Raw genomic sequence first — 55,729 nt, 5'->3', positions numbered from 1 at the left:
TCGCTGGTGTCGTCCCACGAACTCAGGTCGTTGACGTGCTCTCGCAGCCGCGGTTGCGCGGTCGCGATCCGCTCCTTGAACTCCTCGAGGGATCCCTGCCGCGGGTTCGATCCCTTCGGCATCAAATAGGCGATCTGCCAGTAATCGCCCCGGTAGATCATCGCCATCATCAGGCCCTTGCGCAGCACCGCGAACAGTTCCTGGGGGTCGCCGGGACGCCATTTCAGCCGGAACCACAGCACATCCATCGGCGAGTGCGCCGCTGCGGTCTGCAGCCCCGCCGCGGCGCGCACCGCGGACTTGCGTCCATCCGCGGCGATCACCAGCTGGGCGCGCACCTCGAGGTCCGGCGTGCGCACCCCGGCCACCCGGTCGCCTTCGACCATGACGTCGGTGACCTCGGCATTGCGAAGCAAGGTGAATTCGGGGTAGGCAGAAGCCTTTTCGGCGAGGAAGTCGAGGAAGTCCCACTGCGGCATCATGGCGATATAGGGCTGCCGGAAACCGAGCCGCTTGAGCACCTTGAAATTGCCGAAGGTGCGAATGGAGCCGTCGGTGTCGAAGGCGACCCGGTCGATCTTGGTGTGCGGTAGCCGCAGGAACTCGTCGATGAACCCCAGCTCGTCCATGATCCGCAGGGTGGACGGGTGCACGGTGTCGCCGCGGAAGTCGCGCAGGAAGTCGTTGTGCTTCTCCAAGACCACGACCCGGATTCCGGCCCGGGCGAGCAGCAGAGCATGAACCATCCCGGCGGGACCGCCGCCGGCAACACACACCTCGGTCTGCAGCACTTGCGTCATGGGCGGGACTCCTCGTGGAGTGTGGAATACGAGTGCAGACTACGGCATCGACACCGTCTACGACGTCGCCGCCGACGCGGGGCCGATGCCGAACACCTGCACCTCGGCCGACTTTCCCTTCAGGGCGTGAAAACCCCTGGCCGTCAGTCCCATTGGCGGGGACCGCAGCGCGTCGACGGTCTGCTGGGTCAGCAGGATCGCGTCCCCGGTGGTTTTGGTGAGCTGTTCGACGCGGGCGGCGACGTTCACGGCGTCGCCGATGAGCGTGAATTCGAGTTTGCCCCCGCCGCCGATGGTTCCGGCGATCACCGCACCGGTGTTGATCCCGATGCCGACCCGCACTGCTCCGCCGAATCGTTCGGCTACCAAGTGCTGAATGCGCAACGCCGCGCTCGCCGCCGCGTCGGCATGATCGGCAAGATCGTTAGGGGCGTTGAAGACGGCCAGCGCGCCATCGCCGAGGAACTTGTTGACATGGCCACCGGCATCGACCACCGCAGGCACCACTATCTCGAACAAAGCATTAAGCCGGGCGACGGCGTCCTCGGCAGTGTTGGCCTCGGCGAACGGGGTGAAATCGCGGACGTCGACGAACATCACCGTCACCTCGCGGCGCTCCCCGGAAAACACATCGTCACCCTGCTCGAGCAGTCGGGCGGCCAGAGCCGGGTCGACATAGGTCCCGAACGCGCCCTGAAGTCGTTGCCGCTCAGCCAAACCCGCCTGCATGCGATTGAACGACGCGGCCAACGCGCCGAGGTCGTCGTCCTGGACCACTGGCAGGCGCCGGCTGTAGTCGCCGGCGGCAACGCGTTCGGTTCCCTCGGCGAGGTCGCGAATGGGTCGAAGGGACGGTGCGAAGATGGCGCCGACGCTGACCGGCATGGTGAAGCCGATCAATAGCACGCTCCCGATCCCGATGGCCAGCAGGGGCGCATCGACGACGCGGGCGAACACGATCGCGACTATCGCGGCGGTGACGGCGTTCGTGAACGCGACCGACAGCATGGACACGTTCGCCCAGGCGGCGAAGGTCGGCCGAGAGCGCGGCAGGGAATCACCGATCCCGCTGTCACCGGTGATGGCGGCCCGCACCGGCCGCAGCGCCCCTTCCACGTAGCTGTGCACGGAGGCCAGCTGGGCGACGCCTCCGATGACGGCGCCCAGCACCGCGAACTGCACCAGCCGCGACCCGCTCGCCCCGGCGATCACACCGACACCGCCGAACAGCAGCGCGGCCCAGACCGCGGTGACACCCACGGCCCGGGCGGCGCACCCGCGCGCGAAGACATAGGTCTGCTCCAGCGCCCTGGCCGCGTCGACCTCGCGGCCGGCCGCCCACCGCTCGGCAAGGCGCAGGCGGCCTAGGCCGGGAAGTACCACCAGGTACTGCAGCACCAGCATGCCGACCAGGGTGACCGCGGCCGCCTCGACGTAGTGATCCGACTTCTGGAACGCGACAACGACAAACGACCATCCGAGGAAGGTCGGCGCCCCCAGGACGACGGTGATCGCGAAGGCCACCCACGTATACCTCGCGCCGTGCCGATCCCACGCCCATTGCCAGATGCGGTCCATGCCGCGAAAGTAAACGCCGAGATGCCGCCGAGCATGAGCAAAAGCGAGTAATCGATTACCCGATCAAACCCGAGCCGCTCGGCGGATACTCGGCTCACAACCGAAGGGAGAGCGTCATGTCGAAGCAATTCGATGGGAAGGTCGCGTTCATCACCGGCGCCGCCCGTGGGCAAGGTCGGTCGCATGCGGTGCGGTTCGCCGAGGAGGGTGCCGACATCATCGCCGTCGATCTCTGCGGTCAGATCGACAGTGTCGCCTACCCGATGACCACCCCAGAGGATCTCGACGAGACCGTCAACCTGGTCGAAAAGACCGGCCGCCGGATCGTCGCAGCGCAGGGCGACGTCCGCGATTTCCAGGTGCTACGAACCGCAGTCGCCAACGGCCTGGCCGAGTTCGGCAGAATCGATTTCGTACTCGCCAACGCCGGGATCCTGCCGGGGGTCGGCGAACAGCGCCATGACATCGCTGCCTTCGTCGATTCGGTCAGTGTGATGCTCAACGGCGTGTACTACACGGTCGAGGCGGCCCTGCCCGGGATGCTCGACCATGGCGAGGGCGGGGCCATCGTGATCACGAGCTCGACCGCTGGGTTGAACAGCCTTTGCCCGACGTTCAGTAGCCGCAGCCACGGCTTGGCCGGCTACCACGCAGCAAAACACGGCGTTGTCGGCCTGATGAGGTACTACGCAACCTCCCTGGCGGAGAAAAACATTCGCGTCAACACGGTGCATCCGACCGGGGTCGCGACGCCGATGATCGTCAACGAACCTTTTGCCCAATTGATGGCCGAGCATCCCGAAGGTGCATCAGCGTTGCAGGCGCCGCTGCCGGTAGAGCTCATCGAAGCCGCGGATGTGAGCGAGGCGATGGTCTACCTCTGTGGGCGCTCGGGCCGCTATATCACCGGAGTCACATTGCCGGTGGACGGCGGGATTTCGGTGAAGTAGTGCGCGGCACCACCGCCTTCACTCGACGCGACGAACCGCTGTATCGAGCCCGAAGACGTTGACAGCGGCTGACTTGCCTTTCAATTCGTGGGATCCCCGGTCGACGAGTCCGGCCGGTCGAGAAGCCAAGGCGTCGACGGTCTGCTGGGTCAACAGGATCGCGTCCCCGGTGGTCTTGGTGAGCTGTTCGACGCGGGCGGCGACGTTCACGGCGTCACCGATGAGCGTGAATTCGAGTTTGCCTCCGCCGCCGATGGTTCCGGCGATCACCGCACCGGTGTTGATCCCGATGCCGACCCGCACTGCTCCGCCGAATCGTTCGGCTACCAAGTGCTGAATGCGCAAGGCCGCGCTCGCCGCCGCGTCGGCATGATCGGCAAGATCGTTAGGGGCGTTGAAGACGGCCAGCGCGCCGTCGCCGAGGAACTTGTTGACATGGCCACCGGCATCGACCACCGCAGGCACCACGATCTCGAACAAAGCATTAAGCCGGGCGACGGTGTCCTCGGCAGTGTTGGCCTCGGCGAACGGGGTGAAGTCGCGGACGTCGACGAACATCACTGTCACCTCGCGGCGCTCGCCGGTGAAGACGTCGTCACCTTGCTCGAGCAGTCGCGCGGCTAGAGCCGGGTCGACATAGGTCCCGAACGCGCCCTGAAGTCGTTGCCGCTCAGCCAATCCCGCCTGCATGCGGTTGAACGACGCGGCCAACGCGCCAAGGTCGTCGTCCTGAACCACTGGCAGGCGCCGGCTGTAGTCGCCCGCCGCAACCCGTTTCGTCCCTTCGGCCAGGTCGCGAATCGGCCGCAGCGAAGGCGCGAACACCGCGGCGACGGTGATAGGTACCGCGAAGCAGAGGATCATCCCGGCCGCGATCAGGAGGTAAAGCAGCGGGAAACGTCCAGCTCGCTCGAAAACCACCGCCAGCAGCGCACTTGAGAGGGCGAACGTGAACGCGACGCCGAGCATGGAGACGTTCACCCACGCCGCAAAGCTCGGATGAGACCGAGGCAGGGAGTCGCCGATTGCAGTGCTATCAGCGATAGCAGACCTGGCCGGCCGCAGCGCCGCTTCCACGAAGCTGTGCACACCGATGAGCTGGATGCCCGTTCCCATTGCGGCGCCCATGATCCCGTATTGGACCAGCCGCCACCCCGACGCCCCGGCGATCCCAGCCACGACGACCAAGAGCAGGGCAGCCCAGACAGCGGTGACCACCACGGCTCGGGCAATTGTCCGCCGGCCCCACCTGTAGGTGGAGTGCAATGCCCGCGCCCGATCAACATCCCGGCCGGCCGCCCAACGGTCCACGACACCACTGCCGCCCCGGCCAGGAAGCACGAGCATGTACACCAGCACCAACCCGGCGACAATGTTCACGGTGACGGTCTCGACGTAGTGGCCAGATCCTTCCAGAGCGACAACACAGAACGACGGAAGAAGGAAGATCGGCAGGGTCAGGGCGTAGAGGACCGCGCCAATCGCCCACGAGTATCTCGCCTTATACCGATCCCACGCCCACTGCCAGATGCGGTCCATGCCGCGACCGTAGACGCTCAACCGCGGCTCGTGGGCGCGGTCAGCTAACAAACAAGCGCCCCCGGCCATGCAACCGGGGGCGCTTGTCGTCGTTCACTCAGTGGTGGTGGTGATGACCGTGGCCATGGTCGTCGGCCTCCTCGGCCGGCTTGTCGACGACCGCCGTCTCGGTGGTCAGGACCATCCGGGCCACCGACGCGGCATTGAGCACCGCCGAGCGGGTGACCTTGACCGGGTCGATGACGCCGTCGGCGATCAGGTCGCCGTAGGTCAGCTTGTCCGCGTTCAGGCCGTGGCCGTTGGGCAGCTCGGTCACCTTGTGCACCGCGACCGCGCCGTCGAGCCCGGCGTTGGTGGCGATCCAGTACAGCGGCGCCGCCAGCGCCTCGGAGAAGACGCCGACACCCAGTGCCTGGTCGCCGCTCAGCGATGCGCGCAGCGTCTCCAGCGCCTTGCGGGTCTGCAGCAGCGCCGAGCCGCCACCGGCGACAATGCCTTCCTCGACAGCCGCTTTCGCGGCCGCGACGGCGTCCTCGACGCTTTCCTTGCGTTCCTTGAGCGCCGTCTCGGTGGCCGCGCCCACCTGGATCACCGCCACACCGCCGGCCAGCTTGGCCAGCCGCTCCTGCAGCTTCTCGCGGTCCCAGTCGGAGTCGCTCGCCTCGATCTCGGCGCGCAGCTGCTTGATGCGGTTGGCCACCGCATCCTTGGTGCCGCCGCCGTCGACGATGACGGTGTCGTCCTTGCTGACCACCACGCGGCGGGCGGAGCCCAGCACGTCCGTGCCGACCTCGCGCAGCAACAGGCCCGCGTCCGGGTTGATCACCTGGCCGCCGGTCACGATCGCCAGGTCCTCCAGGAACGCCTTGCGGCGGTCGCCGAAGAACGGCGCCTTGACCGCGACGGCCTTCAGCGTCTTGCGGATGGAGTTGACGACCAGGGTGGCCAGCGCCTCGCCCTCGATGTCCTCGGCGATGATCAACAGCGGCTTGCCCGATTCGGCGACCTTCTCCAGCATCGGCAGCAGGTCAGGCAGCGAGCTGATCTTGTCCTGGTGCAACAGGATCACCGGGTCGTCGAGCACGGCCTGCTGGGAGTCGAAGTCGGTGACGAAATACGCCGACAGGAAGCCCTTGTCGAAACCGACGCCCTCGGTGAACTCGAGCTCGGTGCTCAGCGTCGAGGATTCTTCGACGCTGACCACGCCGTCGGTGCCGACCTTGGTCATCGCCTCACCGACCAGCTCACCCAGCAGCTGGTCGCGCGAGGACACGGTCGCCACCTGCGCGATCGCGTCCTTGCCGGAGACCGGGGTGGCCGCGGACAGCAGCGCCTCGGACACCGCGTCGGCGGCCTTGCTGATCCCCGCCCCCAACTCGATGGGGTTGGCGCCGGCCGCGACCAGCCGCAGGCCGCCCTTGACCAGCGCCTGCGCCAGCACGGTCGCCGTCGTGGTGCCGTCGCCGGCGACGTCGTTGGTCTTGGTGGCCACCGACTTCACCAGCTGGGCGCCCAGGTTCTCGAACGGGTCTTCCAGGTCGATCTCACGCGCGACGGTCACACCGTCGTTGGTGACCGCCGGGCCACCGAATGCCTTGGCCAGCACCACATGCCGGCCGCGCGGCCCGAGCGTCACCCGTACCGCGTCGGCGAGCGTGTTCACGCCCGCCTCGATGGCGCGACGCGCGGTCTCGTCGTACTCAATGATCTTGCTCATCAGGCTCCTTGTTTGAATGGTGGCGACCCGCTTCGCCCGGCTTCGCCGCGCTTGCGATCGCCACTAGCCCCAAACGCATGCCGCCCCGGAAATCACCCGCGCGGGACGCGGGGATCGCCGGGGCGGAACACGGTTCTTACTTGGAGACGACAGCCAGCACGTCGCGTGCCGACAGGATCAGGTACTCCTCGCCGCCGTACTTGATCTCGGTGCCGCCGTACTTGCTGTAGATGACGGTGTCGCCTTCCGAGACGTCCAGCGGGATGCGCTTCGCGCCGTCTTCGTCCCACCGGCCGGGGCCGACTGCGACGACGGTGCCTTCCTGCGGCTTCTCCTTGGCGGTGTCAGGAATGACCAGACCAGACGCGGTCGTGGTCTCGGCCTCGTTGGCCTGCACGAGAATCTTGTCCTCGAGTGGCTTGATATTCACCTTCGCCACGATTGGAGCCTCCACTGTTGGGTCGGGTCCGGGACGCGCCCGGACCGGAGTTGACGGCCGGCACGGGTTGAGCCCGCACCTTCCGAGTTATCAGGTGTTCGGCATTCGTCCGCGCCCGAGCGCCGTCGTCGCGGGTGCCGACACAGGGCTTGGCCGATTGCCACCTAGCACTCTATACATGCGAGTGCTAGCACTCAAGGGCCCCCTGCTGCTTCTCCAGCGTCGGCGTGTCCGCGCTCAGCGAACATCAACTCACCTGCGCTTTCACCACGGGCAGCCCCGGGTCGCTGGGCACGTCCAGCGCCGACGGCGGCGCCCCCGCGGCGACCAGATGCGCCGCGAACGAGGCGATCATCGCCCCGTTGTCGGTGCACAGCCGGGGCTTGGGGATGCGCAGCGTCAGGCCCGCCTCGGCGCAGCGCCGCTCCGCCAACTCGCGCAGTCGAGAATTGGCGGCCACCCCGCCGGCGATCAGCAGGGTCCGCACGCCCAGCCCGGTGGCGGCGCGCACGGCCTTTTTGGTGAGCACGTCGGCGACGGCCTCCTGAAAGCCGGCCGCGATGTCGGCGTTCACCGCGTCGGGGTGGCTTTCCAGGTAGCGCGCGACGGCCGTCTTGAGGCCGGAGAAGCTGAACGCGTAGGGGTCGTCACGCGGCCCGGTCATGCCGCGCGGGAAGGCGATCGCGTCGCGATCACCCGTGCGGGCCAGCTCGTCGAGCACCCTGCCGCCCGGGTAGCCGAGCCCCAGCAGCCTCGCCACCTTGTCGTAGGCCTCGCCGGCGGCGTCGTCGACGGTGCTGCCCAGCTCGACGATCGGCTCGCCGAGCGAACGCACGTGCAGCAGGTGGGTGTGGCCGCCGGAGACCAGCAGCGCCACGCACTCGGGCAGCGGCCCGTGCTCGTAGACGTCGGCGGCCAGATGCCCGCCCAGGTGGTTCACCGCATAGAAGGGCACCCCCCAGGCCGCCGAATAGGCTTTGGCCGCAGCGACTCCCACCAGCAGGGCGCCGGCCAGCCCGGGCCCGATGGTGGCCGCGACGACGTCGGGCCTGTCCAGCCCGGCGGTCGACAACGCGCGGCGCATGGCCGGTCCCAGCGCCTCCAGATGCGCGCGTGAGGCGATCTCGGGCACCACGCCGCCGAACCGCACGTGTTCGTCGACGCTGGAGGCCACCTCGTCGGCCAGCAGCGTCACGGTGCCGTCGGGGTCCAGCCGGGCGATGCCGACTCCCGTTTCGTCGCAGGAGGTTTCGATGGCAAGAATGGTTGTCATGCGCCGTGGGCCTCCCGCCGCATCGTGTACGCGTCGGCGCCGCTGACCCGGTAATAGCGGCGGCGCAGGCCGATCTGCTCGAACCCGACGCTGGTGTACAGCCCGATGGCCGCCTGGTTGTCGGTGCGGACCTCCAGGTACACGGCGCCGCCGTCGGCGAACCTCAGCAGCTCGTCGAGCAGCCGGCGGCCGATGCCCCGGCCCTGGTACGCCGGATCCACGCCGATGGTGTGCACCTCGTATTCGTAGGGCGGGGTGCGGCCCAATCGCGAGATGCCGGCGTAGCCGACCAGCGTCTCGCCCACCCGCGCGCCCACGTAATGGTTGTGGGCACTGGCCAATTCGCGATGGAATGCCGCCGCGGGCCACGGGTCGTCGCCGTCGAAGAGCTGCGCCTCCAGCTCGGCGCAGCGCTGGGCGTCGGCCCGGGTCAGGCCGCCGAGGGTCGCGGGCTCGCTGTGGGCGGTCATCGCCGCGTGGCCAACGGTTTGGCGTCGGGCCGACGCAGGTACAGGGCCATCAGCGGCTCGGGGTCGACGGACCAATCGGCCACCGCCGCAACCAGTCCGGCCGGTGTCGGGCAGCTCGGTTCACCCACCGGCAAGCCGAACAGGGCGGCGTGTTCGGGTGAGCCGGCGACGGCCGCCGCGGTACCCGGGTCGACGTCGGCCGGCGCGTTGACGGCCGGGCCGTGGGTGCGCACGCCGTCGCGGTAGCGGGCCCAATAGACCTCGCGGCGGCGGGCGTCGGTCACCACCAAGGCGTCCCCGCTGGTCCGCACGCCGATCGCGTCCAGGCTGCACACGCCGCGCACGGGGATGCCGAGTGCGTGCCCGTAGGCGGCGGCGGTGGCCATGCCCGCGCGCAGGCCGGTGAACGGGCCCGGTCCGCAGCCCACCACGACGGCGCCCAGGTCGGCCATCGTCAGCCCCGAATCGGCCAGGGCAGCAAGGACATTCGGGGTGAGGCGTTCGGCGTGGGCCCGGGCGTCGACGGTGACCCGCTCGGCGAACACGCACAGGTCGTCACGCCGCACCAGGCCGGCCGTCACCGCCGGGGTCGAGGTGTCGAGGGCAAGGACGATCGTCATGACTCGCCCCCGGTGTCGGCGTTGTCGGCGTTGTCGGCCCACCGCCAGGTCGCGATCCGCACGTCGGATCCGGTGACGCGCTCGAGCCGGATGTCCAGATGCCGCTCGGCGAGCCGCTCGACCAGGCCCTCGCCCCATTCCACCACCACGACAGCGTCGTCGAGATCGCTGTCCAAGTCCAGCGAATCGAGCTCGGCGAGCAGATCGGCGCCCTGATTGTCGGTGTGGTCGAGCAGCCGGTACATGTCGACGTGAATCATGGCCGGGGCGCCCGCGCGCCGCGGCGGATGCACGCGTGCCAGCACGTAGGACGGCGAGGTCACCGGCCCGTCGACATCCATCGCCGCCGCAATCCCCTTGGCCAACACGGTCTTTCCCGCCCCGAGCGGACCCGAGAGCACCACCACGTCCCCCGCCCGCAGGTGTTGCGCCAGCCGCGAGCCCAGCGCCATGGTGTCCTCGACCCGGTCACAGGTCGCGGTGCCGCCGTCGAGTTCAGCCACGGCGCCGCAACCTTTCTCGCATCCGCCGCATGCGCAGCGCCGCCTTGCCCGGGGTGGCCCGCCGAACCAGTCGGACCAGCCCGCCGTTGATGGCGTCGGGCTTGTCCAGCAGCGCCAGGTGGCTCGCGCCGACGACGATGACCAGCTCGGCCTGCGGCAGGCTGGCGGCCATCTTGCGCGAATATTCATCGGGGGTGAGCAGGTCGTGGTCGCCGCACGCGATCAGCGTCGGGACCCGCAGCAGCGTCCACAGCCCGGCGGTCTCGTCGTGCTTTTCCAGCGCGTCCAGAAAGCCGACCATGGTGGGGATCGGGGTGCTGTTCATCATCCGCTGCGAGAACGCGTCCAGGCTGCGGCTGACCTGCAGGTCGCTGTAGGAGGCGGCCCGCAGCACCGGGCCGATCAACGACCGGGACACGTTGCGCCCCCTGTGCATCAGCTTCGGCGCGGACCGCGCGGCGACCCGAACCGCTTCCAGCGCAGGATTTTTCAGGATCTCGCCCAGCGGTGACCTGGACACCCCTTCGGCCGCGGACGAAATCAGCGCGGCGCCCACGATGCGGCGTCCGTATTGCTCGGGGAACTGGCGGGCGTGGGACAACACCGTCATGCCGCCCATCGAGTGGCCCACCAGCACGATCATTCCGCGCGGTGCCACCACGTTCAGCACGGTTTGCAGGTCCCTGCCGAGTTGGGTCAGCGTGTAGGTCTCGGGGTCGGCCTCGCCGGACCTGCCGTGGCCGCGCTGGTCGTAGAACACCATCCGGACGTCGGGGCCCAACTGCTCGGGCAACCGGGTGCGCTGAAAATGAAACGCGCCCATCTGCAGGCAGAACCCATGGACGAAGACCAGCGTCAACGGCGCATCGGCCGGGCCGGTATCGCGCACCGCCAGCGGAATCCCGTCGGGCGTGGTCACCACCAGGCCGGCGTCGTCCTCGAGCCGGTTGAAATCCTCGTTCGCATAGGGGTCTTCGACCGTGGCGCGCTGGGTCATCGACCGGCGGGCCGAGGCGCCGATGATGGTGGCCACGGCGGTTACCCCCGCGCCTCCCGCAAGCCAGGCCCTGCCCTTGCGGCGCCTGCGGGGTTCCTCAGGACTCAACGGTTCGCGCCTCGCGGTAGGTCCTGGTGATCCGCCCGCGGGGGCTGGTCACGACTTCGTAGTGGATGGTGCCGAGCAGGTCGGCCCAGTCCTGCGCGGTGGGCTCGCCGCTCGCGCCGGACCCGAACAGGATCGCCTCGTCGCCTTCGGCCACGTCGATGCGCCCCGGGCCGAGGTCGACGACGAACTGGTCCATGCAGATCCGCCCGACGCCCGGGCGCCGGCTGCCGTTGATCAACACCTCGAGCCGCCCGCCCAGCGACCGGAAGATGCCGTCGGCGTAACCGACCGGCAGCAGCGCGAGGTTGGTGTCGCGCTGCGCGGTCCAGGTGTGGCCGTAGGACACGCTCTCCCCCGCGCGGATCGACTTCACCAGCGCCACAGAGCATTTCACCGTCATCGCCGGCACCAGACCCATGTCGCCACGCTCGGGCACCGGGCTCAGCCCGTAGATCGCGATGCCGGGGCGCACCATGTCGAAGGCCAGGTCGGGACGAGACATGGTGGCCGACGAGTTCGACAGGTGCGCCACGTCGAACCGCACGCCCTGATCGCGCGCCTGGGCCAGCAAGGCGGCGAAGCGTTGGGCCTGAAGGTTGTTCACGGGGTTGGCGGGCTCATCGGCGTAGACCATGTGCGACATCAGACCCCGCAGCACGACGGCCTCCTCGGCGACGGCCCGGCGCAGCGCGGTCAGCAGCGCGGGGTATTGCGCGGGCGGCACCCCATTGCGGTTCAGTCCGGTGTCCACCTTGACGGTGACGGTCGCGGTCCGTCCGGTGCGGCGCGCCGCGTCCACCAGGTCGTCGAGTTGGCGCTCCGAGGACACGGCGATCTGCACGTCGGCCAGCAGCGCGGGGCCGAAGTCGATGCCGGGCGGGTGCAACCAGGCCAGCACGGGCGCGGTGATGCCGTCCGCGCGCAGCGCCAGGGCCTCGGCGATGGTGGCGACGCCCAATTCGGCCGCCCCCGCGGCCAGCGCGGCGCGCGCCGTCTGGGCGGCCCCGTGGCCGTAGCCGTCGGCCTTGACCACCGCCATCACCTGCGCGCCGCCGGCCTGCTCGCACAGCAGCCGCACGTTGTGCTCAATCGCGCCCAGGTCCACCAGGGCCTCGGCGAGGACGCCCGGGGTCAGGGATATCGGCGTTGCGGACACGGCAGCCATTGTCCCAGAGCGCTCGGCGCCTCCGGACCAACCGTCAGTGCGCGAAGTGCTCGGCGCGGTAGTGCCCGCCCGGCTTGAGCTTGTCGAGGCTGGCCAGCGCGGTGCGGGCGTCGTCGTGCAGGGCCCGGGCCAGGTCGGCGGACAGGCCCTCGCGCACCACGATGCGCAGCACCGAGATGTCGGTGGCGTTGTCGGGCATGGTGTAGGCCGGCACCTGCCAGCCGTAGCCGCGCAGCTCGTGGGAGACGTCGAACTCGGTGTAGCCCAGCCCGCGGGCGAGCCGGAAGCTGACCACCGGGATCGCCGAACCGTCGGAGATCAGCTCACAGTGCTCGCCGGTGCGCAGCTGCTCGCCCAGCCAGCGTGCGGTCGACGACAGCGTCTGCATCACCTGCGTGTAGCCCTCGCGTCCCAGCCGCAGGAAGTTGTAGTACTGGCCGACGACCTGGTTGCCGGGCCGGGAGAAGTTCAGCGTGAAGGTCGGCATGTCGCCGCCCAGGTAGTTGACGTGGAACACCAGATCCTCGGGCAGGTACTCCTTGCTGCGCCACACCACGAACCCGACGCCGGGGTAGGTCAGCCCGTACTTGTGGCCGCTGACGTTGATCGACACCACCCGCGGCAGCCGGAAGTCCCACTTGAGCTCGGGGTGCAGGAACGGCACGACGAATCCGCCGCTGGCCGCGTCGACATGCACGGGGACGTCGACTCCCCCGCCGGCGGCCAGCTTGTCCAGGGCCGCGCAGATCTCGGCGATGGGTTCCAGCTCCCCGGTGTAGGTGGTGCCCAGGATCGCCACCACCCCGATGGTGTCCTCGTCGACGGCGTCGACGACCTGCTCGGGGGTGATGACGTAGCGCCCCTCCTCCATCGGCAGGTAGCGCGGTTCGACGTCGAAGTAGCGGCAGAACTTCTCCCAGACCACCTGGACGTTGGAGCCCATCACCAGGTTCGGGGTGCGGCCCTTCCAGTCCCCCCCTTTTTTCCGGCCCACCTTCTCGCGCCACCGCCACTTCATCGCCAGACCGCCGAGCATCACGGCCTCGCTGGAACCGATCGTCGACACCCCGGTGGCGCTGGACGGGTCGTCGTCGCGCAGCCCGTCGGCGTGGAACAGGTCGGCCACCATGCACACGCAGCGCTGCTCGATGGCCGCGGTCGCCGGGTATTCGTCCTTGTCGATCATGTTCTTGTCGAACGTCTCGGCCATCAGCTTGCCGGCCTCGGGATCCATCCAGGTCGTCACGAAGGTGGCCAGATTCAGCCGGGAGCTGCCGTCGAGCATCAGCTCGTCGTGGATGAAGCGGTAGGCAGCCTCGGGATCCATCGACTCGTCGGGCATCCGCAGCGCCGGCACCGGCGCGGTGAACAGGCGGCCGGTGTAGGCGGGCGCGATCGAGTGGGCGGGCATGGACGGGTGTTGGGGCACGACGAGATCCTCTCTATAGGGCGGCCAGGGCGGCTCGGATGTGCGGCACGATGCGCGAGGCCGAGGTAGGGGCCTCGCCGGGGCCGGGGTCGGCGGCCGAGCACGCTGCCGCGCGCGCGTGCACGAAGGCCGCGGCGGCGGCCGCCTCGACCGCCGGCAGGCCCGCGGCCAGCAGCGCGCCGATCATGCCGGACAACACGTCACCGGAGCCGGCGGTGGACGCCCAGGACTGCCCGGCCGGATTGAGGTAGACCGGGCCGCCCGGGTCGGCGATGACGGTGACGTTGCCCTTGAGCAGCACCGTGGCGCCGAACGCGTCGGCCAGCTTGCGGCACGCGCCCACCCGGTCATCCACCGGCGGGTTACCCGCCAGCCGCGCGAATTCACCCGCGTGCGGGGTCAGCACCGTCGGCGCGGTGCGGTTGGCCACCAACTCGGGGTGCGCGGCCAGGATGGTCAGCCCGTCGGCATCCACGATCACCGGCAGGTCGGTTTCCAGCGCGAACCACAGCGCCGCGGCCCCGACGTCGTCGGTGCCCAGTCCCGGGCCGACGACCCAGGACTGCACCCGGCCGGCCGAGGCGGGGGTGGGCGAGGCGATCACCTCCGGCCAGTGCGCGAGCACCTCGCGGTGCGCGCTGCCGGCGTAGCGGACCATGCCGGAGGTGGCGGCGACGGCGGCGCCGGTGCACAGCACGGCGGCGCCCGGATAGGTCGACGAGCCGGCCATCACGCCGGTGACGCCCTGCGAGTACTTGTCGTCGTGGGGCCCGGGCACCGGCCAGCGGGCGACCACGTCGGCGGCCTCGAACCCCAACGCTGCGACGTTCGGTGCACCCGGCAGGTCGAGCCCGATGTCGATCAGCCGGACCCGCCCGCAATCAGCCAGCGCGTGCACGGGTTTGAGGCCGCCGAAGGTGACGGTCAGCACGGCGCGCACGGCGGGGCCGGTGATTGCGCCGGTCGCCGCGTCGATGCCGCTGGGTATGTCGACGGCGGTCACCGGGATTCGGGCATCGTTGACGGCGGCGAACACCTCGGCCGCGGCGGGCCGCAGCGCTCCGGAGCCGGAGATGCCCACCACGCCGTCGATGACGAGATCGGTTGTCGGCGAGACGCTTTCGACGACGCGACCGCCGGCCTTTCGGAACGCCGCCAGGCCTTTGCGGTGGGTGCGCTCCGGGTTGAGCAGGATCGCGTCGGCGGCCGCGCCGCGACGGCGCAGGAAGGTGGCCGCCCACAACGCGTCTCCGCCGTTGTCTCCGGAGCCGATGACCGCGCACACACGTCGCCCGGTTACCCCGCCGGTGCGCGCCGCTAACTCGCCGATGATCTCGGTGGCCAGCCCATAGGCCGCGCGTCGCATCAAAGCGCCGTCGGGCAGGCTGGCCAGCAGTGGCGCTTCGGCCTGGCGGATCGCGTCTACCGAGTAGTAATGCCGCATCAGAGTCAGATTACGTGGCACCGTCGCGGGGGCTTGGCGCCCACGGTTTTTCGGTTGCGCGCGGGCGCCGGCATCAGCTCGGGGTGGCCGGCGGCACGCCGCGGCGCACGATGCCCCGCAGGCGCGCCGGACCGAGCTGCCGGCTGCCCTTGGAACGCGTGCGCGTCATCGGGTAGAAGCACAGGCCGATCAGAATCGAGGTGAAGTGCCCGATGGCGGTGAAGTTCAGTTCGTTACCCATGGTGATCAGCGGGAAACCGAAGATGACGAACAGCACCCCGAGATAGCCCCAGCACCATGGCCGGGCGATGTGGTAGGTCAGCACGGCCATCACGCCGACCAGAAAATAGCTGACCCCGATGTCGCGGGCGTGCACCAGCCGTTGCGGGGCGTCATGGTCCTCGATCGCGAAGTAGAGGATGCCTTCGCTGATGTAGGTGGCCAGGATGTGCGAGCTCAATCCCACTGTGAGCCAGCGCAGCTGGCCGAGCCAGTGTTCGGCCGGCGCGAGAAACAGGGTGAACAGCAGCAGGTAGGGCTCGAAGTTCTTGCCGTCGATCCACAGCAGGCTGGAGAACAGGACATCGAGCGGATCCCTGCCCAGTTCGTGAATGTTGGTGGAGCGGTGCAGCAGTACCGAGTGCAGCTCCCTGCCGGTGAGATGGGTCTGGATGATCGTGGTGATCATCAGCACCAACAACCAGCCATAGGTCAGCGGCGCGCTAGTGACGTAGTGCCAGACCGCCAGCGTCATGCTGCGCACTCGCCTGCGAACCGATGGATGCGCCACGACTCAACCTTCGCACGCGGGCCGCGGCGCCGGACAGCTTCGGCGGCAAACACGCCGCCGGCGTCCGGCTACTTGGCCGGTGCCGGTTCCGCCGGTGCGGGCGCCGGTACCGCCGGTGCGGCGGCGGGCGGCGGCTTCAAATGCCGCCACCAGCAGCCGATGTAGAGAATCATCGAGACCGCCAGCGCGACCAGCACCCAGATGACGACGGTGATGTCGACCCAGCTGCCGAACGGCGGCGAGCCGGGTAGCGCGTTGCGCAGCGGCACCACCGCGAACAGCATCGCCGCGTACCAGGTCGTCATCGGCGGCTGAAACGGCCGCCGGTCGCGCGCCGTCTGAATCGCCACGACGAGGGCCAGGCTGGCGATCGTGATCAGCACGCCGAGGATGACGATGGCGAACGCCGCGGTGCTCAGCGAGCGCCGCACGTTCAGCCGGTAGGGACCGTCCGCCTGGGACCTGGTGGCGGACAGCCGCCACCCGGACAGGTGGTCGACGAAGGTCACCGGCACATGGTCGGGCGCCCGGTCGGTGTCCGGGCCGTAGAAGATTTCGACTTCGATCGGCCCCGAGCGATATTGGTCGAAGGGCCACCGCTCGATCTGGCCCGCGATGGTCAGCGGGACCGCCATCAGGCCGGGCAGCATGCCCTTGGTCCAGGTGTGCCGGGACGGCATCGCCGAGGATCGCACGCGCAGGCTCAGATCGTCCTTGAGGTGGTGGGTTTTCGGGTCCAGCAACGCCGATCCGGGATTGAATGCCAGGTTGACGGCGAGCACGCTGTTGTTGGACTGGATGTCTTCGACGTTGATGGTCGCCGACGGCTTGTCGCCGTCGACGGCCGGAGCGGCGACGTCCAGACGTCGTCCGGTACCGCTCTGCGCGTACATCGCGACGGCTACCACGTATGCCGCGAGGATGAGGACGACAAGACCTACGACGCCGTACTTCGTGCCGGCCGATCGCATACTTCCTCCCGTACGGACGTAGCCCAACCCACCTGCCGCAAAAGCTTTCCCAGGGCAATGTAATGGATCGGCTGCGTATTCGCCGGTGATACGGAGGAAGCGGCGCGAGCTGCTTCGCGCCTATTCGACGGTGACGGACTTGGCCAGGTTTCGCGGCTTGTCCACGTCGTAGCCGCGGGCCTGCGCCACCGACGCGGCGAACACCTGCAGCGGGATGGTCGACAGCAGCGGCTGCAAAAGCGTTGACACCGACGGGATTTCGATCAGGTGATCGGCGTAGGGGCGCACGGTGTCGTCGCCTTCCTCGGCGATCACGATGGTGATCGCGCCGCGCGCCTGGATCTCGCGGATGTTGGACAGCAGCTTGGCGTGCAGCACGGCCGACCCCTTGGGGGACGGCATGATGACGATGACCGGCAAATCGTCCTCGATCAGCGCGATCGGGCCGTGCTTGAGCTCACCGGCGGCGAACCCCTCGGCGTGCATGTAGGCCAATTCCTTGAGTTTCAGCGCACCTTCGAGCGCCACCGGGTAGCCGACGTGGCGGCCCAGAAACAGCACCGTCGGGGACTGGGCGAACTGGTAGGCCAGCGCGGCCACCGGCTTGATGGTCGCGATCACCCGCGCGACGAGGTCCGGCATCGCTTCCAGCTCGTGGTATTCGCGCTGCACCTCGTCGGGGTACTTGGTGCCCCGGGCCTGCGCCAGCGCCAGCCCCACCAGATAGTTGGCGGTGATCTGCGCCAGGAACGTCTTGGTGGAGGCCACCCCGATCTCCGGGCCGGCCCGGGTGTACAGCACGGCGTCGCACTCGCGCGGGATCTGCGAGCCGTTGGTGTTGCAGATGGCCAACACCTTGGCCTTCTGCTCCTTGGCGTGCCGGACCGCCTCGAGCGTGTCCGCGGTCTCGCCGGACTGCGAGATGGCGACCACCAGGGTGCTGCGGTCCAAAACCGGGTCGCGATACCGGAATTCGCTGGCCAGCTCGACCTCGACCGGCAGCCGCGTCCAGTGCTCGATCGCGTACTTGGCCAGCAGCCCGGAGTGGTACGCAGTGCCGCAGGCGACCACGAACACCTTGTCGATCTCGCGGAGCTCCTGATCGGACAGGCGCTGTTCGTCGAGGACGATCCGGCCGTCGACGAAGTGTCCCAGCAGGGTGTCGGCCACCGCGGCGGGCTGCTCGGCGATCTCCTTGAGCATGAAGTACTCGTAGCCGCCCTTCTCGGCGGCGGCCAGGTCCCAATCGATGTGGAACTCGCGGTAGGCCCCGGGCCCCAAATCCTCGTTGCCGTCGAAGTCGGTGATCCGGTAACCGTCCGCGGTGATCACCACGGCCTGGTCCTGGCCGAGTTCGATGGCGTTGCGGGTGTGCGGGATGAACGCCGCGACGTCGGAGCCGACGAACATCTCGCCCTCGCCGATGCCGATGACCAGCGGGGTGGAGCGGCGGGCGGCGACGATGGTGCCGGGTTCGTCGGCGTTGGCGAACACCAGCGTGAAGTGGCCGTCCAGGCGGCGCAGCACCGCGAGCACCGACGCGGCGAAGTCCCCCGCGGTGTCGCCGTGCCGATACGCCTGAGCCACCAGATGCACCGCGACCTCGGTGTCGGTGTCGCTGGCGAACTCGACGCCCTGGGCCTCCAGTTCGTGGCGCAGGTTGGCGTAGTTCTCGATGATGCCGTTGTGGACCACGGCGATCTTGCCGGCGGCGTCGCGGTGCGGGTGCGCGTTGCGGTCGGTCGGTCGACCGTGGGTGGCCCACCGGGTGTGGCCCAGACCGGTGGTCCCGGTCAGCGACGACGGCGGCATCTGGGCGACCGCCTCTTCCAGGTTGGCCAGCCGGCCGGCGCGACGGCTGATCGTCAGCGTGCCGTCACCATTGGCCAGGGCGACGCCAGACGAGTCGTAGCCGCGGTACTCCATCCGGCGCAGCGCGGCCATGACGACCTCGCAGGCGGGCTGCTGCCCGACATAGCCGACGATTCCGCACATTCTGAACAGGGTAGTGCAGGCGCGGCACCGACCCCGCACTCCGCGGCCGGGGTTGGGCCGCCCACCTGCGCAAAGGGCCGGCTGTGACCTTGCCCGACCGCCGGTTCTGGTTCCGCCGCGCATGAGCCCGGCACCCTGGGCACCTCCGCCATTCACTCAACCGTCATAAACGGCGGGAACATTTTTCACCCGGTGTATTTGTGACGGTTTCGTGTCGGACCAACGCCCGCGGGACACACCGCCCTAATATTTGAAATGTCAGCAAAGACCGGAAATAACCGGAAAGCCGCGGAAGGACGAGCTGCTTGAAGCCAGACCGATCACGATCGCACAGCTTGTCGGCCACGCAGCCGCGGTCATCCGTTTGCAGCAAGGATTTCATTCGGTATCGGTCAGATGATCTGGCTACCTGGGACCACGCTTTTAGCCGAGCAATGAATTTTCGTTGTCAGTGGTTGTTAACCGGGAATTGTGCAACGGGTCGTATTGAGATGCGTAACTTTCTCCGACCGCCCGCTGGGCGCCATGGGAGGCAATCATGACCGCAGTTCGCTACGACGACGTGGTGCCCGCCGCGACGGCGTCGGCAGCCACGCAACCGGCCTCGCCGCGCCGGCGGCCGTCGGCCGGCCCCACGGACCCCTTGATGGCCATGACCACCCGCTTGCTGTCCATCCCGCTGCATCAGCTCTACGCGGCGCTGTGGCGGGTGGGTGTCCTCGAGGTCAGGGCCTAGCCGAAGGATGCGCTAACGTCAACGCGTGGCCCGCATCCGCAAGCTCGTCGCAGCTCTCAGCCGCCGTGGTCCGCATCGGGTTTTGCGTGGTGACCTGGCCTTTGCCGGGCTGCCGGGGGTGGTGTACACCCCCGAGGAGGGGCTGAATCTGCCCGGGGTGGCGTTCGGTCACGATTGGCTCGCCGGTGCGGCCCGGTATTCGAACCTGCTCGAGCACCTCGCGTCGTGGGGCATCGTGGCCGGCGCGCCCGACACCCAGCGCGGCCTGGCGCCGTCGGTGCTCAACTTCGCCTTCGATCTCGGCACCGCCCTGGACATCGTCTCGGGCGTGCGCCTGGGCCCCGGCAAGATCAGCGTGCATCCGGCCAAGCTCGGCGTGGCCGGTCACGGTTTCGGCGGCTCGGCGGCGGTGTTCGCCGCGGCCGGCATGCCGGCCAAGCCCGCGGCGGTGGCGGCGATCTTTCCGAGCGTCACCAGTCCGCCGGCCCAGCAGCCGGCCGCGACGCTGCAGGTTCCCGGGGTGATCTTCGCCGCGCCGGGCGATCCGAAAGCCCTGAACTCGCATGCGTGGCCGCTCGCCGACGTGTGGGACGCGGCGACGCTGCGCATCGTCAGCAAGGCCGAACCCGGTGGCCTGGTCGAGGGACGACGGCTGACCAAGGTGGTGGGCCTGGCCGGACCGCACCGGCGCACGCAGCGGTCGGTTCGGGCGCTGCTGACCGGCTACCTGCTGTATGCGCTGGCCGGCGACAAGAAGTACCGTGACTTCGCCGACCCCGACGTGCACCTGCCGCGCACCGACGCGATCGACCCCGAGGCTGAAGCGATTCCCACGGAAGACAAGATCGTCGCCCTGCTGAAGTGAGAAGGCGTGGCCGACGGGGTAATTGCCCCGTATGTCGACCGTGCAAGCGCTCTACGACCGCTGGATCATCGAGCTGTGGAACGGCGCGCCCATCGCGCCCGAGATCGTCACCGACGACTTCGTGGGTCATTGGCCGGGCCGGGAGGTCTGCGGACCCCAGGAGCTCGCACAGATGGTCGAGCAGACCCGAAACATGTTCTCGGACTTGAGTTTTGCCATCGAGCTCGGCCCGCTGTGTGACGGTGACCTGGTCGCGGGCCGCTGGGTGGGCACCGGCCTGGGCCCGGACGGACCGGTCTCGTTCACCGGCAACGACATCCTGCGCCTCGCCGCCGACGGTCAGCGGTTCGCGGAGTACTGGACGGGCACTTCGGCGGGCTGACGGCCTTGGGCCGCGCGGCAGCGTGGTAAGTGTCAGTGATGAGAATCGGGATCGCTCTGAACTATTCGGGCGGCTTTCACGAGGCCGTGGATCGCGTGGTCGAACTCGAGAAGTCCGGCATCGAGGTCGCGGTGGTGGCCGAGGCGTATGCCTTCGACGCGATCAGCCAGCTGGGATACCTGGCCGCCAAGACCAACTCGGTCGAGCTGGCCTCCGGGGTGTTGCCCATCTACATCCGCACCCCGTCGCTGCTGGCGATGACCGCCGCGGGGCTGGATTACGTGTCGGACGGGCGTTTCCGCCTCGGCATCGGCACCTCCGGGCCGCAGGTGATCGAGGGGTTCCACGGCGTCCCGTTCGACGCCCCGATCGGGCGCACCCGCGAGATCGTGGAGATCTGCCGCAAGGTGTGGCGGCGCGAACGCGTGCAGTACGACGGCAAGCACTATCAGCTGCCGCTGCCCGCGGACCGCGGCACGGGATTGGGCAAGCCGCTGCAGCTCATCAATCACCCGGTGCGCGAACGCATTCCGGTCAGCATCGCCGCGCTGGGGCCCAAGAACGTCGAGCTCACCGCCGAGATCGCCGAGGGCTGGCAGCCCGTCTTCTATCTGCCGGACAAGGCCGACTCGATCTGGGGCGAGTCGCTGGCGGCCGGTGCCGCCAAACGCGATCCCGCGCTGGGGCCGCTCGATGTGATGGTGCACGCGTCGCTGGCCATCGGCGAGAACCTCGACGAGCGGCTGGCCTGGGTCAAGCCGCAGCTGGGCCTCTACATCGGCGGGATGGGCGCCAAAGGCCGCAATTTCTACCACAATCTGGCGACGCGCTACGGGTTCGGCGAGGTCGCCGACCGGATCCAGGAGCTGTACCTGTCCGGCCGCAAGCAGGAGGCCATCGACGCGGTGCCCGACGAGTTGGTGCGCGGCATGTCGCTGATCGGCCCGCGCGGATACGTCGCCGAACGCATGGCCGCCTTCGCCCAGGCCGGGGTGACCACGCTGTTGGTGAACCCGCTGTCCACCGACCGGGCCGAATCCATGCGCTTCGTCGAGGAGGCTTTGCGGCTGCGGCCCGTCTGAGCGGTCATTGCCCCGCCTGCGGAAGCTGGTCGGCGGCAATCTCGCACGGCGATTTCGCCTGGTCGGTCTGCGGCGCCGGCTCGGCGGCGGTGGTCTCGGCGGTGGGGGCGGGCTGCTCGGGCTGGCCGGCCAACTCATCGATGCGGTGGGCGGGCTGATCGGATCGACGGGTGACGGGCCGGACGGCGCGGACCCCTTCACCGACGGTGGCGAGGATGGCTTGGACGAAACCCCGTTCCACCCAGAAGATCTCGAGGACGCCGACGCCGAGCCGCCCGCCGACGACGCGCCCGCCGGCCAGACCGTCGAGGATGGGCAGGCCCAGCCCGTCGACGAAGCCGCGCCGCCGCCACCCGACGAGTCCATCCAACCGGTCGGCCATCGGCTAGGCGATCCGCGCCGCGGCATACAGGTCGGCGTCGGCGTAGCGTTCGGCGCTGGACCGCAGCGCGACGGCGATCTCCCCGGACGCGCGCCCCCACTGCGACACCTGCGCCACCAGCCGCTCGACTTCGACGCGCAGGGCGTCACCGCGCGCGGTGTGCGCCCGCCCCGCGGCGGCCCCGCCGAACGCCAGCCTGGCCAGGTGATCGCTCACCGCGCGGTCGATGAAGTCGGCCGCCATGGCGAATTGATTGGCGACCCGCTGTGTGGCCGGCGCGTCGAACTGGGTGACGGCAAAGGGTCGTGTTCCCCCAACGGATTTCATGCCTTATCCGACGCCCGCCGACGCGGCGGGGTTCCGCTGGGTTAGGAGATCTACAGCGCGTCGCTGACCGCTTCGGCGACCCGGGTGGCGATCCGCGCGGCGGTGTCCTTTTCCGGCGCTTCCACCATGACGCGGATCATCGGTTCGGTTCCTGAGGGGCGCAACAGGATTCGGCCGGTGTCGCCCAGCTCGGCCTCGGCCTGCCCGAGGGCGGTCTGAACCGCGGGCGCGCTGGCGGCGGTGTCCTTGTCGGCGACGGTGACGTTGATCAGCACCTGTGGCAACGTCTGCATGGCCGAGGCCAGCTCGGCCAGCGACGAGCCGGTCTGCACCATGCGGTTCATCAGCCGCAGGCCGGTGACGATGCCGTCACCGGTCGAGCCCAGCGCGGGCATCACGATGTGCCCGGACTGCTCGCCGCCCAGGCTGTAGTCGCCGGCCCGCAACTCCTCCACGACGTAACGGTCGCCAACGCCGGTGGTGCGCACCGTGATTCCCGCCGAGCGCATGGCCAGGTGCAGGCCCAGGTTGCTCATCACGGTGGTGACCAGCGTCTTGGACGCCAGCTCGCCGGCCTCGTGCATCGCCGTCGCGAGCACCACCATGATGTGGTCGCCGTCGACCAGGTTGCCTCCTGCGTCGATGGCCAGGCACCGGTCGGCGTCGCCGTCGTGCGCCAGGCCCAGGTCGGCGCGGTGCGCGACGACCGCCGCGCGCAGCGAATCCAAGTGCGTCGACCCGCAGTTGTCGTTGATGTTCAGGCCGTTGGGGTCGGCGTTGATGGCGATCACCCGGGCGCCGGCCGCGCGGTAGGCCCGCGGGGCCACCGCGGAGGCCGCGCCGTGGGCGCAGTCCACCACCACGGTCAAGCCGTCCAGGCGCAGGGTGCTGGCCTTGCTCAGGTGGCGCAGGTAGCGGTCGGCCGCGTCCTCGGCGTCGATCACCCGCCCGATCCCGGCGCCGACCGGGCGCAGCCCGGGATCGACAGGGACATCAGCCAGCAACGCTTCAATGTCATTCTCGGTGCCGTCGTCGAGCTTGTGGCCGCCGGGGCCGAAGATCTTGATGCCGTTGTCGGGCATCGGGTTGTGCGACGCGGAGATCATCACCCCGAAGTCGGCGTCGTAAGCGCCGGTCAGGTAGGCGACCGCGGGGGTGGGCAGCACCCCGACTCGCAGCGCGTCGACGCCCTGACTGGTCAACCCGGCGATCACCGCGGCCTCCAGCATTTCGCCGCTGGCCCGCGGATCGCGGCCGATCACCGCGACCCGCCGCCCTGGTGCCGGCGCGCTCGCCAGGTGCCGCGCCGCCGCCGAACCCAGCGCCAGCGCCAGCTCGGCGGTCAACTCGCGATTGGCGACCCCACGGACACCGTCGGTGCCGAATAGTCGACCCATGCGAACAAACCTCTCACAGTTGTCGGGCTAGCACCTAACGTGCCCGTTCCTTTGTGAATGAAACCGGCCATGCCGGGGCGCAGACACGCCGCAACCGGCCACAACTTGTGCACCGCGATGCCAAGTTGTGGCCGGATAGCGATCGCTCGATCAGCGCTTGCTGTACTGAGGCGCCTTGCGGGCCTTCTTCAGGCCGTACTTCTTGCGCTCGGTGGCACGCGGGTCACGGGTGAGGAAGCCGGCCTTCTTCAGCGGGGGCCGGTCCTCGGGCTGCGCCAGGATCAGCGCCCGCGCGATGCCCAGCCGCAGTGCGCCGGCCTGCCCCGACGGGCCGCCGCCGTGCAGCAGCGCGTAGATGTCGAAGCTGTCCACCCGGTCGACGGTGACCAGCGGGGCCTTGATGAGCTGCTGGTGCACCTTGTTGGGGAAGTAGCCCTCCAGGGTGCGGCCGTTCAGGTTGAACTTGCCGGTGCCGGGCACCAGGCGCACCCGCACCACGGCCTCCTTGCGGCGGCCGACGGTCTGGATGGGCCGGTCGAAGACGAAGGACTCGGCGGGCGCGGCGACTTCGGCGGTCTCGGAGGCCTCCACCGGGGCCTCGGTCACCTCGGCGGCCTCTGCGACTTCTGCGGTCTCCGGGTTCTCCGGGTTTTCGGGGTTTTCCAAGGCCTCGGTCGTTTCGGTCACTGGGCCACCTGCTTGATCTCGTACGGGACGGGCTGTTGTGCGGCGTGGGGGTGCGTCGGGCCGGCGTAGACGTGCAGCTTGCGCGCGATCTGGCGGGCCAGCTTGTTCTTGGGCAGCATGCCGACGATCGCGTCCTCCACGACCCGGTCGGGGTGCTTGTCCATCAGCTCGCGGATCGTCCGGCTGCTCAGACCGCCGGGATACCCCGAGTGGCGGTAAGCCAGCTTCTTGTCCAGCTTCTGGCCGCTGAACGCGACCTTGTCGGCGTTGATGACGATGACGTAGTCACCGCCGTCGACATTGGGGGTGAACGTCGGCTTGTGCTTGCCGCGCAGCAGGGTGGCTGCCGCGACGGCAAGGCGGCCAAGCACCACGTCCGTGGCGTCGATGACGTGCCACGACCTCGTGGTGTCACCCGCCTTTGGCGTGTACGTAGGCACAGCGCTTACCTTCTTTTCTCGAGGTGGATCCCGGTATGAGCCGGGGGCCGGTCAGGCGTTCGCGGTAAGGGCTTGGTCTCGGCGACCGACATTGACCCGAGGCCCCGGCGTACCGCACGCCAACGGAGCAGCTTACCGACCGCCATCCCCGCAGGTCAAAATGACTGTGTGGTCCCGACGGCTCTCCCCCGTCAGGACCACACAGTCTCACGGCGCGGCTCGAACCGCGCGGTGTCCCTTCGGCCGCTACCGCGCCCAGCTGCTTGCGGCCCGGCGGTCGGCGTTGGCCACCTCTTCGGCGCCGTCGCGTACCGCGTTTCCCAGCTCGGCCAATATCTCGTTGAGCGCCGTCGCCGACTGATGCCATTTCAGCTGTTCGGCCTGGTAGGCGGTGGCCGCTTCGCTGGTCCAGAGTTGCCGCAGCGGTGCGATCTGCGAGCTCAGCTCGTCGAGCGCGGCGTTGAACCGGGCAGACGTGGCGTGGATGTCCTGGCGCACCGAGTGTTCGATTTCGCCGAAGTTATAGGAAAGCACCGGGTCCACGGGGATCCTCTCTCCTCACAGGTTTCCGCCGGCGGCGGCGATGTGGTGTGCGTGGTTATGGCCGGCCTCCTGCAGGGTGGCGGCGTTGTGCCGAATGGTGTCGGCGATCGTGCTCAGCGCGTGGTAGAGCCTCAGCGACTCGGCGTTCCAGCGGTCCATCACGTCCTTGAAGCGCGCGGCCGCCAGCCCGCCCCACGCCGAGTGCGGCACGCCGTTCATGCGGCCGACGAATGCCTGCAGCATCGCCCGGATTTCCTCGTTGCGGACGTCGGTGGTACCCGCGACCGACCGCATCAGGTCGAAGTCGGCGCTCAGTGCATTTCCGGACATACCAATTTCGACCTGCGCCGTGGCCCTTTGGTTCCACCGAGTTTTCAGCCGATCGCGTGGGCCGATCGCACCGCCTGTTCGCAGGCATCGCGCACGGTGTTTTCGTCGCCGGGCCGGCTCTGGCAGCCGATGCTGATCCGGACCGGGCCGTCCAGCAGCACGGTCCAGCGCACCTGATGGCCGGCGCGCACCTCGCGGTACGTCACCGCCGGTCGGCCGGCGCTGGTTGCGGACGGGTCGAAGTCGACGAATACGCCGGGGGGCTCGGCGTCGATCGCGCGCTTCAACCGGTCCGCGGTGCCGTTCAGTGTCTCGCCCGCTACCGGGGACTGGGTGATGTGCAAGGCGACGTCGGGATCCGTCGGGGACGTGACCTGTACGCGCGCCGAGCCCGGCCCGCTGAGCACCCGTTGCGTCGACCAGGTCGTCGGGACCGACAGCGCCACCCGGCCTTCCACCAGAAAGGTTGTGGGCGCGGTTGCCACCGGTTTGGGCGCCGCGGCGCCGGGCCGGCCCGTGGTCAGCGCCGTCGGTGCCGCCGCGGCGACGACGATCAGGGCCGCCCCGAGCGCGCTCAGCGTGCGACCGCGCCATCGGACGGCGCCGGCGGATGGGCCGGCAGCCCGCGCAGGGCGGGCGGGCCGTGCGAGCCGGACCAGCCGGATGTCGTTGATCTGGTGAGTGTTCGGGCTTTCCGGTCCGGTTCCGCGCACCGCGTCGGCGATCAACGTCGCCAGCGCCGACGCACCGGTGACGGTGCTCGGCGTGTCGATCAGCACGGCCGCGGGGGCCATCCCGGCGACGATGTCCGCGACGTCGTGGGCGACGGACTGCGGTTCGGCATTGCGCGGTACGGCGGTGACCTCACTGGTGGTGATCGCCACCAGTCGCTCGGCGATTTCGACCACCACGGTCGCGTCCGGCGCGGCGCCGGACGCCTGCATCAGCAGCGACGACCGCGTACGCGTCCGGACCTCGCCCGCCACGGCGGCACCGGCCGCGCGCACCACGCCCACCCGCGCGGCCGACCACCACGACGGATGCACGACCACCAGCGCCTCGCAGTGCCCGCGGATTCCCGATCGCAGCGCGGTTTCCCACAGCGCGTCAACGGCCACCGGGCGCTCCCCCACCAGCGCCACCCGGTCGTCTATCGCATCCAGCGCGGCCCGCACGGTGTCGAGCGACTCGGCATCAACGACAGTGCCTGTGGCGCAACATAATCGGCGGATGGTGCCCGGGCCGGCTTCGACGATCGCGGGATGCTCGTTCATGGCGGGCTCCAGGCGACCTGGACGAGTTCTTCGCCACCGCCGCGAGTGGTCAGCACGCCGCGGCCCGGCGGCAATCTCAGCGACTGAGTGGAACCGAACGACCCGCCGTCGCCCGGGCATCCGCTCATCGTCAGCGTCGTGCAACCGAGGTCGCGCAGGCTCGCCAGCAGTGGCTCGAACATCGCGCGCTCGAGGCCGCCGCTGCGCCGGGCAATGACCAAATGCAATCCCAGATCCGCCGCGTACGGCAAGAATTCGACGATCGGCCCCAGGAGGTTGCCCGCCGGGGTGGCGACCAGGTCGTAGTCATCGACGATGACGTAGAGCTGCGGTCCGGACCACCAGGTGCCGCTGCGCAATTGGGCCTGGCTGGCGTCGGGCGGCGGCATCCGCGTCCGCAGCGACTCGAGCAGGTTTTGCAGCGATACGGCCAGGGCGGCGGGTGACATCGCGTAGCCGTCGAGATGGTCCGATTCGACGACACCGAGCAGGGTGCGGCGGAAGTCGACGACCAACAGCCGGGCCTGCGTGGGCGTCCTCGTCCGCACGATCTCCCGGCACAACGTCCGCAGCGTGGCGGTCTTGCCGCACTCGTTGTCGCCCAGCACGAGCAGATGCGGCACTCGCGCGAAATCGATTGCCACCAAATCTAATTCCCGCTCCCGCAGACCCAGCACCATCGGCGCGCCCGGATCCGGTTTCGATCCGCGAACGATATCCTCGCGATCCACCCGCAGGGGCAGTAGCGGTATCGGCGGGGCGACCGACGCACCGGCGGGGACCTCGGCGATGGGCGCGGCGATCACCATCTGCAGGCCCTCGGGGGAAAGACCTCGGCCCGGTCTGTCGCGCGGCACATGCTGCGCGGCCCGGCGGTCGATTTCGGAATCGGCGGGGTCGCCCAGCCGTAACTCGATGCGGCTGCCGATCTGGTCCCGCAGCGAAGGCCGGACCTCGGCCCACCGCGTTGCCGACAACACCAGGTGCACGCCGAACGAAAGCCCGTGGGCCGCCAGCGCGATGATCGGCTCCTCCAGTGATTCGAATTCTTGGCGCACGCTCGCCCAGCCGTCGATGACGAGGAACACGTCGCCGAACCGATCGTCGCTCATGCGCCCCTGGCGGTATTGGGCGATCGAGGCGATGCCCTGCTCCCGAAACAGCGCTTCGCGGCGACGAATGACCGACTCGCATTCGGCGACTATCCGGCCGGCCAGCCGGGGATCCGCGCGTCCGGCGACCGCGCCGACATGGGGCAGCGCGTGCACCGTCGACAGGGCCCCGCCACCGAAATCCAGGCAGTAGAACTGCACCTGCCCGGGATCGTGCGTGGCGGCCAGGGCGGTGATGAGCGTGCGCAGCGCCGTCGACTTTCCCGCTTGGGGCGCGCCGACCACGGCCACGTGGCCTGCGGCCCCGGACAAATCGACGATCAGCGGTGTCCGGCACTGATCGAAGGGGCGGTCGACGCTGCCGATGGGCACCGTCAGGCGTCCCGGCATGCGGTCGGCGTCGGCCAGTACGGTCTGCAGCGCCGGCGCCGGCCCGAGTGGGGGCAGCCAAACCCGGTGCGCGGGCGGGCCTTGGCCGGACAACCGGTCCAGGACGGCGTGCGAGATGCTCCTTTCGGGCTTCCCCCTCGCCGTGACGGCCCGGGCGACGGCACCGGTGACCCCGGCGCTGAACACCCGCACGCCACCGGCCGTCGCGACGGGGACCCGAGCCGGCGTGTACGTGGGCAGCGGCGCCGAAACGGAGGCGGCCTGGAAACGAATCGGTTCGCCGCCGCTCACTCGCAGGAAGCCGCAACCGGGGGCGCTCGGCAATCGGTAGGCGTCGAGGTTGCCCAGCAGGGTTTGGGATTCGGCGGCCGACAGCGTCTTCAGGCAGAGTCGATACGAGAGGTGGGCGTCCAGCCCACGTAGCCGGCCCTCATCGAGGCGCTGGCTGGCCAGCAGCAGGTGCACGCCCAGCGACCGGCCCAGACGGCCGATGGCGACGAACGTGTCAGCGAAATCGGGTTGCTGGCTGAGCAATTCGGAGAACTCGTCGACGATGACGAACAGCGTGGGCAGCGGGGGCAACGCCGCACCGGCCGCCCGCACGCGCTCGTATGCGGTGACGCTAACGCAGCCCGCCGTCCGCAGCACTTGCTGGCGGCGGTTCATCTCGCCGGCCAGGGCCTCGCGCATCCGGGCCACCAGCGGCGCGTCGTCGGCCAGGTTGGTGATCACCGCCGCCACATGCGGGGCGCTCGCATAGTCGAGAAACGTTGCGCCGCCCTTGAAGTCGACGAGCAGCAGGTTCAGCGACTCCGGCGAATTGTGGGCCATCATGCCCAGCGCGATGGTCCGCAGCAGCTCCGACTTGCCCGACCCGGTGGCGCCGATGCACAGCCCATGTGGGCCCATCCCTCCTTCGGCCGACTCCTTGATGTCCAGCTCGATGGGCGCACCCTGCGCGGTGATTCCGATCGGTACGCGAAGGCGGTCGCGGTGGCGTTGACCGCGCCACAGCGTGGCCGGGTCGAACCGGTCGGGATCGGAAAGCCCCGTCAGCTCCGGCCAATTGGGGCCCGCACCCCTCGAGCGGTCCGCGTGCGGATGGTACCCGGCCAGCCGGCGGGCGCAAACCAGCGCGTCGATGGGTGACATCTGGTCGGGGCACCATCCCGGCGCCGGTGGGTCCGGCGCCGCGATGCTCAGCGGTGCGCCCTTGCGGGCGTTGCCCACGCCGAGGATGGTCGCGCCGACGATGGGGCCGGTTCCGTCGGCCAGATCGGTGACCACCACCACGTGGGCTCCTTGCACCGCGGCGAGCGCGCGCCGCGCCTGCGCACCACCCGAATAGACCATCCGCACCGGGCCCACCGCGTCGGCGTCGGTCGGATGTTGGTTGTGCGGAAGCCATTTCAACCAGTCCCAGCGCTCGCGGTTCTCACCGTCGATGGCAGCGGCGATGAGGACTTGATCGGGTGCGTGCAGCACCGCGAGCTGGCAGACAATCGCCCGCAGTAACCCGCGCGCCTCGGCCGGGTCGCCGTCGACCCGCACCACTGCCCCGCCCCGAAGGTCGATCACGATCGGAGCGCGGATCGTCGCGTGCGCCTCCAGGAAGCGCCGTAGCGCCAGCGCGGTGACCGGATCGCGATGCTGCGGCGGAGGAAGCGACGGCGCGACCAATCGGCGAGCCAGTGGCTGGGGGCCAACGCCCATGCGCACGAGGCCGTATTCGGCACCGTCCGGTCGCCGCTCCCACATCCGCGGACCGCCGATCAAGGTCCACAGCGTGTCGGGATCGGGATGGTCCCGGATCGACGAGTAATGCTGTGCCGCGGCGATTTCGGACACGGACCGGCTCAGCCCGCTCAGGTAGTCGAGGTATTGGTCGCGGTCGGTGTCGATGCCACCGCCGCGACGGCAGGTGCCACCGGTCAGCGCGGTCAGCACGGTCGAGACCAGCATCATGGCGGGAAATGCCAGAAACATGGGAGTGCGGGCCGGACCGTTCCCGGCACTGAGCACGGCGGCCATCAGGCCCATGCACACCAGGGACAGCACCACCGGAAGTAGCCGCGGCAACAATCCCGATGCTGCCGCGGGCGGGAGGTCCGGCGGTGCGTCAACAACGATCTCCGCGGCCGGCATCCCCGACACCGCCGGCAAACTCTGGGTCACCTCATCCCCTTCCCGGTGCGACGACGGTAGGTAGCACCGACATCGGCGACAAGTCACCTGTGGACAGCCGGACACCGGCGCGATCGAACCCGGTTACGTTCTGCCTCAGTCCGACCGAAGGGTTTCGCCGTTGCCTGCAATCGATACCGGGCTGCGACGCGTCTGCGTGCATTGGCAGAGCGCAGCCGTCGATGTCGCCCTGCCCGCCGAAATCCCTGTCGCCGTGTTGCTTCCGTCGATCGTCGACCTCCTCGGTGTCGACTGCCCCGACGGCGAAGCCGTGCGCTACCGCCTGTCGCCGCCGGCCGCGGCCGGCTTGGATCCGTCGATGACGCTGGCCCAGCACGGCATCGCTGACGGTGCGACCCTGCTGCTGAGCAGAAGCACCACACCGTTGCCCGGCCCCCGTTACTTCGATGTGGCGGACGCCGTCGCGGCCGCACTCGACCCGGCCACCGAGCCGCACCACGAATCCTTGCACCGGCACGCGGTCCGCCTGATCGGCGCGGCGGCGGCGATGCTGTTGGGTGCGGCCGGAGGGCTGGTGATCCTGCGTATTGCGCTGGGCGGCAATGGGCGCCGTGATGCTGCCACGACCGCCGTATTGCTCTCGTCCGCTGTCCTCACCCTTGGGCTGGCGACCATCGCGCACCGCGGCTATGGGGACCGGACCGCCGGGCTTGCGCTGAGCGCGATCGCGACGGCGTTCGCCGGGCTCGCCGGTTTCGTGGCGGTGCCGGGTGCGCCCGGCGTTCCCCACGTCTTGCTGGCCGCAGCCGCGGCCGCGGTCACCTCGGTGGTGGCGATGCGCGTAACAAGCTGCAGCTCAGTCACTTTGACGGCCGTCTCGTGCTGCACGATGGTGATCGCGCTGGCGGCGTTGGCGGGTGTGATCGGCGGGGCACCATTGTGCGCCATCACCTCGGCGGCGGGGGTGGTGTCGCTGGGCCTGCTCTCAGTGGCGCCGCGCGCATCGATCACGCTGGCGGGGTTGGCGCCCCGGCTGGGAACATCCGGGGTGCCCAAGACCGACCCGGGCGACGCGGCCGTGTGCCGCCAAGCGGTGCGCGCCGACAGCTGGTTGACGGGTCTGCTGGCGGGATTGTCGGTATCGGCCGCCCTGGGAGCGATCGCCACCGTGCTCGCCGGAGCGCCGCGCCTGTCGTGCACCGCGTTCGGCACCCTCACCGCCGCGCTGTTGCTGCTGCGCTCCCCGTCCGCCGACATCAGACGAACGCTGGTGTTCGCGATCAGCGGAATCGTCATCGCCGCAACGACATTCGGCGTGACCGCCGCGCGCGCGGCGGTGCACGTACCCTGGGTCGCGGCCGCAACCACGGTGTCGGTCGTCGTGGCCATGTATTTCGGGTTCGTCGCCCCGGCGCGGCCCGCCTCGGCCGTCGTGCGCCGCGGTGTCGGACAACTGGAATGGCTGGCGCTGGCCGCGATGGTTCCCCTGACCTGCTGGATATGTGGACTCTACGGCGCGGTCCGCGGTGTGAGCCTCCGATGATGAGCCCGCGCGCCGGTCGCCTGCTGACGGTGTCGGCGCTGACGCTGGCGGCCGCGCTCGGAAGCCCGACGGCGCAGGCTGTTTCGCCCCCGGACGTCGACGACAGGTGGTTGCCCATACCGGCGCGGCCGGCGCCCCCGTGGCCGACCACACAACGCGAGGTCTGCGCCACGCTGACTGCCGACTCGGGACCGGGCCGCAACCGACCGGCGAATCTCGGCGACCTGTCGGCGGTGTGGCAACTCAGCCGCGGCACCGGACAGCGGGTCGCGGTCATCGACACCGGCATCTCGCGACATCGGCGACTGCCCGATGTGGTGCCCGGGGGTGACTACGTATCCACCGGCGACGGCACGCAGGATTGCGATGCGCACGGCACTCTGGTGGCCGGAATCCTCGCGGCCACAACGGAGTCCAAGTCCGACGGTTTCAGCGGGGTGGCACCGGAGGCCACCTTGATCAGCATTCGCCAGTCCAGTGCCAAATTCACCCCGACCGGCGACCGATCCCGGATCGGGGTCGGCGATGTCGACACCATGGCGAAGGCCGTCCGGACGGCCGCCGACCTGGGGGCCTCGGTGATCAACATTTCCTCGGTGGCGTGCACACCGGCGGCCCAGGCGCCCGATGACCGTGCGTTGGGTGCCGCACTGGCTTACGCCGTCGACGTCAAGAATGCCGTCGTCGTGGCCGCGGCGGGCAACACCGGCGGCGCCGGACAGTGCCCGCCCCAACGTGGCGATGCCACCTGGCAGACCCTCACGGTGACCGTCAGTCCCGCCTGGTACGACGACTACGTGCTGACCGTCGGGTCGGTCAAAGCCGACGGGACGCCCTCGCCGTTCACCCTGGCCGGTCCCTGGGTGGATGTCGCCGCGCCGGGTGAGGCGGTGCCGTCACTCGCGCCGGACCCGGTGTCCGGCACTAGCTATGCCGCCCCGATGGTCAGCGGGCTGGCCGCGCTGATCCGCGCTCGCTTCCCGGCGCTGACCGCCCGCCAGGTGATGCAGCGCATCAAGGCGACGGCGCGTCATCCACCCGCGGGGTGGGATCCCCTCGTCGGCAACGGCACCATCGACCCGCTCGCCGCGGTCAGCGCCGGCACCGGCGCACCGGCCGACAGGCCCGCCCCATCGCCGGCGCCCGCGCCGATCGCAGCGCCGGCGCCGGTCGGGCCGCGCGATTCCCGCGCCCGGGACACCGCCCTGCGTGGGGCCGCGATCTGCCTGGTTGCGCTGACGATCGCGGTGGCCGCCGGGGCCGCCCGAGGCCGCCTACGGCGAGCCCGCGACCGCATCGCGGGCGATTGAGGCGTTCCGCCGGCTCAGCTCCGGGCCGGCCGGCAACAGCGTGAGCAGCGGCCACGGCGCCGGCGCCGCGTCGGTGAGACCGAGGTCACGCGCGGCGTCGTCGTCGTGAACGGCGAACCGGACGCCGGTGTCGGTGATCAGGTAGCGGGGGCCGGCGCCGTCGCCCGCCCGCACGTAGGCGCTTCGCCCGGCCGGAACGTACGCGGCGTCCAGTGTGGGGCCGTCACCGTCGGCTTGCGCCAAGGCCACCGGCGTCCGGCCGGCCGGGATGGGCAGCCCGGCCTCCGCCACGAAGGCCACGCCGGTTCTCTTTCCCTCCCAGCTCGCGCACAACGTGCCGGCGGGATCTGAGAACGTCGGCGGCCGGTCGGGAAAGAGGGCGACCGGCAGCTCGGTGACGACGGGCGCGGACCGGATGGCGTCGGGGGCGACGGTGACGGCGTTGGTCGTGCCCTGCGGGTTGCTGAAGCGCAGCAGGTCGGCGGCCACCTGGCCGATGCGTTGCACCCCGGCGGCCAGCACCGCGTAATACTCGTCGCCGTCGGCGCGTGTGATGCGAAGCACACTGCCGACCGGAAGCCCGGGCAGTCCAGGCGCCCTGGTGCCGCTGCCGTGGATCCGCGGCGGCGCGATCGGCGGCACCTCCGGCACGGCGTTCAGCAACGCTGGCGAGACGGTCACCGGCGCCCGGCGCTCGAGGCGCAGCGCGCGCACGACAGCAGCGTCGTCGAGGTTCACCAGCGCGCGGTGGCCGTCGTAGAGCAAATAGGCCGGCGAACCCGCGGCCGTCGCCACCAGGATCGCTTCCCCGCCGGTCACCCGGTGCGCCGGTGGCGCCTCGGAGCGTGGGCCGATGATGACGGCCGTGGCGGTGCTGGCGCCGGTGCTATCGCATATCGCCCAATCCGTATCGTCCGGGGACAGCGGCCTGCCCAGAGACTCCGGTGCCCCCGGAATGCCCAGCAGCGGACCGCGTTTGGTGGCGCTCAAATCGGAATCTGTGACCGGCTGGGGGTTGGCGGCCGTCGCCGCGATGAGCCGGGCCGAAGACAGGTTGAGCACCGGATGCCAGACGTCGCCCACCCGGACGAAGAGGGCACCGGATTCACGGCTCATCACGATCCGCGCGCGGTCGAGCGCCACGTGCGGTCGCAGCACCGCCAGCAGCGTGCAGCCGGCCAGGGCGACAGCGGTGAGTACACATCCGCACAGCAGCGATACCCGGCGCCCACGCGAGCCGGGCCAGGCCGCCCCCACCCCCTCGCCCAGCAGCGCGCCTTCGACGCGCCGCAGCAAATATCGGTGAGCGCTGACCTGCACCCACGTGGCCGGCCGAGGCGGCACGAGATCTCCCCATCCGATGAATCCGTCGACGCCCACGCTACGGCGCCGTTTCGCACCGTCAGCGCGGTTATCCACAGGTCGCGGGCGTTTCGGTTGACCGGAAATTGGGTAAAATCGCCCGGTGAAAATTCACCGCACACGTACCCTTCGGGCGGGCACCGCGCGGTCAGCAGGCCGCTTGCTCGGTCTGGGTGCGTCTGCCCTGGTTATCGCCGCTGGCCTGCTCGCAACCCCCGCCGCGGCGCCCACGGCCTCCGCCGACGACTGCCCGGACGTCGAGGTCATCTTCGCCCGCGGCACCAACGAGCCCCCCGGCCTGGGCCGGGTCGGCGACGCGCTGGTCGACTCGCTGCGCCAGCAGACGGGCGGCCTGAACATCCTGCCCTACGGGGTGAACTACGCCGCCAGCAAGCTGCAGCTGCACGGCGGCGACGGCGCCAACGACACCATCGACCGGGTCAAGAAGAGCGTGGAGAAGTGCCCCAACACCAAGATCGTGCTGGGCGGCTACTCCCAGGGCGCCTCGGTGATGGACATCGTGGCCGGGGTCCCCATCGGCGGCATCAGCTGGGGCAACACCCTGCCCGCGCAATACGCCAACAACATCGCCGCCGTCGTGACCTTCGGTGACGTGGCCGACCGCGCCGGAGGGTCGCTACCCACCAAGAGCGCGATGCTGGGCTCCAAGGCCGCCGACTATTGCAACCCCAACGACCCGATCTGTCACGCGGGCGAGGGCAACGAGTGGAGCGGGCACACCGAGGGCTACGTCCCCGTCTACACCACCCAGGCTGCGGCGTTCGTCGCGCAGAAACTGGCGGCCGCCGGCCTGGGCCAGCAGTCACCCGCCTTCGGTCCGCCCCTGGGCCCCGGCTACGGCCCGCAGCAGCCCGGCTACGGCCAGCAGTCGCCGGTTAACGGGCAGACCCCCGGTTCGGGCCCGTCGATTCACGACGGGGGTCCGGGGCCCGCAACCGGCCCGGTCGTCCCGACCACGGCCGCACCGCAAGCACCTCTCGTCTAAATCGTTACCGTCGGGTTATCAACGCCCCCTTAACATCGCTGTGTGAGGCTTATCCCGTTAGGGCTGGGCATCGGAATTGGCGCGACGGGCGCGTTATTGATTGCCCCCCAATTGGTTCCGCATGCGTCGGCATCGTGCCCCGGCGTTGAAGTGGTGTTTGCCCGCGGCACCGACGAGCCGCCCGGTGTCGGCAAGGTGGGTGGCGCCTTCGTCAGCTCGTTGCGCGAGCAGACTCGCAAAAGCGTTGGCGCATATGGGGTGAACTACCCGGCAAGCAAGGACTTTCTGGCAGCCGCCAACGGCGCCAATGACGCCAGCGCCCACATCCAGCAGATGGCCGCCAACTGCCCCGGCACCAAACTGGTGCTGGGCGGGTATTCGCAGGGCGCCGCCGTTGTCGATATCGTCACGGCCGCACCGGTGTCCGGCCTCGGCTACCGCCAGCCGCTGCCGCCCGGGGCCGCCGATCACGTCGCGGCGGTCGCGCTGTTCGGCAACCCGTCCGGCCGGGCGGGTCAACTGATGAGCGCCCTGTCCCCCAACTTCGAGGGCAAGACCATCGACCTGTGCAACCCGGGCGACCCGATCTGCTCGTCGGGCATGCAGTGGAGCTCGCACCTGGGCTACGTGCCCGGATTGACCAACAAGGCTGCGACTTTCGTGGCGGCCCGGGTCTAGCGCGAGCGGATGTCGCGGGTGATCAGGGTGCGCGCGGCCAGCTGGTCATCGGGCGGGTAGTCCACGGCGACCAGCGAAAGCCCGTGCGCGGGCGCGGCGGCGAAGTCGCTGGAACGCTCGGTGGCACTGAGCAATTCGCGGCAATAGGACACCGGGCGGCGGTGTTCGCCGACGGCCAGCAGCGCCCCGACCAGTGAGCGCACCATCGACCAGCAGAACGCGTCGGCGCTGACCTGTGCGGTGATCAGGTCGCCGTTGCGGGTCCACTCCAGGCGCTGCAGATCGCGGATGGTAGTGGCGTTCTCGCGATGACGGCAGAACGCGGCGAAATCGTGCAGTCCCAACAGGTCTCGTGACGCCGTCGCCATGGCCTCGACGTCCAGGGGGCGAGGCCACGCGGTGACGTAGCGGGCCTGCAGCGGCTGCACCCCCCAGGGCGCCGTCGAGAGCCGGTACTCGTAGTGACGACGCAGCGCCGAGAACCGGGCGTCAAAACCCGCTGGCGCGCGGGTGATGTCGACGACCCGGACGTCGGTGGGCAGGAATCGACCCAGCCGGCGCAGCAGCGGTCCGAACTCCGGCTCTCCGACGTGCGGTGCGCGCGGATAGGCGTTGGGCAGTGCGTCGGCCGGCACGTCGACGTGGGCCACCTGCCCGGTCGCGTGCACGCCGGCGTCGGTGCGGCCCGCCGCGCGCAGGCGCACCGGCGTGCGGAAGACCGTCGTCAGCGCCTCGTCGAGAATCCCGGCCACGGTCCGCTGGCCGGCCTGAGTGGCCCAGCCCGCGAAACCTGTTCCGTCGTAGGCGATATCGAGCCGCAGACGGACGTCCTCGCTAACTCTCGTCAGCCTCGTCAGCCTCTTCGGCCTTCTCGGCCTCGGCCCGCGCCTCGATGGCCTCGTCGTGCTTTTCTTCGGCGGCGGCCTCCGCCTCCGTGGCCTGCGAAACCTTGGGTGCCTCCGTGGTCTCCTCGGCCGTGGCCTCCTCGGCCGTGGGGCCGACGGCTTCGGAGGGCTCGACGGCCGCCTGAGGCGCCGCCGCCGCGGCGACCGGGGCGTCGGACTTCTTGGAAGCCTTCACCCGTCGCGCCCGGTCGGCCTCGGAGGTGACCGTCTTCTCCCGCACCAGCTCGATCACGGCCATGGGGGCGTTGTCGCCCTTGCGCGGCTCGACCTTGATGATGCGGGTGTAGCCGCCGTTGCGGTCGGCGTAAAACGGGCCGATCTCCGCGAACAGCGCGTGCACCACGTCCTTGTCGCGGATCTTCTTCAGCACCTCGCGACGGTTGTGCAGCGCACCCTTTTTCGCGTGCGTGATCAGCTTCTCCGCGTACGGCCGCAACGCCCGCGCCTTGGGCTCGGTCGTCTTGATCCGGCCGTGCTCGAACAGGGAGGTGGCCAGGTTGGCGAGCAGCGCCTTCTGGTGCGAAGACGACCCGCCGAGGCGAGGTCCCTTGGTGGGCTTGGGCATTGCGACTATCTCCTTGAAGTGGCCGGCCCCCGTATCAGGTAGGGCCGGGACGGACTTTCGTCAGTTGTGTCCGGTTCCTCAGCGGCCGCTGCACGGCCGCATCGTCACCGGACGGCCGTTACAGCTGTTCGGTTTCGGCGTAGTCCTGGTCGTCGTAGGACGCCTCGGAAGACCAGGTGCCGGTGGCGACGTCGTAACCCGCGACCTGCGAGGGGTCGAAGCTCGGCGGGCTGTCCTTGAGCGACAGGCCCAGCTGGTGCAGCTTGACCTTCACCTCGTCGATGGACTTCTGACCGAAGTTGCGGATGTCGAGCAGGTCGGACTCGGTGCGGCTGACCAGCTCGCCGACGGTGTGCACGCCCTCGCGCTTGAGGCAGTTGTAGGAGCGCACCGTCAGGTCCAGGTCGTCGATCGGCAGCGCGAACGACGCGATGTGGTCGGCCTCGGCCGGCGACGGCCCGATCTCGATGCCCTCGGCCTCGACGTTGAGTTCGCGTGCCAGACCGAACAATTCGACCAGGGTCTTGCCCGCCGACGCCAGCGCGTCGCGGGGGTTGATCGAGCTCTTGGTCTCGACGTCCAGGATCAGCTTGTCGAAGTCGGTGCGCTGCTCGACACGGGTGGCGTCCACCTTGTAGGTGACCTTGAGCACCGGCGAATAGATGGAATCGACCGGGATGCGGCCGATTTCGGCACCCGAGGCGCGGTTCTGCACGGCGGGCACGTAGCCGCGGCCGCGCTCGACGACGAGCTCGACCTCGAGCTTGCCCTTGTCGTTCAGCGTCGCGATGTGCAGGTCGGGGTTGTGCACCGTGACACCGGCGGGCGGCACGATGTCGCCCGCGGTGACCTCACCCGGGCCCTGCTTGCGCAGGTACATGGTGACCGGCTCGTCCTCCTCGGAGGACACCACCAGGCTCTTGAGGTTCAAGATGATCGCGGTGACGTCTTCCTTGACGCCCGGCACGGTGGTGAACTCGTGCAGCACGCCGTCGATGCGGATGCTGGTGACGGCCGCACCCGGAATCGAGGACAGCAGCGTGCGGCGCAACGAATTGCCCAGGGTGTAACCGAATCCCGGCTCCAGCGGCTCGATGACGAACTGGGAGCGGCTGTCGGTGAGGACTTCCTCCGACAATGTGGGTCGCTGAGAGATCAGCATGGTATTTCTTCTTCTCCTTCTCGGCACCCGCTATTTGATGCCGCTGTGTTGCCCGCTCCGACCCGCTGCGCCCGGCTTCGCCGCGCTTGCGATCGTCGCAGACCTGCGCCGGTTCAGCGCAGGGGGTCTTTACTTCGAGTAGAACTCGACGATGAGCTGCTCGGCGAGCGGCACGTCGATCTGCGCCCGCTCGGGCAGCTGGTGGACGAGGATGCGCTGACGCTCCCCCACCACCTGCAACCAGCTCGGGATCGGGCGGTCGCCCGCGGTCTCCCGCGCGATCTGGAACGGCACGTTGTTCAGCGAGCCGTCCCGCACGTCGATGATGTCGTACTGCGACACCCGGTAGCTCGGGACGTTGACGTGCACGCCGTTGACGCTGAAGTGTCCGTGGCTGACCAGCTGACGCGCCATCCGGCGGGTGCGAGCCAGGCCGGCGCGGTACACGACATTGTCCAGCCGGCTTTCCAGGATGCGCAGCAGCTCTTCGCCGGTCTTGCCGGGCTGCCGCACGGCCTCTTCGTAGTAGCGACGGAACTGCTTTTCCATCACGCCGTAGGTGAAGCGGGCCTTCTGCTTCTCCTGCAGCTGCAGCAGGTATTCGCTTTCCTTGATCCGCGCGCGGCCGTGCTGGCCGGGCGGGTAGGGGCGCTTCTCGAACGCCTGGTCGCCGCCGACGAGGTCGGTGCGCAACCGGCGCGACTTGCGGGTGACGGGTCCGGTGTAACGAGCCATTGGGTTCTTTTCCTCCTAGACCCTGCGTCGCTTCGGGGGGCGAACGCCGTTGTGCGGCTGGGGGGTGACGTCGGAGATCGCGCCGACCTCCAGACCGGCGGCCTGCAGCGACCGGATCGCCGTCTCCCGGCCCGAGCCCGGGCCCTTCACGAACACGTCGACCTTCTTCACGCCGTGCTCCTGCGCCTTGCGGGCCGCGTTCTCGGCGGCCAGCTGCGCGGCGAACGGCGTCGACTTCCGCGAGCCCTTGAACCCGACGTGACCCGACGACGCCCAGGCGATGACGTTGCCCTGCGGATCGGTGATGGTCACGATCGTGTTGTTGAACGTGCTCTTGATGTGGGCGGCGCCGTGCGGGACGTTCTTCTTTTCCCGGCGACGGGTCTTCTGCCCCTTCTTGGGGGCGGAGGCTGCCTTCTTGGCTGGTGGCATGGGGGGTTACCTGGCCTTCTTCTTGCCGGCGATGGTGCGCTTGGGGCCCTTGCGGGTGCGCGCGTTGGTCTTGGTCCGCTGGCCGCGCACCGGCAGGCCGCGGCGGTGCCGCAGGCCCTGGTAGCAGCCGATTTCGATCTTGCGCCGGATGTCGGCCTGAACCTCGCGGCGCAGGTCACCCTCCACCTTCAGGTTCGCTTCGATGTAGTCACGCAGGTGGGTCAGCTGGTCGTCGGTCAGGTCCCGGGTGCGCAGGTTCCGGTCGATGCCGGTGGCTTCCAGGATCTCGTTCGACCGGGTGCGGCCGACGCCGAAAATATAGGTCAGGGCGATCTCCATCCGCTTGTCACGCGGAAGGTCGACGCCTACTAGTCGAGCCATGGGTGGCGTTTCCTCTTTTTTCTAGGCGGAGGTCTGTTCCCAGCCCGTTCCCGGTCCCACCTGGGTGTTACCGGGGCCCGGCCTCCGACCGGACGTGGATGAGCGACGCTGATTCGTCTTTTTTGGCGCTTGGCGCGCCAGGCAGCTCAGTGGTGCTGGGAGGTCTGCATTCAGTTGTGTTCGGTTGGATCGTCCGACTCCTCCTCAGTCCGTTCACGGACTGCATCGTCGCCGGACGGTGCTGGGGCAGGTCAGCCCTGGCGCTGCTTGTGGCGCGGATCGGAGCAGATCACCATGACCCGCCCATGCCGACGGATCACCCTGCACTTGTCACAGATTGGCTTGACGCTCGGGTTCACCTTCACGGCTGTTCGATCCTGTTCTGTCTATTCGTAGGTTGTTGGAGCTCAGGCGCGGTTACTTGTACCGGTACACGATGCGGCCGCGGGACAGGTCGTAGGGAGACAACTCCACCACCACCCGGTCCTCCGGCAGGATGCGGATGTAGTGCTGCCGCATCTTGCCGCTGATGTGGGCAAGCACCTTGTGGCCGTTCTCCAGCTCAATGCGGAACATCGCATTGGGCAGCGGCTCGACCACCCGGCCTTCCACCTCGATGGCGCCGTCCTTCTTGGCCATAACTAGTTAAGAATCCTCGTCGTATAGTTTCGTTCTCGTCTGCGCCTAGTCGACGCGACAGTGCACCGACTTGGAACGTGAGCCGGTGACAGGAAATTCCTAGGGACTTGGCACACAAAAAGTCGGCGCGGATGCCGCACCGTTGTTCCACGATACCTGGTTATTGCCCTCCACCAAAATCGCTGCCGGCGGAACGCGGCCCGCCAGCTCGACCTCCCGCACGGCCGCTGACGAGCGCATACTTAACGCCGATGACTAACCCCTCGGCCCCCTCGGGCCCGCCAGAGGCCGCAGCGCAACCGCGCAAGCCCGTCATGCTGACCGTCGACGACGATCCCTCGGTGTCCCGGGCGGTCGCCCGCGACCTGCGCCGCCACTACGGCGAGCAACACCGGATCGTGCGCGCGGAATCCGGGCCCGACGCCCTGGGCACGCTCAAGGAGCTCAAACTGCGCGGCGAGACCGTCGCGCTGCTCATCGCCGACTACCGGATGCCGCAGATGAGCGGCATCGAGTTCCTCGAGCAGGCGATGGACCTGTATCCCGCGGCCCGCCGGGTGCTGCTGACCGCCTACGCCGACACCCACGCCGCCATCGACGCGATCAACGTCGTCGACCTGGACCACTACCTGCTCAAGCCGTGGGATCCCCCGGAGGAGAAGTTCTACCCGGTCATCGACGGGCTGCTGGACGCCTGGCGCGCCGCGCCCGAGCACCCCATCCCGCACACCAAGGTGATCGGCCACCGCTGGTCGGCGCGGTCGTGGCAGGTCCGCGACTTCCTGGCCCGCAACGGCCTCTACTACACCTGGTTCATGGCCGACGAGCCCGCCGGCGAGCGGCTGCTCAGCGCGGCCGGCGAGGACGGCAGGCGACTGCCGGTGGTCATCACCCAGCGCGGCGACACCCTGGTCGAGCCCACCGATGCGCAGCTGGCCGAGACGCTGGGCCTGACCACCACGCCGTCGCAGGAGTTCTACGACCTGATCGTGGTCGGCGGTGGGCCCGCCGGCCTGGCCGCCGCCGTGTACGGCGCCTCCGAGGGGCTGCGCACCGTGCTCATCGAGCACATCGCCACCGGCGGCCAGGCCGGGCAGAGCTCGCGCATCGAGAACTATTTGGGCTTCCCCGACGGGGTCTCGGGCGGGCAGCTGGCCGACCGGGCGCGGCGGCAGGCGGAAAAATTCGGCGCCGAGCTGATCACCGCGCGTAAGGCCGTCGCCCTCGAGGTGAACGGATCCAAGCGCACCGTGCGGTTCGCCGACGGCGGCTCGATCGACGCGCACGCCGTCATCCTGGCCACCGGGGTGTCCTACCGCCAGCTGCAGGCGGAGGGCTGCACCGAGCTGACCGGCTGCGGCGTGTACTACGGCGCGGCCATCTCGGTCGCCCCGGAGTGCGAAGACGAAGAGGTCTACGTGATCGGCGGGGCGAATTCGGCCGGCCAGGCCGCGATGTACCTGTCCCGGACGGCCAAGTCCGTCAACATCGTGGTGCGCGCCCCGTCGCTGGAGGCGTCGATGTCCTACTACCTCATCCAGCAGATCGAGGCGAACCCCAAGATCAACGTGCTGACCTGCACCGAGGTGCAGCGCGCCACCGGCGACGGCCACCTCGAGCAGCTGAGGCTGGTGAACAACCGCACCGGGGAGATCGAGGACGTCACCTGCGCGCGGATGTTCATCTTCATCGGCGCCGCCCCGCGCACCGACTGGCTCGACGGGGTGCTGGCCCGCGACGACCACGGTTTCATCCTGACCGGACCGGACCTGCGCAACGTGTGCGGCTGGACGTTGGAACGCCCGCCGCATCACCTGGAAACCAGCGTGCCCGGCGTCTTCGCCACCGGCGACGTCCGCTCGACCTCGGCCAAACGGGTCGCCGCCGCCGTCGGTGAAGGGTCGATGGCCGTCATGCTGGTCCACCGCTACCTGGCCGAGAGCTAGGAGGGGTATGACCGGCTCCGAATCGACCAAGGTGCCCTGTCAGCCCGACGAGCTGCGCAGCCTGTTCCTGTTCGAGGCGCTCACCGACGAGCAGCTCGCGGTGCTGTGCGCCAACGGCCACATTCAGCACTACGAACCCGGTCCGATCTGCGTCGAGGGCGAGCCGGCGACCTGCTTCTACGTCTTGATCGACGGGGAGCTCACCATGAGCAAGCTCTCCGGCGGCCAGGACATCGAGACCAACCGCACCTCGCAGCGCGGCGTGTATTGCGGGGCGTGGCGGGCGTTCACCGGCGGCAAGCAGAAGAGCTACGACGCCTCGGTACACGTGACCAAGCCGTCGCGCTTCTTCGTGATGGACGCGCCGGTGTTCGCCCAGTTCATGCGGGACCAGTTCCCGATGGCGGTGCATCTGCTCGACGGCATCGCCGTCGGCACCGACCGGACCCGCCGGATCATCGACAACCGAGAGAAGCTGCTGGCGCTGGGCCGGTTGTCGGCCGGGCTGACGCACCAGCTGAACAACCCCGCGGCGGCGATCTCGAGGTCCGCGGCGGATCTGCGCGAACGGGTGGCCAACATGCGCCACAAGCTGGCGATGCTGGCCGACGGGACCATCACCCCCGAGGCGCTCAGCGCCCTGGTGCGGCTGCAGGAGCGGGTCGCCGAGCAGGTCGCCAAGTCCGCTGCTCCAGGATCGGGGCAGCATTTGACCGCGCTCGAGACCTCCGACCGGGAGGACGCCGTCGGCGACTGGCTGGAAGAGCACGGCATCGACGGCGGTTGGGACATCGCCCCGACGTTCGTCGAGGGCGGCATCGACACCGATTGGCTGGAGCGGATCTCCGCGGTCACCGAGGAACTCGCATCGACATCGCTGGAGCAGGCGATCCGTTGGATCAACTACACCATCGAGAGCGAGCTGCTGATGAATCAGATTCTGGAAGCCAGCAAACGGATTTCGGCGCTGGTCGCCGACGCCAAGCAGTATTCGCAGATGGATCGCGCCCCGTTCCAGGTGACCAACGTGCACGACCTGCTGCGCAGCACCCTGGTGATGTTCGCCGACCGGTTGACCAAGGACGGCGGCAAGGACGGCGGCAAGGGCGCGAAGGCGATCACCGTCGTCAAGGACTTCGACCAGACCCTTCCCGAAATCCCTTGCTACCCAGGCGATCTCAATCAGGTGTGGACCAACATCATCGACAACGCGATCGCCGCCATGCGCGACACCGGTGGCACCCTGACCATCCGCACCTGCGCCGAAGGCGACAACCTGGCCCGCATCGAAATCTGCGACACCGGCCCGGGCATACCCGAGGACATCCGCGAACACATCTTCGAGCCGTTCTTCACCACCAAACCCTTCGGCGAGGGCACCGGGCTGGGCCTGGACCTGGCGTTCAACATCGTGGTGAAGAAGCATCGCGGCGACCTGCGGGTGGAGTCGGTGCCCGGCGACACCCGGTTCATCGTGCTGCTCCCGCTCACGGCGCCCGCCGCCGACGTCGCGGCCACCGATCTCGACGATGCCGACGAGGATCTGGCCGTTTCGGAATAGCTTTCGCGGGGCGCGGGTTGGGAACAACCATGACCGATGCTGCGAGCAAACCCAATCTCGGCCGGTTCGGATCGTTCGGACGCGGCGTCACCCCCGAGCAGGCCAGGGACATCGAGGCGCTGGGCTACGGCGCCGTGTGGGTCGGCGGTTCACCCCCCGCCGAGCTGGCCTGGGTCGAACCCCTCCTGGAAGCGACCACGACGTTGCAGGTGGGCACCGGCATCGTCAACATCTGGACCGCGGCCGCGGGGCCCGTGGCCGAATCCTTCCACCGCATCGAGGCGGCCTACCCCGGCCGGTTCCTGCTGGGCATCGGCGTCGGGCATCCCGAGGCGCACACCGAGTACCGCAAGCCCTACGACGCGCTGTCCGACTACCTCAAGCAGCTCGACGACTACGGCGTGCCCGCCCACCGCCGGGTGGTGGCGGCGCTGGGCCCGCGCGTGCTCAAGCTGTCCGCGGAGCGCTCGGCCGGCGCGCACCCCTACCTGACCACCCCCGAACACACCGCGCGGGCCCGCGAGCTGATCGGGCCGTCGGCCTTCCTGGCGCCCGAGCACAAGGTCGTGCTGACCACCGACGCCGAGAAGGCGCGGGCCGTCGGCCGCAAGGCGCTCGACATCTATTTCAACCTCGCCAACTACCGAAACAACTGGAAGCGGCTGGGTTTCACCGAGGACGAGGTCACCCGGCCCGGCAGCGACCGCCTGGTGGACGCGGTGGTGGCGTATGGCACCGTGGACCAGATCGCGGCGCGGCTGAACGAGCACCTCGACGCCGGCGCCGATCACGTCCCCGTGCAGGTCCTGACAAAGGATGAAAACCTGGTCTCGGCGCTGGCCGAACTGGCGGGGCCACTGGGGTTGAAGCAGTCCTGAGACCGTAGGGGGAGCCCAGATGACCGAGGGAGTTTCACTCAAGCCCGAACTCGGCCGGTTCGGCGTGTGGCTGCCCACCCGATCCATCTCCGCGGATTTGGCGGCGGGCATCGAATCGCTGGGGTACGGCGCCGCCTGGATCGGTGGCTCACCGGACGCCGAGCTGTCCTGGGCCGAGCCGGCCCTGGCGGCGACGACGTCGCTGCAACTGGCCACCGGGATCGTCAACATCTGGACGGCGCCCGCCGGGGCCGTCGCGGAGTCCTTCCGGCGGATCGAAAGCGCGCACCCGGGAAGGTTTTTGCTGGGCGTCGGGGTGGGCCACCCCGAACACACCGAGGAATACGTCAAGCCGTACGACGCCCTGGTCTCCTACCTCGACGAACTCGATGCCGCCCTGGTGCCGACCAGCCGGCGGGTGCTCGCCGCGCTGGGCCCGCGGGTGCTGCGGCTCGCGGCGCAGCGCAGCGCCGGTGCCCATCCCTACCTGACGACGCCCGAACACACGGCGAAGGCGCGCGAGTTGCTCGGCGGGGCAGTGTATTTGGCGCCCGAACACAAGGTGGTGCTCACCACCGACGCGGAGCGGGCGCGCGCGATCGGGCGCCAGACGGTCGAGTTCTACCTGGGCCTGAGCAACTACGTGAACAACTGGCTGCGGCTGGGCTTCACCGAGGCCGACGTGCGCAAACCGGGCAGCGACAGGCTGATCGACGCGGTGGTCGCCTACGGCACCCCCGACGACATCGCGGGGCGGCTGGGCGAACACCTGCAGGCCGGCGCCGACCACGTGGCGATCCAGGTGCTCGGCGCCCACGACGAGGAAACGCTGCTACCTGCGCTGAGCGAATTGGCCGGAGCTCTGGGGCTGACTGGCGCAAACTGACCGATCGGCTCGGTTAGGGTTTGGGCATGCGGTTACTGGTCACCGGCGGCGCTGGATTCATCGGCGCCAACTTCGTGCACAGCACGGTCCGCGAACACCCCGAGGATTCCGTCACGGTGCTCGACGCCCTGACCTATGCGGGTCGGCGTGAGTCGCTGGCCGACGTCGAGGACTCCATCGAGCTGGTTGTCGGCGACATCACCGATGCCGAGCTGGTGTCGCGGTTGGTCGCCGAATCCGACGCGGTGGTGCACTTCGCCGCGGAGAGCCACGTCGACAACGCGCTGGAGGGCCCCGAGCCGTTCTTGCACACGAACGTCGTCGGCACCTTCACCATTCTCGAGGCCGTGCGGCGTTACGGCGTGCGGCTGCACCACATCTCGACCGACGAGGTCTACGGCGACCTGGAGCTCGACGACCCCCAGCGATTCACCGAGGCGACGCCCTACAACCCGTCCAGCCCGTATTCGGCGACCAAGGCCGCCGCCGACATGCTGGTGCGGGCGTGGGTGCGCTCCTACGGCGTGCGCGCGACGATCTCCAACTGCTCCAACAACTACGGGCCGTATCAGCACGTGGAGAAGTTCATCCCGCGCCAGATCACCAACGTCCTCACCGGCCGTCGCCCCAAGCTGTACGGCACCGGGGCCAACGTCCGCGACTGGATCCACGTCGACGACCACAACAGCGCGGTCCGCCGCATCCTGGACTCCGGCGAGATCGGGCGCACCTACCTGATCAGCTCCGAAGGCGAGCGCGACAACCTGACCGTGCTGCGCACGCTGCTGCAGATGATGGGCCGCGAGCCCGACGACTTCGACCACGTCACCGATCGCGTCGGCCACGATCTGCGTTACGCCATCGACCCGTCGACGCTGTACGACGAATTATGTTGGGCGCCAAAGCATACCGACTTCGAGGAGGGTCTGCGTGCCACCATTGACTGGTATCGCGCGAACGAATCGTGGTGGCGTCCGTTGAAAGATGCCTCGGAAACCCGCTACGAAGAGCGTGGGCAGTAGCGTGGAAGTTCGCGAACTGAAGATCCCCGGCGCCTGGGAGATCACCCCTACCGTGCACGGCGATTCGCGCGGACACTTCTTCGAATGGTTCGCCGACAAGGGATTCAGCTCCTTCGCCGGTCATCGGCTGGACGTCCGGCAGGCCAACTGCTCGGTCTCCGCGGCGGGTGTGTTGCGCGGATTGCACTACGCCCAGGTGCCACCGAGCCAGGCCAAGTATGTGACCTGCGTTCGCGGTTCGGTGTTCGACGTGGTCGTCGACATCCGGGAGGGCTCGCCGACCTTCGGGCAGTGGGACTCCGTGCTGCTCGACGACTCCGATCACCGGACGATCTACCTGTCCGAGGGCCTGGGCCACGGCTTCCTGGCCCTGCAAGACGATTCGACGGTGATGTATCTGTGCTCGGCGGAATACAACCCGCAGCGCGAACACACCATTTGCGCGACCGATCCGGCGTTGGCCATCGACTGGCCGCTGGTGGACGGGGCGGCGCCCAACCTGTCCGATCGTGACGCCGCGGCGCCCAGCTTCGCAGAGGCGCGCGCCTCGGGGCTGCTGCCCACCTGGGAAGAGACGAAGGCGTTCGTCGACGGCCTGCGCGGCTGACCGCGCGCAGCCATGGGCTTGAGCCCCAACGCTCTTGGCGCTCATCGGGCGCAAAACGGCGCCGCCCTGGTCACCGGCCTGTTGGACACATATTTAATAGCGCTGCGGTTGCGGTCACCGAATCGGGCGAGTACCGTCAACCGGCCCTCATCGCTGGCGGGTGAGGCTAAGATTGCGCCGATGATTCCGATGATGCCCAGTGCGGACGGCGGGCGACGCCGATGAAGCTCGGGCAGGTCTTCGATCCGCGAAGCAATGCGCTCAACGCGTGGCGGTTGGCGCTCGCGGCCGAGGTCATCTTTTGGCACACCTACCCGGTTCGGGGTCATCTGCCGTCACTGCGGGCCGTTCTGCAACTACTGCTGTCCGTAGGGGTGGACGGGTTCTTCGCGATTTCGGGATTCCTCATCACCGCGAGCTGGCTGAGCAACCCCAAGCTGCGCGCCTACCTCGCCGCCCGGGCCCTGCGCATCCTGCCCGGCTTCTACGTCTGCATGATCGTGACCGCCTTCGTGTTCGCCCCGCTCAGCGTGGCGATCCAGGGCGGTTCGCCGGCGAAGCTGCTGTTCTCATTCGCGCCGTTCGAATACGTGCTGAAAAACGCCGCGGTCTTGTGGCTCAAGCCCGACGTCGGTGGCACCCCGCTCGACATTCCCAGTGCGGGCATCTGGAACGCGTCGCTGTGGTCCCTGTTCTGGGAGATCATGTGCTATCTGGTCGTCGCCGCCATCGGCGTGGCCGGACTGGCCAACCGCAGGTGGGTTTCGCCGGTGATATTGGTGGTGGCGGCGATCGGGGCGTCGATGATGCCGCCCGTCACCTTCCCCGAGGTGTTCAATCGGCCGACGGGCAACGTGGGCATCGTCCTGGTCTTCATGGCGTGCCGGGCCGCGATCATGTTCGCCGCGGGGGCGCTGCTCTATCAGTGGCGGGACGTGATCCCCGCGCGCTGGTGGCTGGTCGCGGTGAGCGTGGTGATCGTGCTGGTGGCCGGTCAGCTGCCGGATTACCGGGTGGTTGCCGCCGTTCCGCTGGCCTACGCCGTCATCGTCTCCGGGTCCCTGCTGCACAACCGGCGATTGCGATTGCGCACGGACCTGTCCTACGGCATGTACATCTATGCGTACCCGACCCAGCAGCTGCTGGCGGTCCTCGGGTTGCTCAGCCTCAATCCGATCGTGTTCTGCCTGACCGTGGCCGTGGCCACCCTGCCGCTGGCCGCTGCGAGCTGGTTCCTGGTCGAAAAGCCGGCGAGGTCGCTGAAGGCCCGGCTCAAACGGAGATCCGTCGGCTCCCGCGAGCAAGCGGCCCTGGCGATGCCGCCGGAGGTACCCGGTGCCGTTTAGCCATCGTCGTTGCAATTCAAGGACGCGAGACGCCGCGCCGCGGGCAAAGAATCGCGGGGCCACGACCTGATCGAGGCCAGCGCGAGCGTCAGCGTCAAAGTGTCCGCGGCCCGTACGATGGCGCCGACGGCGAGTGGTGTGTGGGGGTGGAGGGCTGGATGAAGCTAGGGCAGGTTTTCGATCCGCGAAGAAACGCGCTCAACGCACTTCGGTTGGTGTTGGCGGCCGAGGTGATGTTCTTCCACTCCTGGCCATGCACCGGCCATATGCCCCCGAAGGCAACGCTGCAGCTTTTCTTCTCGGTGGGCGTTGACGGATTTTTCGCGATCTCCGGCTTTCTCATCACCCGCAGTTGGCTGACCGACCCCCGACTGCGTGACTATCTCACCGCGCGCGCGTTGCGGATCCTGCCCGGCTTCTACGTGTGCCTGGTCGTGACCGCGTTCGTCTTCGCCCCGCTCAGCATGGTGATCCAGGGCGGTTCGGCCGCGAAGCTGCTCGGTTCCACCGCCCCGCTCCAGTACGTCCTGAAGAACAGCGCGATCGCTTACCTGCAGCCGACCATCGACGGAACGCTGCACGGCGTGCCGGGTGGACCCGCGTGGAACGGTTCGATGTGGTCGCTGATCTGGGAACTGCTGTGCTACGTGTTCGTTGCCGCCATCGGCGTGGCGGGGCTGGCCAATCGCCGGTGGATATCCCCCGCTGTTCTGGTGGTGGCGACACTGGCGGCGCTGGTGGTCCCGCCCCTGACCTTTCCCGGCGTGTGGACCATTCCGCAGCTCGCGGTGCGCGCGGCCATCATGTTCTCCGCCGGTGCCCTGCTGTATCAGTGGCGAGACGTCATCCCCGCCCGCTGGTCGCTGGTCGCGGTGTGCGTCGTCATCGTCATCGCGGCCGGCTTCCTGCCCGATTACCGGGTGGTCGGCGCGCTTCCGCTGGCCTACGCCGTCGTCGTCACCGGCTCCCTGCTCAAGAGCGAACGGTTGAGGCTGCGCACCGACCTGTCCTACGGCGTCTATATCTACGCATTCCCGGCCCAGCAATTGCTGGCCGTCACCGGGCTCGCGACGCGCCTGCACCCGGTGCTGTTCTTCCTTGCCGCGGTGACGGCCACTCTGCCACTGGCCGCGGCGAGCTGGTTCCTCATCGAGAAACCCTCGATGTCCCTCAAGCGCCGGCTCCGGATCAAGTGGTCGGCCCCGGTGACGTCCAGCTCCGACGAGCCAGGGCCGGTCAGCAGGGCCGACGCCCTGGCCGACCAGCCGGCTCCGGAGGCCCCGGGCGCCGCCTAGTCTGCTCGCTGTCCCTCAAACGCCGCCTCAAACGGAGGTGGTCTGGCGCGCTCGAAGCCAAAGGCGGCCGCCAAACCCCCACAGCACCAGCGTGATCACCTCGGCCGTCACGCTGACGGCCGCGTACGGCGCCGGGTCCCAGCCGCGCTCAAAGAAGCCGGAGAGCCCGACGGTGCGCGACATAACGAACGCGACCAGCGAGCCGCCCGCCACCGCGGCGCCCGCCCAGCGCAGCCAGGCCGGCCCGCCGATCAGGATCAGCAGCGCGAGCGCGAACGACACGCTGGCCTGCGCCAGGAATGCCGCGCCGATCATCGGAATGTGGTGGTAGCCATGGACATAGAGATAGGCGTGGCTGGCGGCGGCGACGGCCAGCGACACGGCGAGGCCGAGCCGCACCAGGATGTTCGCCAAACTCATTGCAGCGTCCGCTCCTTCAAGGCCAAGGCGGTCTCTCCCCTGGTGTAGCTGACCTCGCGGATGCCCAGCGCGTCGCGCAGCTTGCCGGCGGGCAGCGTGACCGGCTTGGGCGCCGGCCCGTCACCCGGTCGCGGCAGTGGGTACGCGGTGGTGGTTGCGCTGTAGAAGGTCACGTTGCCTTCGGTCTTGGAAAACAGTTGGTGGACATGGCCGTTGAGGCAGGTGACGGACGCGAAGCGGCGCAGGTAGCTCAGCGCCTGGGTCGCGTCGTCGGTGCCCCAGCCCCATTGCGGGTACATGGCGAACAGCGGGATGTGGCTGAACACGATGATGGGGGTATCGCTGGACAGGCGGGCGACGTCCTTCTTGACGAACTCCAGCTGATCGGCGCCCAGGTGGCCGAGCTTGTGCAGGTTCAGGGTATTGACCAGCGCGATCAGGTGCACGCCGGCGATGTCGAGGCTGTACCACCCGTCGCCGATCGAGCCGGCGCCGAACGCGTTTCGGTACTTCTGCCCCGCGTCGTCGATCGAGTCGTGCTCCCCGGGCACGGTCAGCACGTGCGGCGTCTTGAGGCCGCTCATCATCTGCTTCACCTGGTCGAACTGTTCCGGGCTGGACAGGTGGGTGAGGTCGCCGGTGTGGATGACGAAATCCGGTGTGTATCCGAGGTTGTTGACTTGATCGATCGCGTGGCCGAACGTCGAGGTGACATCCGGGTTGGGTGCTCCGGTGAAACCGAGGTGGCTGTCGCTGATCTGGGCGAATCGCAGGGTGGGCCGTCCCGCCGCGTGCGCGGCCTTGGCGTCGCCGGCGGCATGGGAGATGACCTCACCGCCGGCCACCGCGAACCCGACCGCCGCTCCGAACCACGCCGTGTGCCGGATGAGCTGGCGGCGGGTCATGCCGTTCTCCCCGGTGCTGGTCATCCCGTCACCACCACGGTGCCGCGCATCATCGGGTGGATCGAGCAGACGTAGTCGAAAGTCCCTGCGGCGGCGAAGGTGTGGGTGAAGGTCGCGCCGGTGCCCATGCCGGGTGAGTGAAACGAGCCGTCGCTTGCGGCCACCGTATGAGGCTCTTCGTCGCGGTTGGTCCACGTGACGGTGGTCCCGGCGGTGACGGTCAACGAGGCGGGTTGGAACGCGAAGCCGTCGATGGTGACCTCATTGCCGCGCACGGGAGCCACCGGCGCGGTGATCGACACCTCGGTCGTGGGCGCCGCGGTGTTCGCCACCGGCCGGGGCTGGGAGCAACCGGCCAATGCCAACACACCCGCGGCCGGCACGATCGCCAAACATCTTCGAAGCATGGGGATATCCATGCCCAGAGATATGGCGGCGGGTTACACCGATCGTGCCGGCCGCTCGGGGCGCGCCGGTGCGAACACCTCGATGCCGCCGTTGGCCTCGCGAACCATCAATGCAGGCAAGGGCTTTGGCGCTATCGGCAATTGATGGGTGATCACCTGGCCGGTGGGCGAAAACGACGTGGTGTGGCACGGGCAGCGCAGCGTGTCGTCGGGTGCGTCGAACCACAGCTTGCAACCCTGATGCGTGCACACTCCCGAGACGGCCTGGACTTCGCCCGCGACCCGGCGGACGAATCCGGTCACCGAGCCGAGGTCGAAGGCGTGCATGACGCCGTCGGGCACATCAGAGCTGGCCGCCACGCGCTGCCAGCTGCCCTCGTTGGGCGTGAGTTGCCCGGCCGCGACTTCGGGACTGTGACCGTTGCCGCCGCGGCCGAGGATCAGGGTGCGATCGACGGATACCGCGGCGACCGCCGCCGTCGCGGCGGCCGACGTACCGACGATCACCTGGCGGCGCGTGCTGCGACGGTCCGGAGCCGGTTCCGTTGGCGCACCGGACATTTGCTCGGCGAGGCGCCGGTGCAGGTCGGTCAGGAATTCCTGGCGGGGCGCGTCACCACCCTCGCGCGCCGCGCGCAGCTCGATCGCCGTGCGCAGCTGAGCCGCCTCGAAGTCGTCGGGCGCGAACGGCCGGGGCCGGCGCCCCCGCAACAGATCGTCGACATAACGTCGCAACCCTCGCGCATTCATGGCTGGCCCCCATCGTTGACCTGGGCCGCCAGCCGCAGGGCGCGGTGCTGGAGCACCTTGGCATTGGCCACGCTGATCCCGAGTTCCGCGGCTGACTCCTTGATCGAATGGCCCTGCAGGAAACGCGATTCCAGAATCCGGCGGTAGCGGTCCGGCAGGCTGTCCAGAACCCGGGCAACCCGCTGCGGCGCGGTACTGATGGCGTCCTGGCCCTCGGCTGGTTGTTCGATGTCCTCGATCGAGGTTATCTCGCGCCCCAGCGTCTCGCGCCAGTGTGCGGCCAGCACCGTCCTGGCCGTCGCCCGCAGGTACGCGCGCACCTCGGCGACGCTCGCGGTCAGCCGCAGCGGCCGCAACGCCGCCAGGAACACCTCGGCGGTGAGGTCCTCGGCGTCGGTCTGGTTTCCGACGCGCGCGAACAGCGTGCGGTACACCCAGGTCGCGTTGTCGGAGTACACGGCTTCCCAGTTCGGGTAGCCGGCGTCATGGCCGTCCTCGGGGACCGCGCGCAGGGGTCGCGGGCCGACGGGCTCGTTTCTTGCCGCCACATGCCTCCTTCACCCGATGAATAGCGACTCGGGTTACACGGGCGCAGCGAGTGCGGCCTCGGCGGCCACGAGCTGGTCGAGCTTGGTGGCGGTGGCCGAGAACACGGATTTGGCGATGCTCAGTATCCGCTCGCGCACCCGCGGCTTCGCCGACGCCGACGGCAGCAGGTGGCCGATCAGATGGCCGAACAGGTCCAGGCGCGCCGCGGACAGCCACGACATCAGCTCCGGGTCGTCGAACCAGCGCAACTGATTGGTGTAGTCGGCCAGCGCCAGCCGCAACCAATCGAGGTCGGTGTCCGGATGCGGCAGGGGCACGCAGAGATCGTTTTTCACGGTGTCGTCACGGTATGCGGCCTCGACGTGGGCGATCAGCGCCGCGGAGAAGATCTGCTGGCAGCCGCGCACGCTTTGCAGCGTGATGGTCCCGGTGTCGAAGATCGGTGTAGCGGGCCGCTTTTCGGCGCCGTCCGCGGTGCAATCGATGTACAGTTCGTCGCCGCTGACCGCCACGGTGCCGCCGTCGAGCGTCAGCCTGCCCGCGTCGATCCGCAGGAGGTGACCCAGGCGCACCACGTCGGTGATGCGCCGCAGTTGCTCGAGCTCGAGCCGGGTGACGGTCGCGCAGCGATACATGGCGGGCCGGATCGCCGGATCGATCCGCAACAGCACGCCGGCGTCTTCGAGACGCGCGAACAGATCCCGCGCCGAGGCGGCGTCGTTGATCGCGCGCAGTTGGGCGGTGAAGCTGGCCTTGAGCTTGTCGGCGAACAGCGAGCCGGGCTGCATGGTTTCGCGGTCCAGCAGCCAGGAATCGCGGGGCACGATCCAGGTCAGCCGATCCGGTTCGATCCCGTGACCGAGCAGCCACAGGCAGGTGTCGATTCCGGTCTTGCCGGCCCCGACGACGACGTAGCGCTCGTAGCCGCCGAGCCGGGGCAGGTCGTTGGGCGCGACGCACGCGACGCCGTCGGCGACCTGGTACGGGGGGCGGCGCATCGCCGGGACCGTGACCCGCATGTAGGTGGCGTCGACGACGCGGCGCGTCACGTCGACGGTGTAATCGGCGCCGGCCAGCGGGCGGAACCGGCCTTGCCCACCGTATTGGCCGAGGTATTCGCTCATCGGGAAGTAGCTGACCCGCCCGGTCGGCAACCACTCGCGGCGCATGATGCGGTCGTAGTAGGCGCAGATTTCGCCGGCGGTCGCCAACTCGTAAAGCCCGTGGTTCCAACCCACTTGGTCGATGGTGTCGCTGCCGAGCCGCGACGAGTTGACGCCGTAGAAGGCCGAGGGCTGATGCAACCGCACGAACGGGTAGGCCATGGTCCAGTGCCCACCGGGCGCGTGTTGGCGGTCCACCACCACCACGCGGGCCTCCGTCTCGGAGACCAGCGTGTCGATGAACGCCATGCCCATGGCGCCCGCCCCGACCACCAGGTAGTCGGCCTCGATGGTGCGCATACCGCCCTCAGGCTAGACCGGCGACCACCTTGCCAAGGCCCGAACCGGGTTACTAGGATATCCAAGTATCCGCTTAAGCGCTCAACCACACCCGAG

57 protein-coding genes (1 of these 57 cut by a window edge) are annotated in these 55,729 nt (G+C 69.1%); 17 read left to right on the top strand and 40 right to left on the bottom strand.

The annotated features are described in order from the left end of the window. Positions 1-800, bottom strand: the 5' portion of a protein-coding gene (locus tag A9W96_RS17455) for an FAD-dependent oxidoreductase (RefSeq protein ID WP_082972383.1). It extends 409 nt beyond the left edge of the window; only the first 800 of its 1,209 coding nucleotides appear in the window; its start codon is at positions 798-800; its stop codon lies off the left edge, out of view. 57 nt (positions 801-857) lie between these two features. Next, positions 858-2,378 carry an adenylate/guanylate cyclase domain-containing protein gene (locus A9W96_RS17450; protein WP_067141575.1) on the bottom strand — a complete coding sequence of 507 codons (1,521 nt, stop codon included), beginning with the start codon at positions 2,376-2,378 and terminating at the stop codon, positions 858-860. A 116-nt stretch (positions 2,379-2,494) separates the two neighbouring features. Between A9W96_RS17450 and A9W96_RS17445 the strand changes: the two genes are divergently transcribed. After that, positions 2,495-3,328, top strand: a complete 834-nt coding sequence (locus A9W96_RS17445; RefSeq protein ID WP_066866341.1) for a mycofactocin-coupled SDR family oxidoreductase — start codon at positions 2,495-2,497, stop codon at positions 3,326-3,328. Positions 3,329-3,346: 18 nt separating this feature from the next. On the opposite strand, the gene A9W96_RS17440 is transcribed toward A9W96_RS17445, so the two are convergent. From A9W96_RS17440 to glmS, 14 genes are all read right to left on the bottom strand, one after another. Continuing rightward, on the bottom strand, positions 3,347-4,867 hold the full coding sequence (locus tag A9W96_RS17440) for an adenylate/guanylate cyclase domain-containing protein (protein ID WP_067141609.1): 1,521 nt from the start codon (positions 4,865-4,867) through the stop codon (positions 3,347-3,349). 97 nt (positions 4,868-4,964) lie between these two features. Continuing rightward, positions 4,965-6,584, bottom strand: coding sequence for a chaperonin GroEL (gene groL / locus A9W96_RS17435; protein ID WP_066866337.1), 1,620 nt, complete (start codon positions 6,582-6,584; stop codon positions 4,965-4,967). A gap of 136 nt (positions 6,585-6,720) precedes the next feature. Further along, a complete protein-coding gene (gene groES / locus A9W96_RS17430; protein ID WP_064950356.1) occupies positions 6,721-7,023 on the bottom strand; it encodes a co-chaperone GroES in 303 nt (100 codons plus the stop codon). 247 nt (positions 7,024-7,270) lie between these two features. Beyond that, on the bottom strand, positions 7,271-8,296 hold the full coding sequence (gene tsaD, locus A9W96_RS17425; protein WP_067141572.1) for a tRNA (adenosine(37)-N6)-threonylcarbamoyltransferase complex transferase subunit TsaD: 1,026 nt from the start codon (positions 8,294-8,296) through the stop codon (positions 7,271-7,273). Next, positions 8,293-8,766, bottom strand: a complete 474-nt coding sequence (rimI, locus tag A9W96_RS17420; protein ID WP_066881077.1) for a ribosomal protein S18-alanine N-acetyltransferase — start codon at positions 8,764-8,766, stop codon at positions 8,293-8,295. Before rimI ends, tsaD begins: the two co-directional genes overlap by 4 nt. Next, on the bottom strand, positions 8,763-9,386 hold the full coding sequence (tsaB, locus tag A9W96_RS17415) for a tRNA (adenosine(37)-N6)-threonylcarbamoyltransferase complex dimerization subunit type 1 TsaB (protein ID WP_067141570.1): 624 nt from the start codon (positions 9,384-9,386) through the stop codon (positions 8,763-8,765). The genes rimI and tsaB overlap by 4 nt, the downstream gene beginning before the upstream one ends. Continuing rightward, on the bottom strand, positions 9,383-9,889 hold the full coding sequence (gene tsaE, locus A9W96_RS17410; RefSeq protein ID WP_156765290.1) for a tRNA (adenosine(37)-N6)-threonylcarbamoyltransferase complex ATPase subunit type 1 TsaE: 507 nt from the start codon (positions 9,887-9,889) through the stop codon (positions 9,383-9,385). The genes tsaB and tsaE overlap by 4 nt, the downstream gene beginning before the upstream one ends. Continuing rightward, positions 9,882-10,994, bottom strand: a complete 1,113-nt coding sequence (locus A9W96_RS17405) for an alpha/beta fold hydrolase (protein ID WP_066866330.1) — start codon at positions 10,992-10,994, stop codon at positions 9,882-9,884. The genes tsaE and A9W96_RS17405 overlap by 8 nt, the downstream gene beginning before the upstream one ends. Then, on the bottom strand, positions 10,984-12,150 hold the full coding sequence (alr, locus tag A9W96_RS17400) for an alanine racemase (RefSeq protein ID WP_067022016.1): 1,167 nt from the start codon (positions 12,148-12,150) through the stop codon (positions 10,984-10,986). Before alr ends, A9W96_RS17405 begins: the two co-directional genes overlap by 11 nt. 43 nt (positions 12,151-12,193) lie before the next feature. Beyond that, complete coding sequence (locus A9W96_RS17395; protein ID WP_156753043.1) at positions 12,194-13,570, bottom strand: glutamate decarboxylase; 1,377 nt, start codon at positions 13,568-13,570, stop codon at positions 12,194-12,196. 31 nt (positions 13,571-13,601) lie between these two features. Beyond that, positions 13,602-15,032 (bottom strand): bifunctional ADP-dependent NAD(P)H-hydrate dehydratase/NAD(P)H-hydrate epimerase, encoded by a 1,431-nt coding sequence (locus A9W96_RS17390; RefSeq protein WP_067141567.1) that lies wholly within the window; start codon positions 15,030-15,032, stop codon positions 13,602-13,604. 73 nt (positions 15,033-15,105) lie between these two features. After that, entirely contained in the window at positions 15,106-15,786 is a 681-nt protein-coding gene (locus A9W96_RS17385) for a rhomboid-like protein (RefSeq protein WP_067141564.1), read from the bottom strand. Between the two features lie 104 nt (positions 15,787-15,890). Next, entirely contained in the window at positions 15,891-16,793 is a 903-nt protein-coding gene (locus A9W96_RS17380) for a DUF4436 domain-containing protein (protein ID WP_067141561.1), read from the bottom strand. Between the two features lie 120 nt (positions 16,794-16,913). After that, entirely contained in the window at positions 16,914-18,788 is a 1,875-nt protein-coding gene (gene glmS, locus A9W96_RS17375; RefSeq protein WP_066866322.1) for a glutamine--fructose-6-phosphate transaminase (isomerizing), read from the bottom strand. 538 nt (positions 18,789-19,326) lie between these two features. On the opposite strand from glmS, the gene A9W96_RS17370 reads away from it, so the two are divergent. From A9W96_RS17370 to A9W96_RS17355, 4 genes are read left to right on the top strand one after another with little or no spacing between them, the layout of a single operon-like run. Then, entirely contained in the window at positions 19,327-19,524 is a 198-nt protein-coding gene (locus tag A9W96_RS17370) for an Rv1535 family protein (RefSeq protein ID WP_067141558.1), read from the top strand. A gap of 25 nt (positions 19,525-19,549) precedes the next feature. After that, on the top strand, positions 19,550-20,389 hold the full coding sequence (locus tag A9W96_RS17365) for a dienelactone hydrolase family protein (RefSeq protein ID WP_067141555.1): 840 nt from the start codon (positions 19,550-19,552) through the stop codon (positions 20,387-20,389). Positions 20,390-20,420: 31 nt separating this feature from the next. Next, complete coding sequence (locus A9W96_RS17360) at positions 20,421-20,771, top strand: ester cyclase (protein WP_066866316.1); 351 nt, start codon at positions 20,421-20,423, stop codon at positions 20,769-20,771. Positions 20,772-20,809: 38 nt separating this feature from the next. Beyond that, the gene (locus tag A9W96_RS17355) at positions 20,810-21,853 is read left to right on the top strand and encodes an LLM class F420-dependent oxidoreductase (RefSeq protein WP_067020131.1); all 1,044 of its coding nucleotides are present in this window, start codon (positions 20,810-20,812) and stop codon (positions 21,851-21,853) included. A 4-nt stretch (positions 21,854-21,857) separates the two neighbouring features. On the opposite strand, the gene A9W96_RS17350 is transcribed toward A9W96_RS17355, so the two are convergent. From A9W96_RS17350 to eccCa, 9 genes are all read right to left on the bottom strand, one after another. Continuing rightward, positions 21,858-22,235: a hypothetical protein gene (locus A9W96_RS17350; RefSeq protein WP_067141552.1), complete on the bottom strand. Its 378-nt coding sequence runs from the start codon at positions 22,233-22,235 to the stop codon at positions 21,858-21,860. A 3-nt stretch (positions 22,236-22,238) separates the two neighbouring features. Beyond that, the gene (locus A9W96_RS17345; protein WP_067020127.1) at positions 22,239-22,562 is read right to left on the bottom strand and encodes a hypothetical protein; all 324 of its coding nucleotides are present in this window, start codon (positions 22,560-22,562) and stop codon (positions 22,239-22,241) included. Between the two features lie 50 nt (positions 22,563-22,612). Then, on the bottom strand, positions 22,613-23,959 hold the full coding sequence (gene glmM, locus A9W96_RS17340; RefSeq protein ID WP_066866308.1) for a phosphoglucosamine mutase: 1,347 nt from the start codon (positions 23,957-23,959) through the stop codon (positions 22,613-22,615). 150 nt (positions 23,960-24,109) lie between these two features. After that, the gene (rpsI, locus tag A9W96_RS17335) at positions 24,110-24,565 is read right to left on the bottom strand and encodes a 30S ribosomal protein S9 (RefSeq protein WP_197497998.1); all 456 of its coding nucleotides are present in this window, start codon (positions 24,563-24,565) and stop codon (positions 24,110-24,112) included. A gap of 77 nt (positions 24,566-24,642) precedes the next feature. Then, complete coding sequence (rplM, locus tag A9W96_RS17330; protein WP_066880449.1) at positions 24,643-25,086, bottom strand: 50S ribosomal protein L13; 444 nt, start codon at positions 25,084-25,086, stop codon at positions 24,643-24,645. A 246-nt stretch (positions 25,087-25,332) separates the two neighbouring features. Further along, on the bottom strand, positions 25,333-25,635 hold the full coding sequence (locus tag A9W96_RS17325; RefSeq protein ID WP_156765289.1) for a WXG100 family type VII secretion target: 303 nt from the start codon (positions 25,633-25,635) through the stop codon (positions 25,333-25,335). A gap of 9 nt (positions 25,636-25,644) precedes the next feature. After that, positions 25,645-25,959, bottom strand: a complete 315-nt coding sequence (locus A9W96_RS17320) for a WXG100 family type VII secretion target (RefSeq protein WP_066866283.1) — start codon at positions 25,957-25,959, stop codon at positions 25,645-25,647. 44 nt (positions 25,960-26,003) lie between these two features. Then, on the bottom strand, positions 26,004-27,233 hold the full coding sequence (locus tag A9W96_RS17315; protein ID WP_067141544.1) for a type VII secretion-associated protein: 1,230 nt from the start codon (positions 27,231-27,233) through the stop codon (positions 26,004-26,006). Then, positions 27,230-30,880 carry a type VII secretion protein EccCa gene (eccCa, locus tag A9W96_RS17310; RefSeq protein ID WP_067141541.1) on the bottom strand — a complete coding sequence of 1,217 codons (3,651 nt, stop codon included), beginning with the start codon at positions 30,878-30,880 and terminating at the stop codon, positions 27,230-27,232. Before eccCa ends, A9W96_RS17315 begins: the two co-directional genes overlap by 4 nt. Positions 30,881-31,040: 160 nt before the next feature. On the opposite strand from eccCa, the gene eccD reads away from it, so the two are divergent. Then, positions 31,041-32,423, top strand: coding sequence for a type VII secretion integral membrane protein EccD (gene eccD, locus A9W96_RS17305; RefSeq protein WP_067141538.1), 1,383 nt, complete (start codon positions 31,041-31,043; stop codon positions 32,421-32,423). Further along, the gene (mycP, locus tag A9W96_RS17300; protein WP_067141535.1) at positions 32,420-33,733 is read left to right on the top strand and encodes a type VII secretion-associated serine protease mycosin; all 1,314 of its coding nucleotides are present in this window, start codon (positions 32,420-32,422) and stop codon (positions 33,731-33,733) included. The genes eccD and mycP overlap by 4 nt, the downstream gene beginning before the upstream one ends. Here the strand turns inward: mycP and eccB are convergent. Continuing rightward, on the bottom strand, positions 33,698-35,077 hold the full coding sequence (gene eccB, locus A9W96_RS17295; RefSeq protein ID WP_067141603.1) for a type VII secretion protein EccB: 1,380 nt from the start codon (positions 35,075-35,077) through the stop codon (positions 33,698-33,700). The two genes, mycP and eccB, sit on opposite strands and share 36 nt — an antisense overlap. Before the next feature lie 127 nt (positions 35,078-35,204). Here eccB and A9W96_RS17290 point away from each other — a divergent pair, with 127 nt between their 5' ends. Both A9W96_RS17290 and A9W96_RS17285 read left to right on the top strand, forming a co-directional pair. Continuing rightward, positions 35,205-36,101 carry a cutinase family protein gene (locus tag A9W96_RS17290; protein WP_197499552.1) on the top strand — a complete coding sequence of 299 codons (897 nt, stop codon included), beginning with the start codon at positions 35,205-35,207 and terminating at the stop codon, positions 36,099-36,101. 42 nt (positions 36,102-36,143) lie between these two features. Continuing rightward, a complete protein-coding gene (locus A9W96_RS17285; protein ID WP_067141529.1) occupies positions 36,144-36,779 on the top strand; it encodes a cutinase family protein in 636 nt (211 codons plus the stop codon). Here the strand turns inward: A9W96_RS17285 and truA are convergent. The 8 genes from truA to infA all read right to left on the bottom strand — a co-directional run bounded on the left by truA (position 36,776) and on the right by infA (position 41,598). After that, a complete protein-coding gene (gene truA, locus A9W96_RS17280; protein ID WP_082972378.1) occupies positions 36,776-37,636 on the bottom strand; it encodes a tRNA pseudouridine(38-40) synthase TruA in 861 nt (286 codons plus the stop codon). The genes A9W96_RS17285 and truA overlap by 4 nt on opposite strands. Then, the gene (gene rplQ, locus A9W96_RS17275; RefSeq protein WP_067141524.1) at positions 37,614-38,249 is read right to left on the bottom strand and encodes a 50S ribosomal protein L17; all 636 of its coding nucleotides are present in this window, start codon (positions 38,247-38,249) and stop codon (positions 37,614-37,616) included. The genes truA and rplQ overlap by 23 nt, the downstream gene beginning before the upstream one ends. 118 nt (positions 38,250-38,367) lie before the next feature. Beyond that, positions 38,368-39,411 (bottom strand): DNA-directed RNA polymerase subunit alpha, encoded by a 1,044-nt coding sequence (locus A9W96_RS17270; protein WP_007773471.1) that lies wholly within the window; start codon positions 39,409-39,411, stop codon positions 38,368-38,370. A gap of 129 nt (positions 39,412-39,540) precedes the next feature. Next, positions 39,541-40,146 carry a 30S ribosomal protein S4 gene (gene rpsD, locus A9W96_RS17265; RefSeq protein WP_066866267.1) on the bottom strand — a complete coding sequence of 202 codons (606 nt, stop codon included), beginning with the start codon at positions 40,144-40,146 and terminating at the stop codon, positions 39,541-39,543. Positions 40,147-40,161: 15 nt separating this feature from the next. Then, positions 40,162-40,578 carry a 30S ribosomal protein S11 gene (rpsK, locus tag A9W96_RS17260; protein WP_008260256.1) on the bottom strand — a complete coding sequence of 139 codons (417 nt, stop codon included), beginning with the start codon at positions 40,576-40,578 and terminating at the stop codon, positions 40,162-40,164. 6 nt (positions 40,579-40,584) lie between these two features. Then, positions 40,585-40,959: a 30S ribosomal protein S13 gene (gene rpsM / locus A9W96_RS17255; protein ID WP_066880444.1), complete on the bottom strand. Its 375-nt coding sequence runs from the start codon at positions 40,957-40,959 to the stop codon at positions 40,585-40,587. Positions 40,960-41,210: 251 nt separating this feature from the next. Then, positions 41,211-41,324 carry a 50S ribosomal protein L36 gene (gene rpmJ, locus A9W96_RS30550; RefSeq protein WP_003879483.1) on the bottom strand — a complete coding sequence of 38 codons (114 nt, stop codon included), beginning with the start codon at positions 41,322-41,324 and terminating at the stop codon, positions 41,211-41,213. A gap of 52 nt (positions 41,325-41,376) precedes the next feature. Further along, a complete protein-coding gene (infA, locus tag A9W96_RS17250; protein ID WP_003418601.1) occupies positions 41,377-41,598 on the bottom strand; it encodes a translation initiation factor IF-1 in 222 nt (73 codons plus the stop codon). 251 nt (positions 41,599-41,849) lie between these two features. Between infA and A9W96_RS17245 the strand changes: the two genes are divergently transcribed. The 8 genes from A9W96_RS17245 (at position 41,850) to A9W96_RS17210 (ending at position 51,139) form a co-directional block, all read left to right on the top strand. Further along, positions 41,850-43,544: an FAD-dependent oxidoreductase gene (locus tag A9W96_RS17245; protein ID WP_066866265.1), complete on the top strand. Its 1,695-nt coding sequence runs from the start codon at positions 41,850-41,852 to the stop codon at positions 43,542-43,544. Positions 43,545-43,551: 7 nt separating this feature from the next. Beyond that, on the top strand, positions 43,552-45,105 hold the full coding sequence (locus A9W96_RS17240; protein WP_066880443.1) for an ATP-binding protein: 1,554 nt from the start codon (positions 43,552-43,554) through the stop codon (positions 45,103-45,105). Between the two features lie 29 nt (positions 45,106-45,134). Then, the gene (locus tag A9W96_RS17235) at positions 45,135-45,983 is read left to right on the top strand and encodes an LLM class F420-dependent oxidoreductase (protein WP_066866261.1); all 849 of its coding nucleotides are present in this window, start codon (positions 45,135-45,137) and stop codon (positions 45,981-45,983) included. Between the two features lie 19 nt (positions 45,984-46,002). After that, a complete protein-coding gene (locus A9W96_RS17230; RefSeq protein ID WP_067141522.1) occupies positions 46,003-46,869 on the top strand; it encodes an LLM class F420-dependent oxidoreductase in 867 nt (288 codons plus the stop codon). Between the two features lie 26 nt (positions 46,870-46,895). Then, complete coding sequence (gene rfbB, locus A9W96_RS17225) at positions 46,896-47,891, top strand: dTDP-glucose 4,6-dehydratase (protein WP_067141519.1); 996 nt, start codon at positions 46,896-46,898, stop codon at positions 47,889-47,891. Position 47,892: 1 nt separating this feature from the next. Next, positions 47,893-48,498: a dTDP-4-dehydrorhamnose 3,5-epimerase gene (gene rfbC / locus A9W96_RS17220; protein WP_066866255.1), complete on the top strand. Its 606-nt coding sequence runs from the start codon at positions 47,893-47,895 to the stop codon at positions 48,496-48,498. Positions 48,499-48,719: 221 nt separating this feature from the next. Continuing rightward, entirely contained in the window at positions 48,720-49,844 is a 1,125-nt protein-coding gene (locus A9W96_RS17215; RefSeq protein ID WP_066866253.1) for an acyltransferase, read from the top strand. A 158-nt stretch (positions 49,845-50,002) separates the two neighbouring features. Continuing rightward, the gene (locus tag A9W96_RS17210) at positions 50,003-51,139 is read left to right on the top strand and encodes an acyltransferase (RefSeq protein WP_067141600.1); all 1,137 of its coding nucleotides are present in this window, start codon (positions 50,003-50,005) and stop codon (positions 51,137-51,139) included. Between the two features lie 27 nt (positions 51,140-51,166). Here A9W96_RS17210 and A9W96_RS31535 read toward each other — a convergent pair whose 3' ends face one another. From A9W96_RS31535 to A9W96_RS17180, 6 genes are read right to left on the bottom strand one after another with little or no spacing between them, the layout of a single operon-like run. Next, positions 51,167-51,559 carry a hypothetical protein gene (locus A9W96_RS31535; RefSeq protein ID WP_066866251.1) on the bottom strand — a complete coding sequence of 131 codons (393 nt, stop codon included), beginning with the start codon at positions 51,557-51,559 and terminating at the stop codon, positions 51,167-51,169. Further along, complete coding sequence (locus A9W96_RS17200) at positions 51,556-52,488, bottom strand: metallophosphoesterase (protein WP_067141514.1); 933 nt, start codon at positions 52,486-52,488, stop codon at positions 51,556-51,558. Before A9W96_RS17200 ends, A9W96_RS31535 begins: the two co-directional genes overlap by 4 nt. Next, entirely contained in the window at positions 52,485-52,871 is a 387-nt protein-coding gene (locus tag A9W96_RS17195; protein ID WP_067141597.1) for a cupredoxin family copper-binding protein, read from the bottom strand. Before A9W96_RS17195 ends, A9W96_RS17200 begins: the two co-directional genes overlap by 4 nt. 33 nt (positions 52,872-52,904) lie before the next feature. Continuing rightward, positions 52,905-53,621 (bottom strand): Rieske (2Fe-2S) protein, encoded by a 717-nt coding sequence (locus tag A9W96_RS17190; protein WP_067141511.1) that lies wholly within the window; start codon positions 53,619-53,621, stop codon positions 52,905-52,907. Next, positions 53,618-54,169 carry an RNA polymerase sigma factor gene (locus A9W96_RS17185; protein WP_067141508.1) on the bottom strand — a complete coding sequence of 184 codons (552 nt, stop codon included), beginning with the start codon at positions 54,167-54,169 and terminating at the stop codon, positions 53,618-53,620. The genes A9W96_RS17190 and A9W96_RS17185 overlap by 4 nt, the downstream gene beginning before the upstream one ends. Positions 54,170-54,202: 33 nt before the next feature. Continuing rightward, entirely contained in the window at positions 54,203-55,633 is a 1,431-nt protein-coding gene (locus A9W96_RS17180; protein ID WP_067141505.1) for an NAD(P)-binding protein, read from the bottom strand. Positions 55,634-55,729 lie beyond the last annotated feature (96 nt).

This window comes from Mycobacterium sp. 1245852.3 (assembly GCF_001669335.1).
GTDB classification, from domain to species: Bacteria; Actinomycetota; Actinomycetes; order Mycobacteriales; family Mycobacteriaceae; genus Mycobacterium; species Mycobacterium europaeum_A.
The sequence above is the reverse complement of the archived record's forward strand: the minus strand, read 5'-3'. Positions and strand labels throughout refer to the sequence as shown.

Bases quoted from the DNA above. Each gene is read 5' to 3' on its own strand.
- A9W96_RS17450 (WP_067141575.1), bottom strand. From the start codon at position 2,378: ATGGACCGCATCTGGCAATGGGCGTGGGATCGGCACGGCGCGAGGTAT.
- A9W96_RS17445 (WP_066866341.1), top strand. From the start codon at position 2,495: ATGTCGAAGCAATTCGATGGGAAGGTCGCGTTCATCACCGGCGCCGCC.
- A9W96_RS17440 (WP_067141609.1), bottom strand. From the start codon at position 4,867: ATGGACCGCATCTGGCAGTGGGCGTGGGATCGGTATAAGGCGAGATAC.
- groL (WP_066866337.1), bottom strand. From the start codon at position 6,584: ATGAGCAAGATCATTGAGTACGACGAGACCGCGCGTCGCGCCATCGAG.
- tsaD (WP_067141572.1), bottom strand. From the start codon at position 8,296: ATGACAACCATTCTTGCCATCGAAACCTCCTGCGACGAAACGGGAGTC.
- rimI (WP_066881077.1), bottom strand. From the start codon at position 8,766: ATGACCGCCCACAGCGAGCCCGCGACCCTCGGCGGCCTGACCCGGGCC.
- tsaB (WP_067141570.1), bottom strand. From the start codon at position 9,386: ATGACGATCGTCCTTGCCCTCGACACCTCGACCCCGGCGGTGACGGCC.
- A9W96_RS17395 (WP_156753043.1), bottom strand. From the start codon at position 13,570: ATGCCCGCCCACTCGATCGCGCCCGCCTACACCGGCCGCCTGTTCACC.
- A9W96_RS17390 (WP_067141567.1), bottom strand. From the start codon at position 15,032: ATGCGGCATTACTACTCGGTAGACGCGATCCGCCAGGCCGAAGCGCCA.
- A9W96_RS17385 (WP_067141564.1), bottom strand. From the start codon at position 15,786: ATGACGCTGGCGGTCTGGCACTACGTCACTAGCGCGCCGCTGACCTAT.
- A9W96_RS17380 (WP_067141561.1), bottom strand. From the start codon at position 16,793: ATGCGATCGGCCGGCACGAAGTACGGCGTCGTAGGTCTTGTCGTCCTC.
- glmS (WP_066866322.1), bottom strand. From the start codon at position 18,788: ATGTGCGGAATCGTCGGCTATGTCGGGCAGCAGCCCGCCTGCGAGGTC.
- A9W96_RS17370 (WP_067141558.1), top strand. From the start codon at position 19,327: ATGACCGCAGTTCGCTACGACGACGTGGTGCCCGCCGCGACGGCGTCG.
- A9W96_RS17360 (WP_066866316.1), top strand. From the start codon at position 20,421: ATGTCGACCGTGCAAGCGCTCTACGACCGCTGGATCATCGAGCTGTGG.
- A9W96_RS17355 (WP_067020131.1), top strand. From the start codon at position 20,810: ATGAGAATCGGGATCGCTCTGAACTATTCGGGCGGCTTTCACGAGGCC.
- A9W96_RS17350 (WP_067141552.1), bottom strand. From the start codon at position 22,235: ATGGCCGACCGGTTGGATGGACTCGTCGGGTGGCGGCGGCGCGGCTTC.
- A9W96_RS17345 (WP_067020127.1), bottom strand. From the start codon at position 22,562: ATGAAATCCGTTGGGGGAACACGACCCTTTGCCGTCACCCAGTTCGAC.
- glmM (WP_066866308.1), bottom strand. From the start codon at position 23,959: ATGGGTCGACTATTCGGCACCGACGGTGTCCGTGGGGTCGCCAATCGC.
- A9W96_RS17320 (WP_066866283.1), bottom strand. From the start codon at position 25,959: ATGTCCGGAAATGCACTGAGCGCCGACTTCGACCTGATGCGGTCGGTC.
- A9W96_RS17315 (WP_067141544.1), bottom strand. From the start codon at position 27,233: ATGAACGAGCATCCCGCGATCGTCGAAGCCGGCCCGGGCACCATCCGC.
- eccCa (WP_067141541.1), bottom strand. From the start codon at position 30,880: ATGCCGGCCGCGGAGATCGTTGTTGACGCACCGCCGGACCTCCCGCCC.
- mycP (WP_067141535.1), top strand. From the start codon at position 32,420: ATGATGAGCCCGCGCGCCGGTCGCCTGCTGACGGTGTCGGCGCTGACG.
- rplQ (WP_067141524.1), bottom strand. From the start codon at position 38,249: ATGCCCAAGCCCACCAAGGGACCTCGCCTCGGCGGGTCGTCTTCGCAC.
- A9W96_RS17270 (WP_007773471.1), bottom strand. From the start codon at position 39,411: ATGCTGATCTCTCAGCGACCCACATTGTCGGAGGAAGTCCTCACCGAC.
- rpsD (WP_066866267.1), bottom strand. From the start codon at position 40,146: ATGGCTCGTTACACCGGACCCGTCACCCGCAAGTCGCGCCGGTTGCGC.
- rpsK (WP_008260256.1), bottom strand. From the start codon at position 40,578: ATGCCACCAGCCAAGAAGGCAGCCTCCGCCCCCAAGAAGGGGCAGAAG.
- rpsM (WP_066880444.1), bottom strand. From the start codon at position 40,959: ATGGCTCGACTAGTAGGCGTCGACCTTCCGCGTGACAAGCGGATGGAG.
- infA (WP_003418601.1), bottom strand. From the start codon at position 41,598: ATGGCCAAGAAGGACGGCGCCATCGAGGTGGAAGGCCGGGTGGTCGAG.
- A9W96_RS17245 (WP_066866265.1), top strand. From the start codon at position 41,850: ATGACTAACCCCTCGGCCCCCTCGGGCCCGCCAGAGGCCGCAGCGCAA.
- A9W96_RS17240 (WP_066880443.1), top strand. From the start codon at position 43,552: ATGACCGGCTCCGAATCGACCAAGGTGCCCTGTCAGCCCGACGAGCTG.
- A9W96_RS17235 (WP_066866261.1), top strand. From the start codon at position 45,135: ATGACCGATGCTGCGAGCAAACCCAATCTCGGCCGGTTCGGATCGTTC.
- A9W96_RS17230 (WP_067141522.1), top strand. From the start codon at position 46,003: ATGACCGAGGGAGTTTCACTCAAGCCCGAACTCGGCCGGTTCGGCGTG.
- rfbB (WP_067141519.1), top strand. From the start codon at position 46,896: ATGCGGTTACTGGTCACCGGCGGCGCTGGATTCATCGGCGCCAACTTC.
- A9W96_RS17215 (WP_066866253.1), top strand. From the start codon at position 48,720: ATGAAGCTCGGGCAGGTCTTCGATCCGCGAAGCAATGCGCTCAACGCG.
- A9W96_RS17210 (WP_067141600.1), top strand. From the start codon at position 50,003: ATGAAGCTAGGGCAGGTTTTCGATCCGCGAAGAAACGCGCTCAACGCA.
- A9W96_RS31535 (WP_066866251.1), bottom strand. From the start codon at position 51,559: ATGAGTTTGGCGAACATCCTGGTGCGGCTCGGCCTCGCCGTGTCGCTG.
- A9W96_RS17200 (WP_067141514.1), bottom strand. From the start codon at position 52,488: ATGACCAGCACCGGGGAGAACGGCATGACCCGCCGCCAGCTCATCCGG.
- A9W96_RS17195 (WP_067141597.1), bottom strand. From the start codon at position 52,871: ATGCTTCGAAGATGTTTGGCGATCGTGCCGGCCGCGGGTGTGTTGGCA.
- A9W96_RS17190 (WP_067141511.1), bottom strand. From the start codon at position 53,621: ATGAATGCGCGAGGGTTGCGACGTTATGTCGACGATCTGTTGCGGGGG.
- A9W96_RS17180 (WP_067141505.1), bottom strand. From the start codon at position 55,633: ATGCGCACCATCGAGGCCGACTACCTGGTGGTCGGGGCGGGCGCCATG.